A 57671-nucleotide genomic window follows, 5' to 3' on the forward strand; every position below is an offset into this window, starting at 1 on the left:
TATCATTTAATAGAGGGGGTTACTCTTACTTAGCAATATCCTGGGCATCGTGATGGCTTTCGATTTGAAAGGTCCACTGCTTGCCATAGGGTTGTGCCTGCATAATGGTCCAGCCTGCGGTATTACCCGCTCCGGCATTGTCGCCATCATGAATAATCTGTTCGACATCCTGTGCCGTGAGCGTTGTTGAACTCTGATTCCCCCAAGCGCCCCGTAGGTAGTTGATGAGATCAGCCGTCTGCTGTGAACTAAGTCGATCTGCGTAGGCCGGCATGCTGACGGTAGAAGGTGCCCAGTTCCCCGCTGGCAGGGTAGCCCCCTCAAGGATAATTTTGACCAAGGAATCCGGCAGCGGCCCGGTGACGATAGAATTACCCCTAAGCTGCGGGAACATCCGTGGGATCCCTTCGCCTTGTCGACCGTGACAGATGGCACAGTTATCGTCGTAAATGGCCTCTCCCACAGGGTGAGGGGCCGGGCTCGATTGCGCGACCCTCTCTTCGGGCTGACGTGCTGGAAGCGTTTTTAAGTATTTCGCGATTGCCTGTAAATCGGTATCAGTGAGGTATTGTGTACTCCAACTGATCACGTCAGTCATCGGTCCAAAAGAGGCGGTACGGTCTGTGCGACCGGTTTTTAGGTACGCCACTAACTCGTCCTCAGACCAACTTCCAAGGCCGTTGTAGCGATCCGCGCCAAGGTTAGGCACCGACCAGCCATCAATCACTGTCCCGCCGGCTAACCAATGTTCGCCTTGCTGTTCACCTAAGGCTTTTTCTTGCATCGCCATACCACGTGGCGTGTGGCAAGAACCGCAGTGTCCCAAGCCCTGCACTAAGTAGCTACCTCGCGCTACTTGCGGGTCACTATAAGTTTGGGGATCAAAGGGTTTCGCCTCCGGAGCAAATAGACCGCGCCATACTCTTAATGGCCAACGCATTGACAGCGGCCAAGGGATCTCCGTCTCTTTATTGACGGTGGGCTCGGCCTCAACCCCTTCCATAAAATAGGTATAAAGCGCTTTGATATCGTCATCGGTAAGACGTGAATAACTGGGGTAAGGCATTGCCGGGTAGAGTGTTCGACCATCTTTGCGAACCCCCTGACGCAACGCGTTCGCGAACTCTTCGAGGCTATAGCCACCAATCCCCTGTGCGGGATCAGGCGTAATATTCGTCGAGTATATTACCCCGATGGGTGATTTAATCGCCAAGCCGCCGGTAAAAGGTTTACCCCCTACGGCGGTATGGCAGGCCACACAGTCTCCCGCCCGGGCCAAATATTCGCCCTGCTCGACTAAATGTGGGTCACTCTGCGCCCCATAGCTCGCCACACTCAATACCCATAACGCTAAGCCGCTGAGAAATAGATTTTTTTTCATGGCTATTTCTCCGGCATAAAATTAGGACCGATGATGACTTGTCCGGGGATCTGCTGGGGATTTTTTCGTGCATCGACTTCTCTCTGGTAAGTGGCATTCGCGCGTTGGATCAGAAATTGACGGATCGACTCAATTTGCGCCGCAGACATATTTTTCTTGAATCCCACCATACCGTAAGCGGTCAAGGCACCCTCGCCGACTACTCGATAGAAGGCATCGGCGTTCCGAATCGCACCAGACCAACGAAGATCCGGCAATACACCGCCCGATTCACCGTTATCCCCATGACACGCGGCACAATAGTCCATGTAATGGCTATATCCACTCTTCGCCTGATCACTCTTAAATCTTTCGGGTGGCCTGACCGGGAGGAATCCTTTGCTGTTGACGGGTGGCAGGGTTTTATCCCCATCTAAGGAGAAGACGACAATACGCGACTTATTGACGGTCCAGCCTCCCGTTCTTGCCACGCCACCCATTAGTAGAGGATAAATACCGCCCCAGCCGACCTCGACCGCAACATATTGCTTACCTACTACGGAATAGGTAATCGGCGCAGCCATCACCGCACTTTGTAATGATGTTTGCCAAAGCTGTTGGCCAGTCGTCGCGTCGTAAGCATTAAAAAGACCATTAGTCAGGCCTTGGAAGACTAAATTCCCGGCGGTGGCGAGCACTCCGCCGTTCCAAGGACCTTGATGATTAACGGTGAAAGCAGGGGCTTGCTTAACCGGATCCCACGCAATCAGCCACCCTTTGAGTAACGCGCCAAACTGACTCTTCACGTTGGCGTCATCCGGAGCACCGATTTTCGACATATCGAGCCCGAGGTTAAGACCTTGCGGCTTAAGCTTCGCATCCTGACTCGGTACATAATTGAAGGGGATCTGTTGGGCGGGGAGGTAGACGTAACCGGTTTTCGGGCTATACGCCATGGGCTGCCAGTTATGCCCGCCTAAATCACCAGGCAAACTAAACCAAGGTTTTCCGGTAACCGAGTAAAGGGCATCGGGAACAGTATTCGGTCGGCCGGTTTTCGGGTCGACGCCCTTCGCCCAATTCACCTCGACGTAGTTTTTAGCCGAAAGAAATTGTCCGGTTTTGGCGTCGAGAATATAGAAAAATCCATTTTTCGGGGCATGCATAATCACATGACGGGGCTTTCCCTCCACAAGAATATCCGCGGTCATGATCTGCTGCGTCGAAGTGAAGTCCCACTGATCCTGCGGCGTTTCTTGAAAGTGCCAAACATATTCGCCCGTCTCAGGACGCAGCGCGAGAATACTGCCAAGAAACAGGTTGTCACCTTTGCCGCCTGAGCGCTGTTGGTAGTTCCAAGGTGAACCATTGCCCACACCGATATACACTAAATCAGTGACCGGATCGTAGGTAATTGCGTCCCAGACCGTTCCGCCACCTCCCGATTTAACCCAGTTTCCCGGTCCCCAGGTTTTGTACGCTAATTCAGCGAGAGGTTTATCGGAGATGGCATGATCAGGCTTATTATCGGGTGCCGGGACCGTGAAGAAGCGCCATTTTAATTTTCCCGTCTCTGCATCGAATCCAGAGACAAACCCTCGCGCACCAAACTCAGCGCCCGCATTGCCAATAATGACTATCCCTTTCGCCACACGCGGCGCACCATCAATAATATAGCTACGCACCTCACCTAACTGTGCATCGTGCGGAATGGTGTCGGTTTCCCAAACAGACTTGCCCGTTTTCGCATCCAGCGCCACTAAACGTCCATCAAAGGTGCCGAGAATAATTTTCCCATTCCAATAAGCGGCTCCGCGATTGACCGTATCACAGCAGCCTTTTACCGCAACATTACCCGGCACTTTAGGATCGTACTGCCAAAGTAGTTGTCCCGAATCCGCTTTATAGGCACGGACCTTACTCCAGTTAGTGGTGGCGTAAAGTACGCCATCAACCACTAACGGCGTACCTTCTTGACCTCGGTTGGTATCAAAATCTTGGTACCACGCAATGTGTAACTGCTTTACGTTTTTATCGTTAATTTGCGTTAAAGGCGAATAACGTTGCTCAGAGTAAGTTCTGCCGTAGGTGAGCCAGTCCTGGGGCGTTTTATCTGCATTGATAATCGCCGACCCCGTATCTTGTGCATAAACGTTATGAGCCATGCTGGAGCATAATGAGAACAGGACGGCTCCAAGCGTAGATTTATAGTTATTTTTCATTAGGCATTGCTCCAGTCATTCATCCTTTAAAACATCTGCATCAAGCGAAGTTTGATCACGCTTTCCGACTTAAATCCGTTTTCAATACTCGCGTCGCGTCCCCAAGTCCCGAGCAGTTGGGTATGGGAAGGGAACATATAGGCTGCCCCGAAGGTATATTTTTTTTCCGCGGGTTTACCCTGACTGACGCCATTAACCGAGGAGTTTCCTCCCCACTCTTTGGTATAGGAAGTACGCACATCTAACGCGGGGGTGAGTAGGTAACGTAAGTGGACCTGCCCTTGATACAAGGTGTTTTGTGCGAGCCGACTCGACTGCACGCCATAGTCGTTGTTATCACCGAATTTGGTCGCATCCAGCCCCATATCGAGGATCAGCTTATCGTAGAGGGGCCTACTGAACGCCGCTTGTAACGCGTATTTCCAGCGATTTTCCCCCATATTTAGGCTTCCTTCATGACGATAACGACCTGTCGGCGCATAGAGAAAAGGCGTGACCCCAAAATAGGTTTGCGTCGAAGGGTTGTTATAGAGCCAAACAGTAGAAGCCAAGATTAGATCCCCGACCCCCTGAGTGCTCCCCATATCATTGCCGCCTAACCGTCCATTTACATGGCCGAAAGGAAGCAAAAATTGGGGGTCGACGGTGAATCCCCCTATTGTGGTGAAGTGGATAACACGCAATACGGAAACATCTTGGTTTAATTTTGTGTCATGTTTCGTTGAGTGGCCTTGTGAGACATAATTACCACTGTGGGAATGGGTGTAGTAAAGCAGCCCAAGATTGGTACCTGCCGGCATTGCCGTATAGTCACCGGCATCGAAATCGATCGCTAAGGCCGTATTACCCCCCCACCAAAGGAGGGAAATCATCATTAATTTCTTATAGTTATGCTTTATCATTTGCCCACCCTATGCCAGTATTTTCCTCATTGGTAATCGAATGATCGATAAAGAAAATCTTTATAAAGGATTCTTTATATCGTTTACCTGAGAAATTCATCCAATGACGATAAGTATTGCGATACCCAACCTATAGGTCAGAAAAAACCTAATAACGATACAACATTTAAATAAAAAAATTGAAATAGGAATCGCTTTATTAACATTTTCAGCCCGTTTTACACATTAAAAATGATTAATAAACAGAGGCGCGTCACAATGCTGAGCAATGAGTGGTACAGAGAGTTAAAAAAGAGCACAAAGCAGAGTAAAACTTCGCAAGCGGGAAGATGGCAGCAGAAGATCCGGAGCGATACACTGAGGTTGCGGGAAAATGGAAAACGACTATCAAACCATCATTGCGTTCAAGAACGCTTGATAATATCTGTAGATTCATGCGGCCTATTGGAGACAGACCTATAGGTCATATATGGGTCGTGGGCTTTATAGTAAATTGGTCGCTATCGTTCTAGTTTGAATGTACACGCTTTATTGATGCGGGATGTCTTTCTAAAGCAGATTTTGGCCGTATGGGTCGACGAACAAGCTCACCATTGCAGTTCGGGCAAACTCCCTGAAGTTTATGGGTCACGCAACGATGACAGAATGTACATTCAAATGAGCATATATAGGCCTCTTTTGATTCTGCGGGTAAATCACTATCACAGGATTCGCAGTTAGGTCGAAGAGCCAACATTTGTATCTCCTGTTAAGGATCAATCACCAATATAAACAAGCGTTATCTCGTCATGCACACTATTCAACAACACCCATCAAGCCGCACGAATCGTAAAGGCCGTTCTTAATAACGCTTCGGCTCGTTCGACTTGTCCAGCGTCAGGAAGATAGTGTATGGCTTGTAATAAGCTTGGAAGGGTAATAGGTTGTTGCTGGGCGAGGAGTTGAAGCACTGTCTGACCAATGATTTCTTCCAGTAATCCATCATTACTAAAAGTATTAGTATCCATATTATAACCCCCGCGAATTCACTATAATTTTTATATCAATAACTGTAGAACAAGCCTCTAATTAACTCTAATATTTATGGGTTAAATAAGTTAAAAAGTATTTCCCCTGCATAAATCGAAGAATTGAAATTAACATAAAATTCTTATATATCAATATATAAGGCTATATACATGGCAATTAAATTTTAAGGTTTGCGAAAATATTTAGATAAAATTAAAATTTGCCTCATGAGTTTGATGAGGTCGTTGATATGTTCACTCTTTTAAAATCCCATTTAGCACTTCTTCGCCCGAGTGAGCAACCTGATTATATTTTACGCTTTTTAATTTCACAGGTTGAACAAGGACATCTCGCCGCTGGGCATAAGCTTCCCTCAGTGCGGGAATTATCGTCTCAACTACAAATTAATTATGCCACCGTACAAAAAGCCTATCATCAATGTAAATTGGCAGGCGTTATCACTTCGCGACCAGGAAAAGGGAGTTTTATTAGCCGCCGCGGTGTGGTTGGAGCGCTACAGAGTCGTCACGACTTAACCTCCATGAATTCGCCGTTGAGCGAGCACTCTGAAGAGTTATCGTTAGAATTAAAGCAGCAAGCGCTTTCTTCAATCTATGATTATGATTTTAGGGCTATTTTTCGCTATCAATCAACACTCGATAATCACGATATCCGCCAAACTGGTCTAGCGTGGTTGGGTAAAAAGATCCTTCATCCGTCCGTGAATCGTATTTTACCCTGCGCGGGGATTCATGAAGGGTTACTGGCGCTGTTTGTGTTACTCCAGAAAAAAGGGGCGATTGCCCTCCCTCACTACTTTTATTCCGGTTTGAAGTCGATCATTCAGCTTATGGCGACCCCCTATGTCACTATTCCTTGTGATGAAGAGGGCCCATTACCCGATGCCTTAGCGAGACTGTGTAAGGAAAATCAGGTAGGTGCGCTGTATATCAACCCCAATATTAATAATCCAACGACCGCCACGCTTTCCATTAATCGTCGTCTTGCGTTAGCTGAGGTCGCAAAATGCCATAACCTGCATATTATCGAAGATGATGCCTATGGCGCCCTCGCCAGTGAGGGGATAGCGACCTTTAGCCAGATCCTCCCGAGCCATACATGGTATTTACAGGGATTGTCGAAAAGTTTTGCCCCGGGAATGAGAATGGCGTGGGTCTATGGCCCATCAGAAGCCGAGACGCATCAACTTTGTCAGGTAATGGGGGCGTTAAAAGTGAGTGATAATCCCCTGACCTACCAGATTGTCAATAAGTGGGTTACGTCTGGCATCGCCCAGCGTACGGCAGAAGAAACCCTCAAAACCACACGGGTACGAGTGAAGTTATTTCGTCGCCTTTTCCCCGATGATCGCTACCAAATTTCTGACGATGGCTTTCATGTCTGGTTTAGTCTAGGCAAGAAGAATGCTTACGAGATTGCTTTCCTGCTGCAACAGGCGGGAGTTTCCGCAACGCCCTCGAACGAATTTAGTTTTGAAAAAGCAGACGAGAGCTTTTTACGTATCAGTTTAAGCGGTTACGACTCCCTTTCTTCGTTGGAAGTCGCGCTAAAAAAATTCCGCGATGTGTTGAACACACTCTATTTAAAGCAGACCCAGGTATAAGGTGGACGATATGAGCGCAGTACAAGAGATCTTACAACGCGAACTCACCCGTATTAATCTCGAAGAAAAACGCGATGATAAACTAATTTTCGACCCACGATTTGTGTTCGAGAAAAAAGGGCTTTACGCCATTATGCTCGGGATGTTTATCCTGACGCTAGGCCTGCTGATCTATTCGGATATTTTTAGTCGTCTCGATGTATGGATATGTGTCGCAATTTTTGTCCTATTAAATGGCTTTTTCTTTTTCCATATTACCCCTTCCTATCATCTCGATGATATCGATAAAATTGCATGGAAAAATTGTTATACCGGTGAGTGGTATCGAGAAGTCCCGGTACGATCCGCCGTTATCGATCAGATCCTGAATTCAGATCAGGTTTCCGATCAAAGTAAGAATGAGATCCATCGTTTACAAGCGTTGGGGGCCGAAATTTTCTTCCGCGATCTGGCGAAAATGCACTAATCTCGCGAGTCGGCTCTGCCTCCACGTTGACACACTTCTTGTATTTCGTTACGTCGACAGTGATTACTTTTAAATAGCTAATCACTGTTTGACGATCGGCTCGCTTAAGCTTAGTGCCTCAATTCTCTTGGAGGCTTCACCATGAAAATGTCTTACTCCGCACTCCTGCTTATGCTGCTTTCATTAACTTCTAGCGCTCATCCCGTACCTCTACGACTCCCCCTTTCTCCTTCGCACCAATATCATCCCCATTGTGCAGATACGGCGGAATCACCCGATGAGTTTATGCGTTCGCCGCTTCGCGCGTTACGGCGCTGATCGCGAAGGGAGACTGGGGCAAAGGATAAGTCGCCCCGGTCTGAATTCTTCTGCCGACGATGTGCAGAAAACTTTTGAGTAAATTTGTTTTTTTGGCTGAAATAATACGAAAATAATGATCTCACTCGGCCAATAGCTATTCACTATGTCAAATAAAACACAGATTACCCCTTTAAAAGCGATGATTGCCGCCATAAGCGGTTATGCAATGGACGGTTTTGATCTACTGATATTGGGCTTTATGTTACCCGTAATCAGTCAACATCTCGCGCTCAGTCCCGAGCAAGGCGGGGCTTTAGTGACCTGGACATTAATTGGTGCGGTAATAGGCGGAATACTGTTTGGATTTCTCAGTGACCGCTATGGCCGTGTCAAGATGTTGACGATAACCATCTTAATGTTTGCCGTCTTTACGGGTCTCTGCGCTTTGGCACAAGGCTATTGGGATTTACTGACTTACCGGACCCTGGCGGGCGTTGGGCTGGGCGGTGAATTTGGTATTGGTATGGCGCTTATCGCCGAGACATGGCCAGCCCACCAACGTAACCGAGCCTCAGCCTGGGTGGGTATGGGGTGGCAACTGGGCGTGCTGCTAGCCGCGATAATCACCCCATTGTTACTCCCGATAATCGGCTGGCGAGGGATTTTTTTGATCGGCCTATTACCGGCATTATTTTCTTTCTTCCTGCGCCATGGTTTAGATGAACCGGCGGCTTATCGGCAGGTCCAGCAGCAGAAACGGCGACTTGGGCTCGGGAAAAGCCTAGCCATGTTGTGTCGCGACTGGAGGACAACCAAAGCCAGCCTCGGGATATTCATCCTCTGCTCTGTTCAAAACTTTGGCTATTACGGATTGATGATCTGGATGCCCACTTACCTTTCTCAGCAATTCGGTTTTTCGCTCACCAAATCAGGGCTCTGGACCGCGGTCACCGTACTTGGCATGATGTTGGGTATTGGTCTCTTTGGCTTCTTGGCAGATCGTTTCGCGCGTTGGAAAATCTTCATCCTTTATCAACTGGGCGCGCTGGCAATGGTAATCCTCTATGCGCAGCTAAAAGACCCGATGGGCATGTTAATCGCAGGCGCGGTGATGGGAATGTTTGTTAACGGTATGGTCGGCGGCTATGGAGCGTTAATCTCTGATACCTATCCAACGGAGATCCGCGCGGTGGCTCAAAATGTACTATTTAACCTCGGTCGAGGGGTAGGTGGGTTTGGACCTCTGGTGATGGGAGTGATCGCCAGCCATGGCTCCTTTATGCTCGCCATTAGTTTACTCGCGCTCCTCTACTTACTGGATGTAATGGCGACGTTGTTTCTTGTGCCTAAACAACAGCCGACGGACGAAGACCGATTGGGCGCTATCGGTTAATGATTTACCCGCCTTCCCCCTATCGGTTAGGCGGGTAACCACTAAGGATACTTAATTGAGGCAGTGACCCCACCATCGATTAAGATATCGCTGCCGCTGATATAGGTTCCCTTGGGACCAAACAGAAATTCCGCCAGATCGCCAATCTCGTCCGGCGTCCCCCCGCGACCGGCTGGAGAGTTAGCCAGCATAGTACGGTAGTACTCCCCGCGCTCCGCACTGGTTAATTCGTCATACGCTAAGGGGGTATAAACAATACCGGCGCTAATACAGTTAATCCGCGCACCGCGTTTACCCCATTTCACGGCCTCAGAGATAACACGCAGCGCATTACCCCGTTTAGAGATTTGGTACGCATATAAACTGTCATCAATTTCTTTGATCCACGGCAGCTCGATCAGTTCCTCGGGCGGTAGCAGTGCTAACTCATCCGCCGTCTTTTGTGTCAGGGCATCAACGGCTAAACGGTGGCTAGATTGAGAGCCAATCACTACCCCCGATCCGCCCGGCGCGATCACTTTACCGAAAGCTTCTAGTACTACTGCGGTACCGTAAAGATCAACCTGTAATAAATGTTGCGCAGCCGATTGAGACGGGGATAGACCCGCGGTATGAATGACCCCTTTTACCTCGCCCAGCGCCGTGGCAGTGGTGACCAAGGCTTCGATGGAGGTACGAGAAGAAACATCCACATGGGCCGTACTTACCGCAAAGCCGGCTTTCTTTAAGCTCTCTTCAACCGCTTGTGCTGTCTCAATATTGATATCGGCGAGGAGAATTTTTTTACCCAGGCTGACGCGGCGTGCGATAGCTTGGGCAATAGACCCACTCCCGATGACAACAATAATGTCTGACATAGAATGACCTCGTTAGTCGCCTAGAGTGAGTAGTGTTTTGATCGCTTTTCGCTGATCCATCGCGGCATAGCCTTTTGCCACGTCGGCTATCGGCAGCACTAAATCGAACACTTTTCCTGGCTGAATTTTACGCGCTAAGGTTAATTCCAGTAGCTCAGGAAGGAAGCGTCTTACCGGTGCAGGACCGCCTAACATGCCCGATTGGGCGAAAAACATCTTCTGTCCATCGAAGGTAACGCCGTGCGGTACACCAACATAACCGATCATACCGCCAGGCCGGACAATACTGGTGGCTTGCTGCATCGACTGCTCCATCCCCACACACTCTAGGACCGATTCCGCACCGATCCCTCGCGTCAGCTCCATCACCCGAGCAATCCCTTCCTCGCCGCGTTCTGCGACAATATCCGTCGCGCCAAACTCTTTCGCTAAGGCTTGGCGTGAGGGATGGCGACTCATGGCAATAATACGTTCCGCACCGTAATGTTTCGCCGCAATCACCGCCATTAAGCCTACCGCCCCATCGCCGATGACTACGGCGGTGGAACCCGGCGTGACTCTCGCCGCATCGGCCGCATACCAACCGGTCCCCAATACATCAGAAACCGCTTGGAGATCAGGGTAGAGCGAGGGATCAGGTAAGTGGTCGAGGCCAACTAATGTCCCGTCTGCTAACGGAATGCGGGCATAGGGGGCTTGGGCACCGGTCATAAACTCACGTTGCTGACAAGAGGATTGGAAACCATATTGGCAATGCGGACAGGTATTGTCTGATAGACAGAATGACCCGACCACGAATTGTCCTTTTTTAACCGTTTTGACTTCACTGCCAATCTCTACCACCACGCCGCAATACTCGTGGCCCATCGCTTTTGGGCCATCGAAATCCCCGTATCCGCGATAAGGCCAGAGATCGGACCCACAGATGCTGGTCACAGCCAGTTGAATAATGGCATCTGTTGGCGCAATTATTTTCGGGTCCGCGACTTCTTCGTAACGGACGTCGCCCGCACCATGCATCATCGTTGCAAACATTATTATCTCCCAGTTGGTGAGTGGTTGCTCAGCGAACAGCGCTTACCTGATATACGTCGTTTGTCATCACGGCGTTGTCGCTGGCGGGGAAAAGACCGACTAAAGTGTGTCTATGATCAACGCACGGATCGGCTAACCCGTTTTTGTGCTGATAAGGGTGGTCGCCGACCGCCCGGCCGTCATCCTCTCGACAATCTGGCTTCACGCTTCGAAAGTATGCAATGCAGTAGCGGACCGTCGTGAGTCAATGATGGCAACAAGAGTGAAAACAGACTAGAGGTCGAATAACGAATGACGTTATCAATTCAATTCATTAATCACTACCACGTGGCGGGTAGCCAGCCGCCAATAATTAATCGTATCACCGGCTAGCAGAACGTAAAAAAATCTTATAAATTACTTAAGTGATAAAGAACCGAATAGATATAACAATAAAGAATAATAAGATGCGCCACTGAGAGAGTCAGGACTCGCTCAGTCCGGTAAACGCCCTGTTTAGCAAGGAATAAAAATGAAAAAAACGTTGATAAGTCTCTTATTCACCGCATCGCTGACCACGCTCTCGGCACACAGTGCGACGCCGCCGAATACCTTAGTGGTCGCGCAATCGCTGGATGATGCGATCAGCTTTGACCCCGCCCAGGGCTTTGAAACTTCCACCGTCCAAGCCTTTACCAACTTGTACCAGCGTCTACTGCAATCTGATCCTGCTCACCCCGTCGATCTCCGTCCAACGCTTGCCAGTAGCTGGAAAGCTGGCAGCGATAATCGAAGCTTGACCTTCACCTTACGAGACGGAGCCACGTTCGCCAGCGGTAATCCGATCCGTCCTGAAGATGTTATTTTTTCATTGTCCCGTGTGATTAAGTTAAATTTGGAACCCTCGTTCGTTCTGACGCAACTTGGTTGGAATGCAAAAAATATCGATAACCAGCTGACCAAAACCAGTGCTAATCAGGTAACACTACATTGGGACGCCGCGGTTAGCCCAGCCTTTGTGCTTAGCTTACTCTCTGCGCCGGTTGCTTCTATCGTCGATGAAAAAGAAGCGTTAAGTCACCAAGTCAATAATGATCTGGGGCATCAGTGGTTATCCAGCCATTCCGCGGGCAGTGGACCTTATCAAATTCGCCGCTATGTTCCTCATGAAGTGCTATTGATGACGGCTAACCCGCGCTCGCCAGCCGGCGCACCAAAGCTCAGCACCCTACTGATTAAAAATGTTCCCGAAGCGGCGACACGCCGTCTAGTAATTGAACAAGGGGATGCGGATATTGCACGTAACCTAGGGAGCGATCAGTTCAGTGCCCTGCAACATAAGCCAGGTGTTACCCCAGTCTCCGTACCTATCGCCTCGCTTTACTACCTGCTGTTTAACACGCAATCTTCAGCGACGCTTAAAAATCCCGCCTTCTGGGAAGCCTCGCGCTACCTGTTTGATTACGATGGGATTGCCAACGGCTTATTGAAAGGGCAATTCTCTATCCACCAATCGTTCCTACCCAGTGGCTATTTAGGCGCCCTCAATGATACCCCATACACCTATAATCCCGAGAAAGCGAAAGCGATCTTAGCCAAAGCGGGCCTCTCCAATGTCTCTTTTAAAGTCGTGGTCAACAACCAACCGCCTTATTTGGATATTGCCCAGGCGCTACAAGCTAGCTTTGCAAAAGGTGGAGTAAAAATTGAGTTAATTCCAAGTCTAAGTAGTGAAGTTACCGCTAAGATGGCGAGCCATCAGTTCGATGCTACCGTCACCTCGTGGGGGCCAGACTATTTCGATCCGAATACCAATGCCGCTGCCTTTGCCACCAACCCAGAAGATGGCAGCAGTACACTTGCCTACCGCGCTGGCTGGCATATCCCTGAGTTAACCGCTGATACGCATAAGGCGGTGGCCTTAACGGATAACGCCCAACGCGCGGCACTGTATGAGAAATTACAGCGTCAAGTACAGAAAAGCTCGCCTTATGTTATTGGCCTGCAAGCCCACCAGCTGATCGCGCTACGCAGCAACATTAAAGGGTATCAGCAAGGGATGAACCCTGACATGGTTTATTACAGTCAGGTAACGAAGTAATGGCAGGGTCTGCGTCCACCTCTGGTCGCAGCATGCCGGTCAGGCGGCTTATACAGCGCCTGACGGGTAATCTTTTTTCACTGATGATTACCCTGCTCGGCTTGTTGGCGTTTACCTTTACCTTATCCCACCTTTCGCCGGTCGATCCGGTTTTACAGCTGGTGGGGGATCACGCAACGGCATCCACTTATGCTCAGGTCCGCCATCAATTAGGGTTAGATCACTCGCTCCCTGTCCAGTTCTGGCATTACCTACAGCAGCTCGCCCAGGGTCACCTTGGCGTTTCGCAGAGTACAGGCCAACCGGTCGTCGATGATCTGTTACGCACCTTCCCGGCAACCTTTGAGCTGGCGACCTGCGCCCTCATCCTCGGGGCCAGCTGTGGCATCGGTCTGGCGCTGGTATCGGTGTGGCACCCTAAAAGTTGGCTTGACCATATTGCCCGGGTCATTTCTTTATTGGGCTATTCTGTTCCCGTCTTTTGGATCGGTTTACTTGGATTATTACTGTTCTATGCCGGACTCCATTGGTCGGCGGGGCCGGGGCAGCTCGACGATCTCTACGTTTATACGTTAGAACCGAGAACCGGTCTGGTCATCATCGACAGTTGGTTATCCGGTGATCGCGAGATGTTTATCAATGCGTTGCAGCACCTATGGTTGCCGGTGGTGATCCTCGGCTTACTCTCGATGGCCTCGATCACACGGCTGCTTCGCGCGGCGTTATTAGAAGAGAACAGTAAAGAGTACGTGACGCTTGCACGGGCCAAAGGTGCCAGCCGCTGGAGAATTGTCTGGCATCATTTACTGCCTAATACACGCGGAACCCTGATTACCGTCGTCATGCTCTCCTACGTATCCTTACTGGAAGGCGCAGTATTAACCGAGAGCGTGTTCGCTTGGCCAGGATTGGGCCGTTATCTGACCAATGCGTTATTTGCGTCAGATATTCCTGCCATCTTGGGAGCAACCCTAGTCATAGGAAGTTGCTTTATTATCATCAATGCCCTAACCGATGCGTTAGTTTGGCTTACCGATCCGAGAACACGATGACTGACACTTCCTTACCGCTTCGCGCGGTCCGACGTGATAAGCGCCGATGGTTACTGATCATCGGCTATAGCCTGTTGGGGTTACTTATCGCCATGGCGCTGTTTGCCCCTTGGGTGTCGCCTTACGACCCCAATGCACAGGTCATGGCCGACCGGTTACTGCCGCCAGATAGCCACCACTGGTTTGGAACGGATGGCTTTGGCCGCGACTTACTGTCGCGCGTTATTTATGGTACACGACCCACTCTCCTGTTAGTGGTATTTATTCTGCTCCTGACCGTGCCGGTCGGTGTGACGGTGGGCATTGCTGCCGGCTATTTAGGGGGTTGGGTCGAACGTATCTTAATGCGCATCACCGATATCTTTCTCGCTCTACCGAGCTTAGTGATCGCCCTGGCCATGGTCGCTGTACTGGGACCCAGTATTTTAAACGGCGCGCTGGCTTTGGCGCTGACCAGCTGGCCGCCGTTTGCTCGACAAGCCCGTGCGGAGACGCAGCAATTAAGACGTAGCGATTACTTAGCGGCCGCTAAAATGCAAGGAATTCAGGGATTACCCTTGATGTTTGGCCATCTGCTACCGCTTTGCTTACCCAGTGCGGTGGTCCGAGCAGCCTTGAGTCTTGGGGGAATTATTTTATCCGCCGCCGGCTTAGGCTTTCTGGGAATGGGAGTCCAACCCCCCACCGCTGAGTGGGGGTCGATGGTGGCAGAAGGCGGTAAAGTGATTTTTGACCAATGGTGGGTCGCGGCGGCACCCGGCGGAGCGATTCTTCTGGCGAGCTTAACCTTTAATTTCATCGGTGACGGTCTACGAGACCGCTTGGACAGTCGCAATGACAGCTAACGCTTCCCCTTTTATTATTGCTGATAGGCTCACCATTGGCCTACCTGAAGACCGTCCCTTAGTCGACGGTATCTCTTTTGAAATCGGAAAAGAGCGGGTAGCGTTGGTGGGAGAGTCCGGCTCTGGCAAATCGCTGACTGCCCGCAGTTTGATGGGACTGCTTGCCCCATCACTGAGCCTTAACGCGTCGCAGCTCTCCCTCGCGGGTAACGATATACGCCATCTTAAACCGTCACAATGGCAGTCGCTACGCGGCGGAAAAGTGGCGATGGTGATGCAAGACCCGAAATATGCCCTGAATCCCTCTAAAACCATCGGTTGGCAGGTGGAAGAGCCCTTAATCTTGCACCGCAAACTCTCCCGCCGTCAGCGCCAAGAGAAAGTATTAGCGATGCTCGAAGCGGTCGGCTTAACGAACCCGCAACAACTTATTAAGCGCTACCCTAATCAACTCTCCGGGGGAATGGGACAGCGTATTATGCTGGCCATCGCCTTGATAACCGATCCCGAGTTCCTAATTGCCGATGAGCCAACGTCGGCCTTAGACCATGCGATGCGTGATCAAGTACTGTCGTTGATACAAGACCTGGTGGCGCAGCGCGATATGGGATTGTTACTGATTAGCCATGACTTACAGCAGGTCGCAGACCACTGCCAACGGGTCATGGTGATGTATCAAGGGCAAATTCTCGACCGCTTGGCGGCAAAGGATCTTGCACAGGCGACCCATCCTTATACCCAAACGCTCTGGGCCTGTCGACCGAGCCTAGCAACTAAAGGTAAGCGCTTACCCACACTCGATAGAGCAGCATTGGAGGGATATTCATGAGTACGATCACCTTAGACCACCTCAATGTTTCTCACCCTCAGGGATATCAGTTACGGCAAGTGGTTCAAGATGTCAGCCTAACGGTGGAACCGGGTGAATGTTTCGGGCTGGTCGGGCCTTCCGGCTGTGGAAAATCGTCGCTACTTTGGGTAATGGCAGGTCTTAATCCTCACTGGAGTGGGGATATGGTGTTAGCGGGTACTCACGTACAACCCGGTTCGCCTTTTACCGGGCAACTACGTCGCGACGTCCAGATGGTGTTCCAAGATCCCTATGCCTCCTTACACCCTCGTCACCGTTTACGCCGCACCCTCGCAGAACCGTTAAAGCGGCTGGGTTTCGATAATATTGATGACCGGATAGCCCAAGGCTTCCAGCAAGTCGGCTTAGCCAGCGCGCTGATTGACCGCTATCCTCACCAGCTGTCAGGGGGCCAACGGCAACGGGTCGCCATCGTGCGGGCGCTCCTCCTCGAGCCGAAAATCTTGCTGCTTGACGAGCCAACCTCTGCGCTGGATATGTCGGTACAGGCGGAAATATTGAATTTACTCAATCAATTAAAAGCGCAGCAGCAGTTGACGATGGTGCTAGTGAGTCACGACCCAGATGTGATCGACCATATGTGTGATAGGTCGGTCACTATGCAGGCAGGCCGGATTGCTCACCTTAGTTAAAAATTAGCTTTAGATATCACTTAAAACGAATGTTCACCACGATAGTTCGTCCCTATACTCCTAATAACGCATCGTTATTAGGAGGCTTTACGAGTGAAACCTTATCTTACGTTATTCCTTGCTACCCTCTTTTCCTCCGCCAGTTACGCGGCAACCCCGTCAAATAGCTTAGTGGTCGCGATTCCGCTTGATGGGATTATTAGTTTCGATCCTGCGGAGAGTTTTGAAACGGTGAGTACCAGTAGTTTGGTCAATCTGTATCAAGGTTTAGTCAGTGCCGATCGTAATCATCCCCAACAGATTGTCCCAGCAGCGGCGGCGAGTTGGACGGCCGGTAGTCAGCCGCATAGTCTGCGCTTTACCTTAAAACCGAATCAAGCCTTTGCCAGCGGTAATCCACTGACTGCCGATGATGTGATCTACTCGTTAAGCCGAGCTGTAAAATTGAATAAAGCGCCCGTCTTTATTTTGGGGGAGTTTGGATGGAGCCCAGAAAATATCGATGCCTCATTACAAAAGATCAGTAACACTGAAGTCGAGATTCGCTGGCAGAGCGATATTGGTCAAGATCTTGCCCTACGTTTGCTGTCCGCTCCCGTCGCCTCGATCGTTGACCATAAGTTAGTAAGTGAGCACCAACAAGCTGGGGATTACGGGAATAACTGGCTTAAAAATCATTCCGCAGGTAGCGCTGCCTACAGTATCCAACGTTATGTTCCGCAACAAGCCTTATTATTAGAAAAAAATCCGCACAGCGCTATTCAGCCAAAGATAGCGCAAGTGTTATTAAAAGGTGTACCTGACGCCAGTGCTCGCCGGTTATTACTCACGCAGGGCGATGCCGATATCGCCTATGGATTAGGTGCCGATCAGTTTGCGGCGCTACGCCATACCGCGGGGGTTAAGGTGGCCAGTTTCCCCTCCAGCCTAATTTATTATCTCGCCTTCAATGCGCAAGATAGTCAGCAACCTGCTTTAGGGAACCCGGCTTTATGGCAAGCGGCGCGCTGGTTAGTGGATTACGCCTCTCTGTCACAACAATTACTGAAAGGACAGTATCAGGTCCATCAATCCTTCTTACCGGTAGGATTTGATGGGGCGTTAGAGAAAACACCTTTCACCTTAGATGTTGCGAAAGCGAAGCAGATCCTGACCAAGGCCGGGATAAAACCCGGGACCACCTTCACGCTCTCCTTTACCAATCAACCCCCCTATAGCGATATCGCTCAAGCACTACAGGCCAGCTTCGCCCAAGCCGATATTCAGATTAAGCTCCAGCCAGTGCCTGAAGCCGAACTTTGGGGCAAAATGCGCAGTCGCCAGTTCCAATCTATTTTCGCTTATTGGGGGGCGGATTATATCGACCCCAATACCAATGCCAGTACCTTTGCCTATAACGTACCGAATGGCCCCAAGACCTTGGCGTGGCGAGTGGGTTGGTCAATTCCGCAACTCAGTGAACTGACACAGCAGGCCGCGGCAACCAGCGATGCGGCAAAACGTCGAACGCTCTATCAGCAGATTCAAACTAGCGTCATGCAAGACTCTCCGTTTGTTGTCGCGTTACAGGGCGCACAGCAAGTGGGGTTACGCAGTAATATTGAGGGAGCACAGCAGAGTTTGGGCGTCAGCATGCTCTATTTTGATCAGATTACGAAATAGCGAGGCAAGTTAAGGGGGGGATGGCGTGAATGCCCCCCTTTCAGACTGATGGCGTTAGCCGTTACCTCTAAATTCAGGGTATAAGCTCATGCCGCCATCGATAAAGAGTGTCGATCCGTGAACGTAGTCAGACAGGTCGCTGGCCAGCCAAACCACTGCATTCGCCACATCCTCTGATGCGCCGATACGCCCGTAAGGAATTAACTCCAATAGCTTTTTCGCCGCGTCCCCTTCGGTGTTGTCGGCATTAATTGCGGTCGCAATCGCTCCGGGAGCAATCGAGTTCACCCGGATTTGCTCTTCGCCGACCTCTTGCGCGATACTGCGCATCAACAGATCCACCCCGCCTTTTGATGCAGCATAGTTCACATGACCCGCCCACGGGATAAGTTGGTGGACAGAGCTGACATGAATAATTTTGCCATTGGCACGACTAACCTGACGCTGCCCCTTCTGTTTACGAAACTGCAGCAGCGCCGCTTGTGCCGTCAGAAATTGACCCGTCAGGTTTACATCAATCACTTTTTGCCAATCTTGCAGTGTCATATCACCAATCGCCGCATCTTTTTGCAGCCCGGAGTTTGCCACTAGGATATCTAGCCCACCAAAGTGTTCAACGGCTTGAGTAATCAAATTGTTCACATCGTCTTGAGAGGAGACATCACCCTGCACCGCAATGGCTTGACCGCCCTGTTGACGAATTTCCTCAGCCAGCTTTTCGGCAGGCTCGGCTTGGCTATTGTAATTAATCACGACACTGGCTCCGGCGGCAGCCAGTCCTTTTGCACAGGCATAGCCTAGACCGGAACTCGCACCGGTGACGAGGGCGACTTGCTTAGCTAACGATATTTGCATCTTTACTCCTCGACGATACGTATTTTATAAAATGACTGAATCTAGTATAGGACAGTACAGCACGTTCATCAGTGTTACGGAGGAAAAGAAACCTAAATTAGGCAAAGCGGGGTAACACTATGGAGAAATATAGTGGGATAAGCTTATCGGGGCGAAATGTTTTGCAACCGTTCCGCCTCAATGCCTCAGTCAGACTTTTTTATGGTGCGACACGCCTGGCGTTAGCTCACCAAGAGAGACAAACCTTACCAAAGTGAGCTCCGCCTTCTAAATGCTCGAATGCCTTCGTCACGTCAGTATGCTCAAAAACTGTATCGATAATCGGTTTTTGATTGATCGCTTCTAACGCTTTGACATAATCGATCTGATCTTGGCGACTGCCCACAATTAATGATTCTAAGCGTACTTGCTTTGAGAGAATCTCCATCATTGGCAGCACAACCTCATTACCGGAAAGAACGCCAATAAGAGAGATATGGCCGCCGACTTTAATGGCTTTCAGTGACTCCGCCATCGTCGCAGGTCCCCCTACTTCAACAATATAGTCGACTCCGCAGCCCCCTGTCATGGCTAAGACTTGCTCTCCCCACTGAGGGTGAGTTTTATAGTTAATTGTGCCATCGGCACCTAATTTTTTTACCTGCGCTAGTTTAGCGTCAGAAGAAGAGGTGACAATCACTTTCGCCCCTGCACCTTTCGCCAGTTGTAACGCGGCGATAGAGACTCCCCCCGTACCTTGTACGAGCACCGTACTACCTGCTTTTAAGCGGCCATTTTTAATCAACGCACGCCAAGCAGTTAATCCTGACGTAGTAATCGTCGATGCTTCAACATACGACCACCCCACGGGCGCGTGAGTAAAAGCTGAGGTATCGCGCACGACATATTCGCTCGCCATACCATCAATTCCATCCCCTGGGGTATGAGAAAAATCACTGACTGCGGAGGTCGGCGCTCCATTCAACCAGTTAGGAAAAAACGTCGACACTACGGTATCGCCCTTAACAAATTCGCTGACACCTTCGCCAACCTCCTCCACCACTCCTACGCCGTCGGAAAGTAAAATCCGTCCTTCCTGCGTGGGTATGAGTCCCTTTACAACCATTAAATCATGGAAATTTAGAGAGTTAGCTTTAATAGCAACACGAATTTGCCCTTTTAATGGTTTTCCTGGGTCATTACTCGGGAGGGTTTGAATATTCTCTACGCCAAATGGATTGTTTATCGTAATGGTTTTCATCTTATTTCACCTCGCTGATGATAGTAATAGAGATATCGAAAATATGGATATAAGGTATACATCACAATCATCATTAAGACGTACGAACAATTTTGTTAGTGAGGAGAATCATGGATATTATTAAATCATCTCGTTACCATACTTATGATCGCGCTGCCTGTGCTGTAGAAGCGACGTTAGAATTAATCAGTGGAAAGGGGAAAGGGCTTATTCTGTTTTATCTCGCTAATGAACCGCTTCGTTTTAATGAATTGGAGAAGAGGTTTTATCCCATATCAGCCCGTACTCTCACGAAACAATTACGTGAATTAGAATATTTTGGACTCATACTTCGTGAAGTGTCGGCAGAAACTCCCCCAAAAGTTGAATACAGTTTGACGATGGCAGGTCGCTCCCTAAAACCATTGATTGATCAACTTGAGCGTTGGGGTAATGAGCATGCCATAACATTGATCACCAATGCGCGGAATCAAGAAAGAGGATGATGGTTTACAACCGTTAAATAAGAAGGAGAAACTCCTCCTCGGCTCGAAGTGAAGGCAGTGATTACCTCAAGCCAAACAGTCATCATTATTCGCTATTCAAACGAATAGTCTCGATAAGTGACGTCCCAAACATCTCGCCATGACTCAACCCTGGATAGGTCTTAATGGATATATTCAACCCTCGTTGAGTAAGTTGCTTTACCGATTCGCTTAACGATACGATGTGAGGATGAGGAATATTATCAACCTTATCTTCACCCTCCATAAAAAGCATCGATTTACTGTTCACGGTATTTTTAGCCATCTCAGCCAGCATGGATCGATAGCCTTGACTTAATGAAGGGCTTGCGGAAAAAAAATGGGTAAAGCAAGAAGCATGCAAATAGCTATCAATAACAAACAGTCCACCGTAGGAGTGGCCCCACAAAGCACGCTGCGCTGGGTTGATAGGCAATGAATCTTCACTTAACGGAATAATTTTTTGCTCAAGTAACGACCTAAATACGGTACTTCCTCCGCCAACTCTTCCTCGCTCCATAGGGGAGCCATTCGCTGATCCCTCTGTAGCAAGTGGCGTATAATCGTAAGTTCTTGCTTTAAGATCAAAGGGTAGAGGGGTGTTATAACCGATAAAAACTAATACCGGTGGGCGTTTATCGGATATCTCCTTTAAGAGAGTTTCAGAAATACGACTGAGGCTCGAATTGCCGTCCAACAGATATAAAATAGGGTAACCTTGTGCAGGGGCCTTTTTCTTCGGTACCGCGACCCAAACTTTATAGTGCCGCTGTGCGTCAATCGACGCTAACTTAATGACTCTAAAGGTGTAATACTGCGATCCCGTATCGGCAATTGATGGGCCTAGAGGAGCCATGTTCGGCCTTGCGAAGCTACCCGGTAAATGTACCAAGATAAAAAAGACTAGAACGATCGATTTTTTAAAGTAGCCCAATATAAGACCCTCGATAATCTGTAATAGTTAGTTTTTTAGTATTTACATTTCTTTATTACTCTCTTTTTTTACGATTATTGTTCTTAATGACGTGTAAAGTGAGACCCTAATGGATCGATCAGGCGAAATTGATTCATCCAAACTGCTGCTGGTGACGCTTTTTACGCTGCAGATAGTCATCATCCTCTCTAAGCTGATCCCAAGACTGTTTAAAAATCTTGGCCGCTGCGGCTTTCTCTTCGTTAAGTTGATAAGGCAATATCTCGCGGTTTTCGTCATATTTTTTACCACCAGGATGATTCGCATAGCGCCTAGCGCGGGTATACCCCATCTGGATAAATTTACGCGCCATGTCCATTCCCACGAAATCGTCTTGTTTCCGATACTCTTCAAACAATTGCATAATTTTTTTGGCCGAGGCCGTCGCGCTTGCTACATCTTTAAAGCGCCAATATGGAAGAATTTCACTTTTATAAGGCTCTACCATCAAGACGCCCTGTTCTCCACGCCCTACCTGATAACGCTCTGGCTCTTTTCGAAAATCGATAGTTGAAAAATCTTGCTCATAATTAAATTTTTTCATCCTCAGACGTCCTATCGCGAAAAATGGTTCCTTGAGTATAGCGGTTCATCGTAATCGCTCGGCCGTACCTTGATGAAAGTAGAGTTGCCAACCTGCATTGTCCTGCCAAAGCCAATAGGAGGAACGTAATGTAACCTCACTGCCGTCACTAAGGCGAGTTCGATAAGTTAGCAACGCGCTTTCAGGCGTCGGCTGTGTGAGGATAAAGTTATCGCTACTATAGTGAGGGATTTCAGCCTGTTGAAGTAGAGCCACGATTGTCTGTGTACGATCGACAATTAATCCCGAGCGGGTTATTTCTCGAAAATCCTTATGGAGAATCGCGTCCAACCACTGCGGATCCTTACGTTGTTTGCCTTGTAAGGCTAGCTCAAGCTGCTTAAGCGTGTCGATCATCAGTGATGTCCTCTGCCGATTGACGAGTAAGAGTGAACGCTATGCGGCTCTATCACCCTTATTCCGTAAACTCGCTGACTTATCGTCGTTATTTTATGCTAGGTTAGAGATTAACAACACGTTAACGTTTGGCAGGCGATATGGCAATAATCGAAGAGGGGCAAGAAAAAAAATCTCCCCCTATATTGGCCGGATGGATAAACCGATTTATTGGCGTACTCATTTTCAGCGGCTCGTTACCGGCGACGAAACTCGCCATCGCCGGTTTCAATCCTTTATTCTTAACCTTCTGTCGTGCATCGATTGCTGGAGCTATCGCAGTGCTACTCGTGACAGGGTTAAGAGAAAAAGTCCCTCATCGCACACACCTCGGGTCGTTGTTGATTGTTGCCTTGGGAGTCGTAATCGGCTTTCCTCTGTTAACGGCAATGGCGCTTAAATCGACCAGCGCGTCGCACTCTATTGTCTTCTTAGGCTTACTCCCTTTAATGACCGCTATCTTTGGCGTACTTCGCGCAGGTGAGAGGCCACAAGCCAGTTTTTGGCTATTCTCCTTGCTAGGTAGTGGATTAGTGGTGGGTTACGCTCTATTACAAGGCGCATCACTATTAATGTCCGGCGACTTACTGATGCTAAGCGCCATTATCGTTTGTGGATTGGGTTATGCCGAGGGAGCGAAATTATCGAGGATACTGGGGGGATGGCAAGTGATCTGCTGGTCGCTAATTATTGCGCTACCCTGCATGCTCTTCGCCACTTATGCCACGCTCCCCCAGCATTTCGCGGCTATCACCACGACCTCATGGCTGGCGTTAGGCTACGTGTCGTTATTCAGTATGCTGATCGGTTTTATCTTTTGGTATAACGGGCTGGCAATAGGCGGAATTACTGCCATCGGTCAATTACAACTGCTTCAGCCTTTTATCGCTCTGGCACTCTCTGCGCTACTGCTCCATGAAAAAATCACCTTTACGATGCTGCTAGTGAGTGTAGGAGTGATTCTCTGTGTCATCGGCGCGAAGAAATTCGCTAAGCGATAATCGGTTAAGGAGAAAAAATAATAATGACCGTTAAGATAGGCGTGTTAGCCGGTATGGGGCCGCGTTCAACTGCACCGTTTATCGATTTACTCATCGACGAATGCCAACAGCAATATGGCGCGACTCATGATATCGATTTCCCTGAAATGCATATGATTTCTTTACCCACTCCTTTCTTTCCCGGGCAAGCGCTAGACGACCAGGCCATGATCGAGACTTTACAGCGAGGTATCAACGATCTCGTCAATCGTCAGGTTAATGTCATCGCAGTCCCCTGTAATCTTGCACACTGTTACTTTCCTCATTTACAGCAAGCCGCCGAGGGGATTCCCCTATTACATATCGCTGAAACGATCATCCCGGCTCTCCCCTACGGCCCAGCGCGTATCGTATTACTCGCCACCGAACCGACGTTAGAAGCCGGTTTCTATCAAGAGATCTTAGGCCGAGCAGGAAAAGAGGTGATGGACTCAAGCGTTCTGCGTAATAAAGTCACGGCACTCATCGCAATGATCAAAGCCGAAGGCTTTTCCGCCCCGTCGGTCATTCAGTTGTGGCGTGAGTTACTAATCGTGATTATCGCAATGCAAAGCACCCATGTTGTCATCGCTTGTACCGACCTAAGTCCTCTCTTGAAGAGTGTACCGGTCGAGGGATTGGCCTTTATCGATACAAGTCAGTCTCTCGCGAAGGCAACGATCAGCGTTTATGTTCAAGCAAAAGATGAAAAATAGAGGAATGAGTGATGTCGCAATGTGAAGTATGGAAAAAGAAGTACCCTGATGCGCAAGCTTGGGGTTTTGGCGATAGTCCGCAGATGGCCGACGAGTTAGCGGCATTAGTCGTAAAAGGCGTCAAGACAGCCTCTTGCGGTTCACTCACGTCCTACGAGGCTGACCCCTTAATACCAAGGATCGGGAGTTATCATATTATTCTAAACGGCCAAGGTGATGCGGTCTGCGTGATTCGGATTATTGCACTTCGTTTATGGGGATTTTCGCAGGTGACGCAAGAGCTGGCCTATAAGGAAGGAGAAGGCGACCGCAGCCTTAACTACTGGCGCAGAGAGCACGAGGCGTTCTTTCGCCGCGAAGGATGCTTCAGCGAGACTATGGAACTTGTCGCCGAAGAGTTCGAACTTGTGGAGATACTCTAGCCAATTATTATTTGTTTTAAGAGTAGTTTAGCCCGAGGAAACCTAATATCGCCGCAGACAGACGATTTGTCGTCACTGTACTGCGTAGATAACCCTCTCGGGGGAATGATTGGCGCAGGATCTCTCCAATAACGGTAACGTTGATGCTAAATTTAACGTTACCGTTCACTGCCACGGAGGTACTGCCAGATATCGCAGGCTTAAGATAAAAGCAATCACCCCTTGAGGGTCTTTAGGCTTGAGAAAAATGACGAACGGAACACGTTATGTCTTTGATTTATTTTTATAAATTATCTTCCTCCTCCTCGACCATGGTTCAGGATATTATTGATGAACGTTGTAATATCCGCCTCACCGGTACGGTGAATTACCTCAATGACAATATTTTATCGGAGTATATCTAAGGAAAAAACCAGGGCGGTTTTTATTTAATTACTACGGTTACCTACCCATCAACACACTGGTTATTATTTTTATATCATAAAAAAATAATAATATCTTAGAACTAGATTCATCATCAATAATATTTTTTTGCAAAAAAATGGTCATCGCTAACATATTGACGTTGATCACATTAATCTTAGGCCACTATTTTTTAGCACCATTTGTTAAAGTTACAGCTAATTAATAGTATAAAAAATAAAGAGTTTCTCCACCTCCTATCTTTTATCAAGTTAATTAGATAAGTGGTTTCTTTAATTATAGTAAAGACATGAAAACAATCAGTTTTTGAAAGAAAGTCGTTACCCTTAATACAATAGTTAGCAATGCTATTTAGATCTATAAAAAACTGATTAAACTTAAAGGTTTATATTCATACTTGACAAGTTATAATAAACCTAAAAAAGATACATCATTCAGTTTAAAAAATTACTCGCACCTCCTTTCTACTAACTATTTAAAATATTTTATGGTTATATTAATAAAATTAATAGCCATTATAATTTTTCAATAGTCAACGCTTTTTATTGGTGAACAAAGGAAATACATACACCCTATATAGTTAACATACGTAGCAATATTTTATATTATAATTAAGGAGTTTTTATGAATTTTTTTAAAAAAGGTATCCTGACTACTGGTTTGATGGGGTTCGCGGGTTTATGCGTTGCGGCAACCCCCACTATGGGCTGGAAAATAGAATCATCTGAACCGGTAAACCAAATTACTTTTGGTATAAAGATCAACGCTGCTGCCCCGGTGGATGAGTTTTATTTTGCTAACCAGTTCGGTTTTACTGGAGGAGGAGGTATTGGTTACACAGGTATTCAGCCAACTAAAAATACCAAAAATGGTAAACGCCAGTTTATGGTGCTATTCAGTAGCTTTAGAAAAGACACCTCTACCAATTTTGAAAATTGTAAAGGTGGGGCCGATGGAGCAAAAGCCGGTGCAACCTGTCGACTTTACATTCCTGGTGAACTGGGGGATACGTTCTTATTTAAAGTTAAGAAAGAGGGGCAGGTCCTGACCGGAACAGCGGTAAACACGACCACGGGCCGTGAAGATGTTATCGGTGTATGGAAAGTGGGAGAAAATGCCGGTAATTTGGCTGTCTCGCAGAGTTCATGGATCGAAAATTATAAAATGAATAATTCCAATTATCATCTTACTTGTGATAACAAAGGCTGGCCTTATTACGAAGTGAAATTCCTGCCACCAACTGGTAACGATGGAAAATTAAACGGAACTATCTCTACTTTATCCAGGGGTTCGGACGCTTGCCCTGGAGCGATCACCTGGACTCACGATGAGACCGGAACACTGGTCAAAGGAGGATTTAAATAGTCCTAAACGTTTATGATTAAGCGGCGTCCAGCAAGTCAGTGTTTGCTGGACGGTGTTCGTTGTCGATGAGGTGATTCACTCATTGAATAGGACTCAGAAATGAAGAAGATCATCATTCTTATGGCGGCAGTATTTGCGCTTTCGGCTTGTGACAAAACCTATACAGTTTCCGATTTCCGAGCAGATAAAGATCTCATGAGAAAATACGTCGCGAAATGCAATAACGGTGAATTGGATGCAAACAGTCTCGTTTGTAGCAACGCATACAAAGTCCGTGATACCCAAGAGATGGACAGTCTTAAAAAATAATTGTTCGAAAGATTACGTGGCCAAAGCCCTTCTGTTACGAAGCCATTAGGCCACATAATCAAAAATAGAAGGGCTGATATGGACTGGCATTTGGTACAAAAAATTTTGGTTGGATTAGCGGTGATAACTACAATTTGGTTGAGTTTCAGACCCCAGAAAAGAAAACAACATGCAGATCCTACCATCGCTGAGGCTGACGAACGTGAGCGATACGTATGGCGTTATGCAAGATGGGCTGCACGGACGATACAGTTTATATTTTTCGTATGGATGCTATCGATGGTGATGAGTTTTATTTTGACGTAGTACGCGTAATAGAACATAAGACCCTCTATTACGAAGCGCTTCGGCTGGCAATATAGCGAAGCGTCACTTACTATCAGAAGACTATGGATATAAACCTTCTTGGCTTTATGCCAGCACTTCTTCCTATCGCGCTTTCACCAGGAGCAAGCTTCACTCTTGTCATGAGCAGTGCTCTTTCTGGCGGCCACAAAGGACTACTCAGAACTCTTGCCGGGACAGCTTTGGGGATATACACCCATGCGGTCCTCATAGGGCTTGGTATAACGGCAGTAATCATCTCTTCTCCGACAACATTTGCTGTCTTGAAAATTTCAGGAGTCGCCTACCTTCTCTGGCTAGGAACAGTGCTCATCCGCAGCGGTATAAGGGCAAATTCCGTAACTATTGCTGAGACAAAATATTCGGTAACGTTAAGAGAAGCGTGGATCGCAAACGTCTTAAATCCCAAAGCCATCATTTTTTACCTGACCGTTGTTTCACAGTTCGCAGGAAAACAGGGGGGAATTAGCAACTATCTGATACTGGCATCCGTACATATAATGGTCATGAGTGTCTGGCTTTTAGCAGTCAGTCGGACGTTGGTCTTTTCAGTAAAAAAAACAAATCCCTTGATACTAAAAAAATACGTCAATATTGCCGGCGGAATTCTACTTATTGTCTTTTCTTTACACACTCTAATCCGTTGATAGCTCCACTCCCTGACTCGACTTCATTTAACATAAGTCAATCTTACGTGCACCGCTCAAACGCCCTCAGAGCGATTCTAGGGCGTAACGGATAACCACACCGTGTTACCCCCTCAAAACGCCTTAGAATCGCTTAGATGAATTCTGAGTCTATGAATCGTTATGCATCCAATTAAGCAGCGGATGATTTCAGGATGAATTGATCACCGAACCCACAAAACTAGGTCAGTTTACCTCTTTGAAAACAGTAAAGAGGTAAGACTAACCAGCATAACTGAGCTTTTTCTTTTAGAACTATTTTGTCATCCCACAGGGTAAGCCTATCACTCTACCGTTACCGATTTCGCTAAGTTACGGGGTTGATCGACATCTGTCCCTTTAATTAGCGCAATATAGTAGGAGAGTAATTGCAGCGGGATGGTATAGATGATCGGAGCAAGAACATCCTCGACATGCGGTAGAGGAATAATTTTCATATTCGGGCTGTCGCTAAAGCCTGCGTCTTGGTCGGCGAAGACATAGAGCAAGCCACCACGGGCGCGTACTTCTTCAATATTGGACTTTAGCTTTTCCAGTAGTTCGTTATTCGGTGCAACGATAATTACCGGCATATCGGCATCGACTAGCGCCAGCGGGCCGTGTTTTAGCTCGCCCGCCGCATAAGCTTCAGCATGGATATAGGAGATCTCTTTAAGCTTTAACGCTCCTTCCATCGCGATAGGATATTGATCGCCGCGACCTAAAAATAGCGCATGGTGTTTATCTGAGAAGTCTTCTGCCAAGCTTTCGATATTTTTATCTTGCGAGAGGATCTGCTCGATACGCCCCGGCAGGGCTTGTAGCGCATGGATAATCTCATGCTCGACCGTTTCTGGCTTGCCATTCAAGCGCGCCATCTGCGCCACCAGCATTAACAAGACGGTTAATTGAGTCGTGAAGGCTTTCGTCGAGGCAACTCCGATTTCGGTGCCAGCCTTGGTCATTAACGCCATATCCGATTCGCGTACCAGAGAGGAGCCATTAACGTTACAAATGGTCAACGCACCTAAATAACCGATCTCTTTGGACAAGCGAAGCGCCGCGAGGGTATCGGCCGTTTCACCCGACTGCGATAAGGTGATCAGTAAACTGTCAGGACGGACGACCGATTTACGGTAACGAAACTCTGACGCTATCTCGACATCGCAAGGCACGCCAGCGATCGCTTCAAACCAGTAACGCGACACTAATCCTGAATTATAAGAGGTACCACAGGCGACGATTTGAATATGCTTAGCGCGAGCAAGCAACGCTAGGCCGGCTTCGCCTAATTCACTCAGGTCGATCTGCCCGTCATGAAAACGCCCTTGCAGAGTATTTTTGATGGCAATCGGCTGCTCATAAATCTCTTTTTGCATATAGTGACGATAAAGGCCTTTATCTCCGGCATCATATTGCGCAGAAGACTCAATCACCGCACGGGTAACCGGCGTTTCATCACGTTGGAATAGGGAGACGGTACGACGAGTAACCTCAGCCACATCACCTTCTTCTAAAAAGATAAAGCGGCGGGTCACGGGTAATAATGCCAGCTGGTCAGACGCCACAAAATTCTCACCGACCCCCAAACCAATCACTAGGGGGCTACCTGAACGGGCCGCCACCAGTACCGAGGGATCGTTGCTATCCATAATGACCATGCCATACGCGCCACGCAGTAGTTTGATCACGCGCTGAACCACTTCACGTAGCGTTCCACCATACTTTTTCTGCTGCTGATGGACTAAGTGAGCAACCACTTCGGTATCTGTTTGCGAGGTGAAAGTATAGCCATCGGCCAGAAGCGCTGGGCGTAATTCATCGTGATTCTCAATGATACCGTTATGTACCAATACAATATTATGGGATACATGTGGGTGAGCATTCACTTCGGAGGGAACACCGTGCGTTGCCCAACGTGTGTGCGCTATCCCTGTGCCTCCAGCGACTGGTTGCTGCTCCACTGCGTCTGCTAACGCTTGCACCTTACCTAAACGGCGCACTCGCGTTAAATGACCTTGCTTATCTACTACCGCCAAGCCAGAGGAATCATAACCGCGATACTCCAAACGGCGTAAACCTTCTACTAAAATTTCAGCAATATCACGTTGTGCTACCGCACCCACTATTCCACACATAATGTTATCCTAAACTGTTTAAATATTAGCCGCTTTCACGAATGATTTTTCTTTTTTGAGGGATGCCAATCGGCTTTGCTTAACTGCTCTTTAGGGTTGTAGGCTAACGATGCCGAGGCAATATCACGCATCACCGTGGTTCCCGCAGCAATAGTCACGCCATCACCGACCGTAACCGGTGCAATAAGTTGAGTATCTGATCCCACAAACACATGGTCACCAATCACCGTTTGGTACTTATATTTTCCATCATAATTACAGGTGATGGTCCCTGCGCCGATATTCACATCACTGCCAATCGTCGCATCGCCGAGATAGCTTAAATGGCCAGCTTTCGTGCCTTTACCTAACTGCGACTTTTTAACTTCAACAAAATTTCCGACATGAACCTGTTCGGCGAGTTCAGATCCTGGACGCAAACGAGCAAAAGGCCCGATGGTACAGTCGGCCGCGAGTTCAGCGCCATCAATCACACTGTAAGGGCTAATCTCACAGTTGTCACCGATCACACTATTACGGATGATACAGCCCGCCCCAATTTTGACGTTGTTACCCAGCTTTACCTCACCTTCGATAATCACATTACAATCGATATCGACATCTCGACCATGGATCAAGTTACCGCGCAGGTCGAACCGTGAAGCGTCGCGTAACATAACGCCGGCTAATAATAACTGCTCTGCGCGATCATGTTGATAGATACGCTCCAATTGTGAGAGCTGTAGACGATTATTCACACCTTCCGTTTCACTCTGCTTAGTCGGGTGTACCGCACAAATTTCTCGTCCTTCGCGGTGGGCAAGCTCAATAATATCGGTAATATAATATTCACCTTGGGAATTATTATTATTCAGCTGGCTTAACCATCGTTTAAGATCGGCACCGTTGGCAAGTAATATGCCGGTATTCACTTCTTTGATCATAAGCTGTTGCGATGAGGCATCTTTCTGTTCAACAATCCCGGTGATCGTCTTATTTTCGCGTAGGATACGGCCATAGCCAGTAGGATTATCAGTAATAACCGTGAGTAGGGCGATGCCGCCTTGTGGTTTAGCGGCCCGTAACCGGCGTAAGGTATCTTCGGCAATAAGTGGAACATCTCCATACAGCATAAGGATATCTTCATCATCCCCAAAAGCCGGAGCGGCCTGCTGCATTGCATGCCCTGTCCCAAGCTGTTCAGCCTGTAGTACCCAGTGTAATGTCGGATCGGTCAAACGCGCTTTAAGTAACTCACCACCATGGCCATAAACGAGATGAATGTTTTTCGCCTCAAGAACGTTGGCTGTATCAATGACGTGTTGCACCATCGGCTTTCCTGCCAAGCTATGTAACACTTTTGGTAGGTCGGAGTACATCCGGGTCCCCTTGCCAGCAGCAAGGATCACTACACTCATCGCTTCATTAAACATACAGATCCTAATTCTTTTGTTTACTTGAAAGGTTATTCGCTTTGCAGGACAGAATACACCATATGACGCTGACTAAAATTAGATATTGTTAAGAAAAACGACAAAAAAAATGCCAGCCGGTAAGGGCTGGCATGATTCAGAGCACTAGGCCTGATTACATCGCTTTTCTGGTCAGTTCAATGACCCGCAGCTTGGCAATCGCTTTCGCCAGTTCCGCAGAAGCCAGAGCATAATCAACATCAGTGTTGTTTTTGCTCATCGACTCTTCAGCTTGACGCTTCGCTTCGAGCGCCTGCGCTTCATCTAAATCTTCGCCACGAATAGCGGTATCCGCCATTACGTTAACGTCATTAGGCTGAACTTCCAAGATACCGCCAGAGAGGTAAATAATCTCTTCGCTGTTATCTTGTTTAACGATACGAACCAAACCAGGCTTAATGGCGGTCAGCAACGGAGTGTGGCCATGGAAAATTCCTAGCTCACCTTCGCTACCTGACACCTGGATATGTTGCACGGCACCAGAGAACATCTCTTTCTCTGCGCTGACAACAGTCAGGTGATAACTTTTAGCCATAACTATTCTCCTGGAAACTGTTATTACAGTTTCTTCGCACGCTCAACAGCTTCTTCAATGGCACCAACCATATAGAAAGCTTGTTCTGGCAGGTGATCGAATTCACCTTCCATGATGCCTTTAAAGCCACGGATAGTATCTTTCAGAGAAACATACTTACCTGGTGCGCCAGTAAAGACTTCCGCAACGAAGAACGGCTGAGACAGGAAGCGCTGAATCTTACGAGCACGAGAAACTAGCAGTTTGTCGTCTTCAGACAGCTCGTCCATCCCAAGGATAGCGATGATATCTTTCAGCTCTTGGTAACGTTGCAGTAATGACTGAACGCCACGTGCCGTGTCATAGTGCTCTTGACCCACGATTAATGGATCCAGCTGACGACTGGTAGAATCCAGTGGGTCAACGGCTGGGTAGATACCCAGAGAAGCAATTTGACGGCTCAATGTCACTGTTGAATCTAAGTGAGCAAAGGTGGTCGCAGGTGATGGGTCAGTCAAGTCATCCGCTGGAACGTAGACCGCTTGAACAGAGGTGATTGAACCCGCTTTAGTAGAAGTGATACGTTCTTGAAGAACACCCATCTCTTCTGCCAAGGTTGGCTGGTAACCTACTGCTGAAGGCATACGACCTAACAGTGCTGAAACTTCGGTACCGGCTAGGGTGTAACGGTAGATGTTGTCAACAAACAACAGTACGTCACGACCTTCGTCACGGAACTTCTCCGCCATAGTCAGTCCGGTCAGCGCAACGCGCAGACGGTTTCCTGGTGGCTCGTTCATCTGACCGTATACTAACGCTACTTTATCGATAACGTTAGAATCTGTCATTTCGTGATAGAAGTCGTTACCTTCACGGGTACGCTCACCCACACCGGCAAACACTGAGTAACCTGAGTGCTCGATCGCGATGTTACGGATCAGTTCCATCATGTTTACGGTTTTACCTACACCCGCACCACCGAACAGACCAACTTTACCACCCTTCGCAAACGGACAGATCAAGTCGATAACCTTGATACCCGTTTCCAGAAGCTCAGTGGAGTTCGCCAGCTCTTCGTAGCTTGGTGCAGCGCGGTGGATAGCATTCACTTCCACGGTGCTACCGTCTTCGTTCTTGATATCACCTTTCATATCGATAGGTTCGCCAAGAACGTTCATGATACGTCCGAGAGTTGCTTTACCGACTGGAACCTGGATAGGTTTAGCCAAGTCAGTCACCTGAAGACCACGCTTCAGGCCATCAGAAGTACCCATTGCAATGGTACGAACGACACCACCACCCAGCTGCTGTTGAACTTCCAGCACTAAGCGAGCGTCACCATTTTGAACCTCAAGAGCATTATATACCTGCGGTACTGCATCTTGAGGGAACTCGACGTCAACGACCGCGCCGATAATCTGGACAATCTTTCCAGTTGCCATCTTGAATCCTCTACCTAATTCGTTACCTGGTTAAACCGCGGAGGCCCCCGAGACGATCTCGGTAAGTTCCTGGGTGATGCTGGCCTGACGAGCTTTGTTGTAAACCAACTGGAGCTCTTTGATCAGCTCTCCGCCGTTATCGGTTGCAGCTTTCATCGCCACCATACGTGCGGCCTGCTCGCTGGCCAGGTTTTCCACAACACCCTGATAAACCTGAGATTCGACATAACGGCGCAGCAAAGTGTCCAGCAACGCTTTCGGATCGGGTTCGTACAGGTAGTCCCAAGTTTTCGTCTTCAACTCTGCTTCGCCTTCTGCTGGCGGTAACGGCAGCATCTGGGTAACGGTTGGGGTCTGGGACATCGTGTTGTTAAATTTGTTGCTAACGACATAAAGCTTATCGATACGACCTTCGTCGAAGGCCTGCAACATAACCTGTACTGGACCAATGATATCGGCCAATGCAGGCTTATCGCCTAAACCACTCGCTTGAGCGACGATATTACCGCCGATAGCTTTAAAAAATGAGAGCCCTTTGGACCCGATAATGGCCAGATCACTCTGAACGCCTTTATCAGACCACGCTTTCATTTCAGTCATTAACTTTTTGAACAAGTTAATGTTCAAGCCACCACAAAGCCCGCGGTCGGTAGAAACGACCAAATAGCCGACGCGCTTGACGTCACGCTCATCCAGGTAAGGGTGCTTGTATTCCAGATTTCCTAACGCTAAGTGACCAATCACTTTGCGAATAGTCTCTGCATACGGACGGCTGGCTGCCATGCGTTCCTGCGATTTACGCATTTTGGAGGCGGCTACCATTTCCATCGCTTTGGTGATTTTCTGCGTATTTTTTACGCTTCCAATCTTACTACGTATCTCTTTTGCGCCGGCCATGAGCTTCTCCTCAAAGTCAGGCGGCCTGCTTTATCAGCAAGCCGCAAGACATTACCAGGACTGGGTTTTCTTGAACGTTTCGAGGAGAGCTTTAAACTTCTCTTCGATTTCGCCGTTGTAATTACCAGATTGGTTGATTTCCTGCATCAGTTCCGCATGCTCACGAGCGGCATAGGCTAACAGAGCAGATTCAAAACTGCCGATCTTAGACAGTTCTACATCACCCAAGAAGCCACGCTCAGCAGCAAACAGAACCAGACCCTGTTGAGAAACAGACATTGGCTCGTATTGCTTTTGCTTCAGCAATTCAGTCACTTTCTGACCGTGATCTAATTGCTTGCGAGTCGCTTCATCAAGATCTGATGCGAATTGGGAGAATGCTGCCAATTCACGGTACTGTGCTAGCGCGGTACGAATACCACCAGACAGTTTCTTGATGATTTTGGTCTGCGCTGCACCACCCACACGAGATACGGAGATCCCTGGGTTAACGGCAGGACGGATACCGGAGTTAAATAGGTTCGATTCTAAGAAGATCTGACCATCGGTAATTGAGATTACGTTAGTCGGAACGAACGCAGAAACGTCACCCGCTTGAGTTTCGATGATTGGCAGCGCGGTTAATGAACCGGTCTTACCTTTCACTGCACCTTTAGTGAAGTTTTCAACATACTCAGCGCTTACGCGTGAAGCACGCTCTAGCAGACGAGAGTGGAGATAGAAAACATCGCCAGGGAATGCTTCACGTCCTGGTGGACGACGTAGCAGTAGTGAAATTTGACGGTAAGCAACAGCTTGCTTAGACAGATCATCATAAACGATCAGTGCATCTTCACCACGGTCACGGAAGTATTCACCCATCGCACATCCTGCATAAGGCGCAAGATATTGCAGCGCTGCTGATTCTGAAGCAGAAGCGACCACAACGATAGTGTTAGATAAGGCACCGTGCTCTTCTAATTTACGAACAACGTTCGAGATAGTAGAAGCTTTTTGACCGATAGCGACATAAACACATTTAATGCCTGAGTCACGTTGGTTGATGATTGCATCGATCGCCATTGCCGTTTTACCGGTTTGACGGTCACCGATGATCAGCTCACGCTGGCCACGGCCGATTGGAATCATCGCATCAACCGCTTTGTAACCTGTTTGTACAGGCTCATCAACAGATTGACGGTCAATAACACCAGGTGCAATCATTTCAACTGGAGAGAAACCGTCGTTTTCAACAGATCCTTTACCATCGATAGGTGCGCCTAGGGTATTAACAACACGGCCTAACAGACCACGCCCAACAGGAACTTCTAAAATACGGCCAGTACACTTCACTTTCATGCCTTCGGCAAGATCGGCGTAAGGACCCATTACTACAGCACCAACAGAGTCGCGCTCTAAGTTCAGTGCGATAGCGTAACGGTTGCCGGGTAGGGCAATCATCTCACCCTGCATGACATCAGTAATGCCATGAACACGGATGATCCCGTCACTTACAGAAACAATAGTACCTTCATTGTGAGCTTCGCTCACTACATCGAACTGAGCAATACGCTGCTTGATCAGTTCGCTGATTTCGGTGGAATTCAGTTGCATATGCTCCAGTCCCCTTAAGACTGCAAGACGTCTGCTAGACGATCTAGACGGCCACGAATACTTCCGTCGATGACCGTATCACCCGCACGGATGATGACGCCTGCTAATACAGACTTATCGATTTTGCAATTCAGCTTAACTTTGCGTGATAAACGTTTTTCCATTGCGGCACTGATTTTAGCCAGTTGCACTTCATTCAATGCGCTTGCAGAGATAACGTCGACTTCCGCCGTTGCTTCATACGCATCACGTAATTGAATAAAGCTTTCCAGAACTGCAGGAAGCGCGGTCAAACGACCATTTGTAGCCATTACCTTAACCAGGTTCTGACCATGGGCATCAAGTTGATCACCACAGATAGTATTCACAGTAGCGGCCGCTTTTTCAGAGGCGATTGCGCCCGAAAGTAAGTCAGCGAGCTGCGGAGTGCGAATAACTTCTGCGGCAAATGCTAGCATGCTCTGCCAGCGATCAATAGCTTGGTGCTCAACAGCAAAGTCAAAAGCTGCTTTGGCGTAGGGGCGAGCTACAGTAATTAGTTCAGACATCAGCCCCTCCCTCCTTACAGTTCAGCGACCAGTTTATCAACGATGTCGCTGTTAGCAGCTTCATCCACGGAACGCTCGATGATTTTCTCAGCTCCCGCGATAGCCAGTAACGCAACTTGCTTACGTAGCTCTTCACGGGCACGTTTACGCTCAGCATCAATTTCTGCCTGCGCTTGTGCGACGATCATAGTACGTTCAGCATCTGCTTCAGCTTTCGCGTCTTCCAGAATCTGTGTACGACGTTTGTTCGCCTGCTCAATAATAACCTGAGCATCTTCTTTCGCTTTTTTCAGCTGGTCGGTCGCATTAGCTTGCGCGATATCCAGATCTTTCTTGGCTTGCTCTGCAGAAGATAAACTATCAGCAACTTCTTTCTGACGTTTTTCGATAGCGGCCATAATTGGCGGCCATACGTACTTCATGCAGAATAAGACGAACAGGATAAATGCGATGGCCTGGCCGAGGATTGTTGCATTAATATTCACAGCACAATGCCTCTCAATAAGTTAACTTGCTCTGCCGCTTGTCATGATAACAAGCGGCAGACTCTGTTCTTCATTTGTCAGCTTGCTTAACGCTCGCCAACAACGTTACTAGGCGACGGCAAACATCACATAGAGACCCAGACCTACAGCGATCATAGGAATTGCATCTACCAGACCCATAACAACAAAGAATTGAGTACGCAGCAGAGGAATCAGGTCAGGCTGACGAGCAGCGCCTTCCAAGAATTTTCCTCCAAGGATGCCGATACCGATCGCAGCACCAATAGCAGCCAGACCCATCATCACAGCGGCAGCCATGTACAGCAGATCCATATTCACGTTTTCCATGACAGTCTCCAGTTTGTTTCAATCAAATCAATTATGTTGGTATAAAAATCAATGCTCTTCAGATGCCATCGACAGATAGACAATCGTGAGGACCATGAAAATGAAAGCCTGTAACGAAATAATCAGGATGTGGAAAATGGCCCATGGCACATTCAGAACCCACTGTGACCACCACGGTAACAGACCTGCAATCAGGATAAAGATCAACTCACCCGCATACATGTTACCAAACAGACGTAGACCCAGTGAAACAGGTTTCGACAGTAAGCTAACACCTTCAAGAATCAGGTTGATAGGGATGAAGATCGGGTGATTGAAAGGTTGCAAAGTAAGTTCTTTAGTGAACCCGCCTACCCCTTTCATTTTGATGCTGTAGAACAGAATCAAAATAAATACGCCCAGTGCCATAGACAATGTCACGTTTACGTCAGCTGATGGGACGACACGCAATGCTGGCAGACCTAGTACATGCTCACCAATATATGGCAGCAGGTCGATAGGTAGCAGATCCATGAAGTTCATCAAGAAGACCCAGACGAAAACTGTCAGTGCCAATGGAGCGATCAGTTTGCTTTTGCCATGGTACATATCACGTACGTTGGCATCGACAAAACCTACAACAAGCTCAATTGCCGCCTGAAGCTTACCTGGCACACCGCTGGTTACGTTTTTAGCAACTTTGCGGAATAGCACCAGAAAGATCAGTCCCAGGACAACGGAAAAGAACATAGAGTCCAGATTCAGTATCCAGAATGTTGCCGGAGCGTCGTGCGCATTCACCAACTGGAAAGTACGGAGGTCGATCTGTAAATGCGTCAGATGGTGACCAATGTATTCCTGTGGGGTTGAGATTTCTCCTGCGGACATGATGCTTCTTACCCTTTTTTGTTAATTACAACCGGTGCGATAACGTGAGCTACACACACCGACAACCAGCTTATTGCAAGGGGCCAAAACGCAGCCCCATACACACCTAACGCCACAATAAGCATGATGATGGTTACGATAACCTTCATCGCTTCACCGAATGCAAAGCTCCAGGCAACACGCCCTTTTGCTGGTGATTGCCCTTGCAGGCGCCAGGCCAGAAACGTAAATAGGATATTTGGCAACGAGGCCGCTATCCCTCCTGCTAGAGCAGAAACTCCATAGTGAGTGCTTTTCAAGGTAAAAAGAAGACTAAGAACAATGACTGTTCCAAGCTGTACGACCAGAACACCCTTAGCCAATCGCATACTGTAAAAGGCTAGTGACATAACGTGGTTGTTCTCCTTTAACCCGGAAGGGTATTTCGTGTGCTTAAAAAGCTGCTGTGGCCACTTAAAGAGTGAACAACAAAAGCCGTGCAAATTATACGGGGAGCACCTACGATTTCAATCTGTAACTTGCGAAAAGATGAACAATTATTTAAATTTCTTTCAGAAAAGCGTTATTCAACCAATTATGGGGAAAAAAGACACATAATTTGATGAATAAACAGCGATATCTCATCCAGAATTTAACAAATAGAAACATTATTGAAACATAATTATTCATTGTAAGACTAACCCGCATAAAAAACATGGGTTAATAGTGGTGCTAAAAGATAGGATTTGAAGAGATGTTACTCAATATTTTAAGTTGAAAAGCAGAAATGTTGTCGTAGCACACCTCTGCTTTTCATCCTAATCGTTAACTGTCTTGCGCCGCTTTTTGTGCCGCAATGCTGTTCCGATTTTTAACGATACTGACAACGCCAAAACCAATCCCGAGCGCGGCAGTGATCGGTGCTATACCTACCGCAGCGCCGATCCCCGCCCCGAGTTGTAAGCCTGACCATTTGAAAGAGGTGCTAAGATTACCCGCCTTACAGCCCGCATCAACGATTGATCCAATCGCTAGCCCCATTACCGCACCGATTGGCGCTGTAATAAATCCAAAAATTCCGCCAGCAACTTGCTGGGTTTCCACTACGTTCAACTCTTTCATTTCGCTTCCTTTCATGCCTAGTCACTAGGCGATAATTTCCAATGTAATTTACACATGTCAACGTGTTCGAGCAGAGTAACCCACTATTTAATCTTTTGTAAACATATACTTAGATGAGATTTTTGCTATCAAAAAGTAAAAAGGACCCTTTAGGTCCTTTTTAATTAGATTTTCTTCAGTATTACGAGGTGTCGTTCCTCATCAAGCTGAGGAACCTCTAATCGGTGTGCGATGTCGACTTCAATATTCGCCGGCAACGCTTCGCATTCCTGAGTAGGGTATTGCCCCTTCAATGCATAAAAGCGTCCATGTCCCTCTGCGGGAAGGTGCTGACACCAATGCAACATATCGTTAATTGATGCAAAAGCTCGACTTATCACGCCATCGAAAGGCGGTGTGGCTGGGTATTCTTCGACCCGCGACTGCACCGGTAAAATATTGTCCAATTTTAGTTCGTGTTGCACCTGTTTCAAAAATCTCACTCTCTTACCTAAACTATCGAGTAGTGTAAATTCAGCATCTGGTAAGACAATTGATAGAGGAATTCCCGGTAATCCCGGGCCGGTGCCCACATCGATAAAGCGTTTACCTTGTAGATAGGGCGCTACAACGATGCTATCCATAATATGGCGTACGATCATCTGTTGTGGATCACGTACCGAAGTGAGGTTATAAGCCTTGTTCCACTTGTCCAACAGCTCAACGTAAGCAATTAGCTGCTGCTGTTGTCTCTCAGTAAGTGAAAGTGACGTTTGAGTAAGGAGCCTAGAAAGTTGTCTAATCACTGAATTTATTCCGACGAAGAAAATAAAGGGAGCTTTCGCTCCCTCTTAAAGATTTATGCGCTCTTACGCAGTAACCCTTGCTTTTTCAACCAGATCAGTAAGATCGAGATGGCAGCGGGGGTGATACCTGAAATACGAGATGCTTGACCAATCGAAGACGGTTTATGGTCGTTAAGTTTAGCAACTACCTCATTCGATAGCCCGTTAACATTTTTATAGTCGAGATCGAGGGGAAGCAATGTGTTCTCGTTACGCAAGTGACGGGTAATCTCTTCTTGTTGCCGTGCGATATACCCTTCGTATTTAACTTGGATTTCGACTTGCTCAGCAGCCAGTGGATCAGTGACCGATGGGGTAAACAGCGATAACCCCGTTAACGCTTGGTAAGTCATCTCTGGGCGACGCAGAAGATCTTCGCCATTCGCTTCCTTGGTTAGCGGTGCGCTTAGCACGGTATTCACTTCTTCTACCTGATCGGATTTAGGGTGGATCCAAATCTCACGTAAACGCTGGCGTTCCTGTTCGATCGTTTCGAGTTTTTGATTGAAGGCAATCCAACGGGCGTCGTCGACGAGGCCTAGCTCCCTGCCCTGTGCAGTTAACCGCAAGTCAGCATTATCTTCACGTAACATCAGGCGGTACTCGGCACGCGAGGTAAACATGCGGTACGGTTCTTTGGTACCCAGCGTACAGAGGTCGTCGACGAGCACGCCGATATACGCTTCATCGCGCCGAGGGGTCCACGCTTCTTTATCTGAAGCATAACGACCCGCATTTAATCCTGCGAGTAACCCTTGCGCCGCAGCCTCTTCATAACCGGTTGTGCCGTTGATTTGCCCAGCGAAGAATAAGCCTTGAATATGTTTACTTTCAAGAGAAGGCTTAAGATCTCGCGGGTCAAAAAAGTCATACTCGATGGCATAACCTGGACGAATGATTCGTGCATTCTCTAGCCCTTTCATCGAATGCACGATTTGCATCTGGACATCGAAAGGCAAGCTCGTCGAGATACCATTAGGATAGATTTCGTTACTCGTGAGTCCTTCAGGTTCAAGGAAGATCTGATGCGCATTACGATCCGCAAAGCGCATAACCTTATCTTCGATCGATGGGCAGTAGCGTGGCCCGATCCCTTCGATGATCCCTGCGTACATTGGGCTACGATCCAAATTATTACGGATCACCTCATGGGTTTGCTCATTGGTATACGTAATATGGCAAGCCATTTGTTCTGGGTGCTGGGATACATTGCCCATAAACGAGAATACAGGACTTGGATTATCGCCATGCTGTGGTGCTAATTGGCTAAAATCGATAGTTCTTGCATCGATACGTGGCGGGGTGCCTGTTTTTAGTCGATCCACACGTAACGGTAACTCACGTAAGCGACGCGCAAGTGGGATCGAGGGCGGATCACCTGCTCGTCCACCACTGAAGTTATCCAGTCCGATATGGATTTTACCGTCTAAAAAGGTGCCAACCGTCAGAACGACGGATCGCGCTTTAAATTTTAAACCCATTTGTGTCACGACGCCGACCACGTGATCGTTTTCTACGATCAGATCATCGACCGCTTGCTGAAAGATCATCAAATTTGGCTGATTTTCTAATGCCGTCCTAACCGCTTGACGATAAAGCACTCTATCGGCTTGCGCCCGAGTCGCTCGTACTGCTGGGCCTTTACTGCTGTTTAGTATCCTAAACTGAATTCCTGCATGATCGATCGCTGTTGCCATCAATCCACCCAAGGCGTCCACTTCCTTAACCAGATGGCCTTTGCCAATACCACCGATCGCTGGATTACAAGACATTTGTCCTAGCGTATCGATATTGTGAGTCAGCAATAGCGTTTGTTGGCCCATACGAGCCGCAGCCATTGCTGCTTCTGTGCCAGCATGACCCCCACCAATGACAATAACGTCAAAAGGATCTGGATAAAACATGGAGTGTACCTCGGTTGATGAAATCATTCGGACTGAATGTCCAGGAGATGAATTCTACTCAAATTATCGAATTGGGGAAAGTGGCACGATCCTTAAGGTTTAAAAGAAAGATCTTTATTCTGTATATGATCTTTCTGTTAGATCTCTTATTAGGATCGTCAGTTTCTGTGGATAACTAGAAATTCTTCAACATTATCATTCTGTTTACTCGGATCATATCATGTGAATGATCGGTGATCGTTGTCCGTATAAGCTGGGATCAAGATCGTTACTTATGCACAGGTCAAAGAATGAGCTAAAGTTATAAAGTGGATAACCACGGGTTTCAAGCACGATATAAGCATGGTTATCCACAGATAAAGGTTAATAAAAAGAATAAAAACAGAGTAATAAACTGGGGATCCAGTAAAAAAAACGATCTAACACGGGCTTAAATCTTGTTGATCCACTCTGCTAGCCATACCTCGGCAGGATCTTCAGGGATTTCATGCTCGAGAACATCGATTTCCAAACGATCGCCGATACGTGTTGCCCCTAGTTGTGTTAATTGCTCATCTAGCGTCTTAATTGCCCCACAAAAGAGATCGTATTCTTTGTTACCTAACCCAATTGCGCCATAGCGTACCGCGCTAAGATCTGGTTTTTGTTCGGTTAGCGCCTCGCTAAAATCGAGGAGGTTATCAGGCAGCTCACCTGCACCATGGGTGGAAGTCACGATGATCCAAATCCCTTCAACGGGCACTTCATCAAGCTCTGCACCATGTAGGAGTTCACTGGTATGACCGGCTTCGCCTAATTTATCCGCGAGATGTTCTGCAACATATTCGGCACTGCCCAATGTGCTACCCGTAATAAAAGTGATTTCAGCCATAGTCCCTCCTCAATAAAGGCGGCCATTGTACTCGGTGATCAAGCAGTGATCCACCTGTGGATAATAGGGGGATTATTATTTTTTACTAATGCGTAGAGATTGAGCACTGTGGATCAAAGCACAGATAACCTTATCCACAGCAAACTTGAAATTAAGCTTTGATCGGACGATCGATGGGGTTTTGTAAAGAGATCAACGTTTCCGTCGATTGTATTTCGTCAATGGTCTGTATTTTATTCACGAGTACATGCTGTAGGGCGTCTATCGAGCGACACATGACTTTAATAAAGACGCTATAGTGGCCGGTGGTGTACCAAGCGCCCACCACCTCATCTAGGGCTTCGAGCTTTTGTAAAGCAGCAGGGTAATCACGAGCACTCTTTAGAATAATGCCAATAAAGCAACAGACATCAAAACCCAGCTTACGGGGATCGACCGCGATATGAGTGCCTGTTATGACGCCACTCTGACGCATTTTTTCGACGCGTACATGGATGGTGCCCGCGCTTACACCAAACATCTTCGCGAGTTCCGCGTAGGGCGTTTTTGCCTGGTTAAGCAGTACATTTAGGATGTCTCGATCCAGATCATCGAGCTGTGAAGTCTCTGACATATTATTGTCCTTCAAAAAAGCGCCCAGATGGACGCTTAGACGTTAAAACATTATTTACGGCGCCAAAAGCTTGCCTGCGCCAAAGTATACTGGTGTTTACGTGCCGTTTCTCGGATCACGAAGGGGACGTCCTCAGGCGGCTGAATCTCTTCGAAGTCATCGCGTAGTAGTCGCTGTAGGGTGTGATAGGTCGTTACGACCTCACCGTTCTCACGAATCCCCCCTAACCAATTCTCTTTTGGCGTGTACTCTTCTAACCATGTGTAGGGTGAAGAAAGCATCAACACACCGCCGGACTTTAGTAAAGTTGTTAAACTAGTGAGAAAACGCTGGGGTTCGCGCAATCTATCAATAAGGTTTGAAGCAAAGACCAGATCATACTCAGCATGTGTCATCTTTAAGTTACAGGCATCGCCTTGCTGAAAATTAACGTTTTGCCACTGCTCGGAGGTTATCCCTATATCGCTCAGACGAATTTGACAGTAGTCGACCAACTCACCCTCGGTAGGCACTGCGTAACGAAAATCTTCTCCAGTCATAAGTTGAAGTGCGACATCAATAAAACGCGCCGAATAATCGATACCCGTTACTTGGTCGAAGTAGCGGCTGAGTTCAAAGCTTGCACGCCCGGTAGCACAACCGAGATCCAAGGCATGCGTCGTTTCACTGCAGAGCGGAATGACTTTTTCAACGAGGGCTTTAGCATAATTCTCGACACTGAGAAGCGAGCCTCCGTATTGAAAATCGAGATATTGAGCGACCATCGTGTCAGTTTCATAAGGATTAGTTAGCATAGTTTCCTGGTGGGTCGATTCAACGTAGCGAAAGCCAGCGTGTTGGAAAAAGTGGCGACGAAAGGCGTAGCGTGCAGCTTTTAACGCTTCGTTACCGGTTGAGATCCAGCTTCCGCCTTTGATCAGGTTGTGTTTACCATCAAAGGTCGGCGTAGAAAAATCATCATAAAGTGGATGGACATCGAAGCCGTGATAGCCCTTTATCGGTGTGGTCGTCCACTGCCACACGTTACCCACGATATCGAAAAACTTACCTTGAGCAAAATGGTCGACTGGGCAGGAAGAGGCCCAGCCTTGTAAATTGATATTACCGATAGGTGTCTGCCAATCAGGGTGGTCTCCGGCAACCTGTTCACGTAACCATGCCCATTCACTCTCGCTCGGTAATTGAATCGACTTGCCGGTTTTTACTGACTTCCATCGGCAAAAAGCCGCGGCTTCCAGTTGATTAACCTCAGCAGGCCAATCCCATGGGAAGGGTATTTCTTCAGCAAGGACCCGTAGCTTGAGATGATCGGGATGCGAAATATCGCCGACCCAGAAAGTGGGTTTATCGGCTTGTGCGTAGGTTTTCCAGCCCCAGCCTTCCTCATCCCACCACTGAGTATTTTGATAGCCACCCTCTTTAACGAATTCGTAATATTCAGCATGACTCACGAGCATCTGACTGGCTGAAAAAGGAGATACATGACACTGTTGGCGGCCATATTCGTTATCCCATCCGTAGTAATCATCCTTTTTACCTAAGGTAAGGGAGCCGCCCGCTTGCGGGATTAGCCGATTAGACGGGGCATTTTCCTGACCCGTTGCGAACAGCGGACACACCGGCCACATCGGTTGTGGTCTTACCCAACTGATTGGTAGCTGGCGGATGAGTACACTCGATGTTTCAAGGTGAATACGTTCATGCTCAATCCCCATCAATATCGCCCAGGCTGGGTCACTCCACTTGATAGGTAAAGTAAGAGGGAGATGAGTAATCACCTCAATCACTTGCTGGCGCACACGATCCCGATAGTGTTGTACCGCAGCAGGTGTAGGCCAGTCATAGTGATCATCATTCAGATCATCCCAGCTCATTTCGTCGACGCCGATAGCCATTATGGCTTCTATCCGCTCATCGATCCGATCCTTCAGATAACCACCAGCGATCAGTTTATTGATAAAGAACGTTGCAGTATGGCCATAATAGAAAATAAGAGGATGACGTAAGGGGATCGCCTTAGTCGTCCATGCTTTTTCATCGACGAGACAGGTAAATAATTGCTCATAGGTGTGCCAAGTGGCTTGAAAATAATCAAGTATCTCTCGACGTTTTAGCTCCGGGTCAGTGCCGGAGAGCGAAGGAGTAAAAGCGGGATGTAGAGGAGATGTTTTCACGATAGTCGCTTTCCTTATTGTTTATGCTCAAACTATAGCAGTCCCTTAATATTTAGCGGTGTAGGTAGCGTTTTAAACGGCTCTTGAGACCGGTATCAAATGTCCAGATAAAATCGAAGATAGAGAGTAGCCGGGGTTTTCCGTGGTCAGAAAGCGTGACAGCATGAAAACGCTGTTGATGTGCTTGTTGCTGTTCACGGATCTGCTGCTGAGTCTTCTCATTTAGGCGTTGGGCGACGAAATCGGAGATCACCACCACATCGGCTTCTCGCCAACAGTCAGTCTGCAGTTTTTTAACGGCTTCTTCTAAACAATGACCGAGATCAGTCCCCCCGCGAAATCGTTGGCCGAGAAAGCGGATCAATTGCGGCATACCACTCTCTGCAGTGAGTTCATAATGAATGATCTCTTGCGTAAACATCATGACAAAACAGCGGCGGTTCTCCTGAAACGCTATCTTGAGTAAGGCTAAACAGAACGCTTTCGCGCAGCGTTCATTAAACCCGCCCATCGAGCCGGAAGTATCCACGCAGACGATAAAAGGGCCCTTGGGTTGCTGCTCCTGCTCTTGGAAGATGACTGGCCGCTCCTTGGGAATTGGCTGGTGGTCTTCGCCCTGCAACTGATAGGTAAGTAGCCGTTTTTCAATAAGCTTGCGGTAAAATTCGATCTCCAGTTCATTTAAGCTTAGCGCCGCGAGCTCTGGAGGGAGTAACCGTAAGACATCATCGCTCTGATGGATACCTTGTACCTCTTCTGGAAAGCTGCTGGGCTGGCTTTGCCAGATCTGTTCGACGCCTAGAGGGGTGTTCTCTGCCGCGATAGCGTTAGACTCTCGACTACGTCCGAGTTTTTGTGCTAACTCGTTAAGCTGCGGTTGCGCATGTAGAAAATCACTATATTCGGCTAAACGCTCGCTATCGCCAGTCTGTAGAGACGATTTACTCAAGTCCCATAACCGCCCATGGCTTATCTCTTCGTCGTCATCTAACAGGGGGGCCAGAAATCCGCTCATCGCTAGCTGTTTTTTCAGCTCCTCAATCAACCTCTGTTTATGTTGTTCTAATAAGTCGTCATTAAGTGTGAGAGCTTGCAGTGTCAGATTCATCCGCCACCGCTGCATAAATAAACTTTGTTGCGCAGGAGTGAGCGGCTCGTCTTCGGTTTGCCTAAGTAGGCTTTGTGCTTCTTCGTAAAAAGGGGAATTTAGAGCACTAAGCCGCTGACAGGTCTGTTGCAGTTGCTGAGTAAACGGGTAGTAGGTCAGTCCTAATGTTTGGCTATAGAACGCAAATTCTTGTGCTAAGTTATCCGGAACTGGCGTATTTTTTAGCTGTTGGGTTAATGAGGCTTCTATCTGCGGCAGCTCGCGCTGCAGCATTTTCTTTAATTTTGGGCTTTTTTCGAAAAGCAGTACCAGTTGCGGTGCTGTCAGTACGGTCGCTAGAAAATCGTTCAGATTAATGCTGTCATTGAGCGTAAGCAGATTTAACAATGTATCTAAAGAGATCATTGTTGTGCCTGTTCAATATGAGCACTAACATCTTGTAAGCTTGCCTCGATCTCGGCAAGCCACCCATCATTGATGAATAAGCACTGCTGCTGTTGACGAAATAGCAGGCGTTGCTGCTGAAGGCGGTCTTGTAGCTGCGTAAAGCGGTTAACTATCTCGTCAGGGACATCGCTGGAGGCTGTATCATCATCGTAATTTAAGCGTGACGCCTGTAGGCTGATATCTTTTACGACTAAACAATCATGATCATCAACAGATAGATCGAGCGACTGTGGAAAGCCGATACCGTTTAGCTTACCGCGAATATCGCCGCCTTTTTGCAGCCAATGCTCTAATGCTTCGCGCTCAATAATGATATGCATGACTCGCAAATGATGCAGCGTCAGGGGATACTGGAGGAGTAAACTTATCGACGCGCTGGTTAGTGTCGCAGGCAGTTGATAATGAGCCTTGCGGCTAAACATACCGCTCTGCTTCGTTAGCTTAAAAGCGTGCGTTAAACTCTGTTCGTGATGCAACGTCTGCTTTCTAGCGGTAATTTGCTGCAGCTCTACTCGCATCGCTTGCTGCTGCCAAGCGTGGTGTAGGAGAAGTGTACGGATCTCTTGTTCAATGAGTGTACGGGAGGCCGCATTATGCCATAAGCACTCTTTTAATAAGATAAGGTCAACGGGCGCTATCGCTTGCCGTCCGCTAAAAAAGGCACTGGCTTGTAATAAATGAATCGCTTTCTTCCAGCGCCGATCAGAAATATAAGGGGCATCTGGCATATGCTGGAGCTGTTGACGGAGTCGATAGACTAATTCGAAAACGTCTTCAGGGAGTGAGACTTTAGGGATTGCGTGCTGCCATTGAAAGTACTCTTCATCGCTAATCGCTAACTGTTCGTCGTCTAGCGAAAAGTGTGCCTCTTCGGCTTGAAGCAATAATCCATGGAAATGTCGTTTTTCGTTAACGTTGGTTAGCCACAAACGAATGAGCATCCGATCATAGAGCGCTTCTAATCCGCTATCTTCGTCCGGGAGTTCGTTTGAGGCGCTGATCAGCAAACGCATGGGAATTTTGTGCTCATCCTTACCATTGCGAAATCGACGTTCGTTAATCGCGGTTAGTAGGGTATTCAGGATGGCAGGGCCTGCTTTCCAAATTTCATCAAGAAAGACGATTTCAGCATCGGGCAGATAGCCCTCCGTAATCCGTTGATAGCGGCCTTCGTCCTTAAGGGCCTGGATCGAAAGCGGACCGAACACCTCTTCGGGGGTCGAAAATCGGGTCATCAGATATTCGAAAGCGGTAGCATGCTTAAACGCGCACTTGATACGGCGGGCGATCAAACTTTTCGCAATACCCGGCGGGCCCATTAAAAACACACTTTCACCGCTGAGCGCCGCTAATAGGCAAAGTCGAATCACTTCGTGGCGTTCGTAAAGGCCCTTTTCTAAGCTGTTACTAAGGCGGACAATTCTATCAGCGAGGAGTTGTGCGGGTATCATCGGGCATCCTTTTATCGCCGTTTAGGTCGCGATCTAGCGTGGCGAACGTAATTTTTTCTCTTTGCACTGTAAATGATTTTCAGCATTAAGTAATAGCATATGTGAATGCAGGATATGTTTTTTACTAAAACTGTGCATACTGTGCGGATAAAATTAATTATCCAGGTTGTTTAAGACTAATCGATCTAAACAGAAGATTTTTATGAACTCAGAGAATAAACAGTCTACCGCGGCGTTGACACTAGCAGCAATCGGTGTCGTTTACGGGGATATTGGTACAAGTCCTCTCTATACGTTGAGAGAGTGCCTTTCTGGCGAATTTGGTTTTGGGATCGAACAGCAGTCTGTTTTTGGTTTCCTTTCCTTAATTTTTTGGTTACTGGTCGTCGTCGTTTCGCTTAAATATATCAGCTATGTGATGCGTGCGGATAATGCCGGTGAGGGCGGGATTTTAACCCTAATGTCACTGGCTGGACGCAATACCCATGCGACAGCCACGGCAGTCGTCCTGATTTTAGGGTTAATTGGTGGTAGCTTCTTCTTCGGTGAGGTGGTGATCACCCCTGCGATGTCGGTACTTTCCGCGATTGAAGGCTTGGAGATCGCCGCACCGTCGTTAGATGTCTTTATCGTTCCTATCTCGATAGTCGTGATCACCTTATTATTCATGATCCAAAAGCATGGTACCGGCCTAGTTGGAAAGCTATTTGCGCCGGTGATGCTGCTATGGTTTATTCTTTTAGCGATTTTCGGCGTTAATGGCATCCTCAATAATCCTACGGTGCTGCATGCGCTTAATCCTTGGTATGCGCTACAGTTTTTTGTCCATTACAAAACTATCTCGTTCTTTGCGTTAGGCTCGGTGGTACTCGCGATTACAGGAGTAGAGGCGCTATACGCCGATATGGGGCACTTCGGTAAATTACCTATCCGTATCGCGTGGATGCTGGTGGTTCTGCCTTCTTTAGTCCTTAACTACTTTGGGCAAGGGGCACTATTGCTCAAACATCCTGAAGCGATTAAAAATCCCTTCTTTCTCTTGGCCCCGGACTGGGCGCTGATCCCAATGTTGATTATCGCGACCCTTGCGACGGTTATTGCGTCCCAAGCGGTGATTTCCGGCGTCTTCTCACTGACCCGCCAAGCGGTGCGTTTGGGGTATTTGCCCCCGATGCGAATCATTCATACTTCTGAGAATGAATCGGGGCAGATCTATATTCCAGTCGTTAACTGGCTGCTCTATACAGCGGTAATCTTGGTTATTGTCAGCTTTAAACACTCGAGTAACTTAGCAGCCGCGTATGGGATAGCCGTGACCGGGACGATGGTTCTCACGACTCTCCTGTCCTGCACCGTGGCGAGGAAGAACTGGCATTGGAGTCTCTTCTCTGTCGTGCCGCTCTGCATTTTCTTACTCTGTATTGATGTGCCGTTATTCTCGGCAAACCTAGTGAAGATCCTATCCGGCGGTTGGTTACCTCTGACACTGGCGTTGGTGATGTTTATTATCATGACTACATGGAAAAGCGAGCGTTTTCGGGCGTTGCGCAAGATGCATGAACACGGTAATTCACTGGAAGCGATGATCTCTTCTCTAGAAAAACATCCGCCTGTACGCGTCTCAGGCACTGCGGTCTATATGACCAGAGTGAAGAACATCATTCCTTTCGCGTTACTGCATAATCTTAAGCACAATAAAGTTCTGCATGAGCGTGTCGTCCTGCTGACCTTACGGACTGAGGATGCACCTTATGTCCATAATGTGCATCGTGTCAGTATTGAGCAGCTCTCACCGACATTCTGGCGAGTCGTAGCCAGTTATGGTTGGCGGGAAATCCCTAATATGGAAGATATCTTCCATCGGTGTGGTCTGGAAGGCTTGAATTGTCGGATGATGGAAACATCATTCTTTATGTCAAACGAATCGTTAATTTTAGGTAAACGTCCCTGGTACTTACGCTTACGCGGTAAACTTTTCTTAGTCTTGCAGCGTAATGCCTTACGGGCACCAGACCAATTTGAGATCCCACCGAATCGCGTTATTCAACTCGGTACACAGGTTGAAATCTAATCAAAAATAGGCGCATTATGCTGGTCACTCAAGGTGACCAGCTATTTTGAAGTCGGCTATTTCCCTAGTTTACCTCGTTGCAAGGTATCGATATTTCCATAATCTCAGGTGCGCCAGTTTCAGGTGTTTAATGTCTAGCTTTGAAATAATTTACGATGGACAAGTGTTATATCGCTGCGAGGGGATATAACCTGCTGATAGCGAAGGCACTAAAGCCGCGTATTCAAGATGATGAGAAAAAACGTTACAGAAAAACTCCTCTATCTGAGTAATTAAAGAGCGCGAGGTTTTGGCGCGAAATATTTATCCATATTGTGTGTTTTTACAGTAATTAATTCACTCGATATTTCCGTAACCAGGTTAATAATTATCTAAAAAATTGGAGGTTGTTTCCGGACTCTAGGCTATAGCCAAGTTATTTTTAGTTCCGATATTAAACAATTACTGAGTATTTTCGCGCTGCTGTAGTCGATAAAGTAAAAGAATAAGCATCGTAAGGAGAGACCTCGGTCAGCCCTATTTTTGTGATAGTGATTAGGACGTAAATAATGATCTAAATCATGCTATCTGATTTACGTAAGAACGTAACTGAATGAGCAGAGTCTAACTGAATGTTGAATCACAACATAGGTAAGGAGTCTGTATGTACCAGATTGATTATAATAGTTATCGCTCCATTAAAGGATTTAATCGACGCGTTCGTTTTCTGGTCTTGCACTATACTGCGCTTAATTTTGAGAACTCAATTATTGCATTGACAGGTTATTCAGTCAGTGCTCATTACCTTGTTCCTGACCCTTCAGATAAATCATATCTAGATGCCGGTTTTAAAGATATGCGCATCTTTAATCTGGTCGATGAAAATGAACGTGCTTGGCATGCCGGCGCTAGCTCTTGGGATAGCCGAAGTAATCTTAACGATACCTCTATAGGAATTGAGATTGTTAATTTAGCGACTGATAATGACGGGATATATACCTTCCCTGCTTATAATCCGGTCCAGATTGAGGCAATCAAAGAATTGGCAATAAATATCCTTCAGCGTTATCCAGATATTACGCCCATTAACGTTATTGGTCACAGTGATATTGCTCCCGGAAGGAAAAATGATCCAGGGAGTGCTTTCCCGTGGGAAGAGCTTTATGCCGTTGGCGTCGGGGCATGGTTTGATGAGGAAACAAAGAGCAAATATACAGAGCAGTTTAGCCATGATTTACCTTCGAAAGATGACATGATACTCATGCTGAAACGCTATGGATACGATATATCGGGTTCAGAAACCGATAGTGGTTATGCTCAGTTAATACGAGCATTTCAGCTACATTTTCGTCCTTGTGATTACAGCGGTAAAGTAGATTCTGAAACTGCTGCAATTCTTTATGCTCTTGTGGAAAAATACAAATAGGGAAATACAGATTATGAATAAATTTATTATGGGGGCTTGGAGTCAGTCGCTGTCTGGAAAACCCCTTCAGGAATTCGATGTAATTATGTATGGCATGGTGACCAACTTGGATGGACTGACCACTGGGTCAGCGACAAGCCCTGGCTGGAGTCCGGAAAAGCAGAGTAAGCCTGATAATACCCCCAATTTTAAAGGAAAGACGCTTTGGGTTTATGGCGGAGGAGGATGCTCGCCAGAAGGGAAGCCTGCACATCAGGAGGAAGTTCTAAGGATTGCTGAAGCGACAAAAAGTAGGGGCTGGGATGGTGTAGATTTTGATGATGAATGCAATATGAACATTGACCTTGTGATTGAGGCAATGAAGCAGTTAAAAAAATGCAGCAAAGATACAAGCTTTGGTTTTATTGCCGGATATTCCTATAACCATCCGACGACAGATAATGGAAAAAAACTGAACGAAAAGGTGAAAAAGCTTATCCAGTCAGACCAATGTGACCGTTTTATCCATTACTGTTATGCTACGGCTATGTGGAGTAAAGAGGATATTATCAGTAATATTATTCCAGCCTTAAAACAGACGTTAGCACAGGGTGCAGACAGTAAAAAATGTATTCTAGCCCTAACGACAAGGGGGCTGACTGATTGGAATTTAAATTATTTTATCGACCAGGTTCTGGACTTCAATCTTGGCGGGCTTTTTATCTGGAAATATGAAGATCTAAAAGATGAACATTATAAAATCATCAAAGAAAGACTAAGAAAATAAAATAAGCGTTTAACGCTTAACTAAGTGACCGATAGGTCGGTCACTATAATTCTAATACAGAAAGTTAAATTTGTCGCTAATTTAAAAAATAATTCAAAATCTATTAATAGCCACTAATTCCAGCGTTACATTATCTTGGTAAAAGATAAATAAGGGTAGATAGACGATACTCTACTCCTATGCCGATTTCCAACTGCAGGCGTAGCAGTTCCTATAATAGGCCAGTGGACGCTCCAATATTACGTCTTTTGATACTGATCGCTAAAAGGGGATTGGGCTTTACGCCTAATGCCCTATTTTTTCACGCTAGATCTCTACGCTTAGTTACTGCCTGTACTGATCAAAGAGAGTAGATGTTTAATAATGGGTGAGCGATCCCAACGACGCCATGCCAGGGCTATCTCAGTAGTCAACTGCGGGTCCTCGATTTTCCGATAGGACACACCAGGCATCGCAATGATGGTGAGTGACTCTGGAACGAAGGTAAAACCAAATCCGCTGGCAACCATCGCAATCGAGGCAGACATCTGTGGCGCTTGGGTCGCTAATTCGGGTACTACGCCCTGATCATGACAAAAACGGATGATCATGTCATAAAGGCTGGGTGCTAGTTCTCTTGGGAATAAAGTGAGCGGTAACTCTCTGAGGATCGTGTCAAGGGGGGTTTTAGCCTCTTCCTCGCGAACCACCAGAAACATACTTTCTTGAGTAATAGTTTGCAGATTAAATTCTTGGCTCGTTTGACAAGGCAATCTGACAAACGCAGCGTCTAACGTCCCTTCGCGCAGCGATTGCATCAATTGCGACATATTACTTTCTTCTGAAAGCAAGGTCGCCGAGGGATAGAGCGTATGAAATTTTTTTAACCGTTTAAACAGAATGGGGTGAAAGACGCTGGAACAGGCAAATCCTAAGGTCGCTTTACCATTAATCCCGCGCGCAATACCTCGGGTCTTTTCTAGAGCCTGATCGGTCAACAATAATATCTGTCTCGCTTCCTTATAGAAAGCTTCCCCTGCCTCGGTCAATTCCACCCCACTTTTTAAACGCAGAAAAAGCGGCGTACCGATTTCCCTCTCTAAACGGAGAATCTGTTGGCTTAACGGAGGTTGGGAAATTGATAGCCTCTCAGCTGCACGAGTGAAGTTACGCGTTTCAGCGACGGCAACAAAATAACGAAGATAACGCAGTTCCATATCGATAACGTCTTAAAGTCGGGCCTTCCCTATATTGGAACTCGATGGCGGCATAGGTCAACATACTTTCTAAGGTTTTTACTTATAGAGAGGAAAACATGGCTGATCATCTTATTGATTGCGACTGTGCCTCACAACTCGGACAGATGGTTAAACTGGCTCGGCAACAACGACCAGAAAAAGTAGTTTTTCAAACATCGTTGATGAGTGCCTTACTCAGTGGTGTATATGACGGCTCGATGACCGTTGCTGATCTTCTTGAAAAAGGGGACTTCGGTCTGGGCACCTTTAACCATTTAGACGGCGAACTGGTTGCACTCGATCATCAAATTTATCAACTAAAGTCTGATGGTAGCGCACAACAGGCGAGGGTGGATCAACAAACTCCCTTTGCGGTGATGACCTTCTTCCAACCAGACTATTGTCTTGAGTTGAAGCAGCCCATTTCGCGGCAAGAGATTCATCGATTGATCGATCAGCACCTCCCTTCAGATAACCTATTCTGTGCCCTGCGTATAGAGGGGGATTTCCAGCAAGCGCAGACCCGAACAGTGCCTGAACAGTGTCGGCCGTACCGGCCGATGCAGGAAGCGATAGCCGAGCAACCGATCTTTACCTTTAATCAGAAAAACGGGTCGGTGATTGGCTTTCGCACTCCGCAATATATGCAGGGAATCAATGTTGCCGGCTATCACGAGCATTTTATTACCGATGATCGGCAAGGGGGCGGCCACCTTCTAGATTATCACTTACTGTCAGGGCAGCTGACTTTTGGTGCGATTCATAAGCTAGTGGTCGACCTACCTACCGATCATGAATTTCTTAATGCCGACCTACATCCAGACGATCTCGATCAAGCTATACGCGCAGTAGAGAGTTAAGTGGAGATAATCATGCGTAACAAAATCCAAGATAAGCAGTGGCAATCCGGTGCTGACCTCGTCGTCGCACAACTCGAAACACAAGGCGTGAAGCATATTTTTGGGATTCCTGGCGCTAAAATTGATCGTGTTTTTGACTCATTGGTAGACTCTTCTATTAAGATGATCCCCGTTCGACATGAAGCGAATGGCGCCTTTATGGCCGCAGCGATGGGGCGTTTAACCGGCAAGGCCGGCGTAACCTTAGTCACATCTGGCCCTGGGTGTTCCAACATTATTACTGGGATTGCCACGGCGACGAGTGAAGGTGACCCCGTTGTCGCCATCGGTGGCGCGGTTAAGCGCGCCGATAGTGCCAAGCTAGTGCACCAGAGTATGGATACCGTGGGGATGTTTCGCCCGATCACCAAATACTCGGTAGAGGTAACGTCTGCAGATGCCTTAAGTGAAGTCATCAGCAATGCCTTTCGTAAGGCGGAGTTAGGTCGACCAGGGGGATCGTTTGTCAGCCTACCGCAAGATATCATTAACGAACCGGTCTATGGCCATACACTACCCGTTATCCCGTCGATAAAGCAGGGGGCTGCACCTCTTAGTGCGATTAAAGCGTTAGCTAAACAGGTGGGACAGGCTAAAAATCCGGTGATCCTTTTAGGCTTAATGGCAAGTCAGCCCGACAATGCCCGCGCGTTGAAACAGTTACTGGACGCGAGCCATATTCCGGTCACCAGTACTTACCAAGCCGCGGGGGCTATCTCGCAAGAACATTTTAGTCGTTTCGCTGGAAGGGTAGGATTATTTAATAACCAAGCGGGGGATAAGCTACTACGCCAAGCCGATCTGGTCATTACTATCGGTTACAGCCCTGTAGAATACGAACCGGCTATGTGGAGTGAGGGCAATGTCGCGCTTGCCCATATCGATGTGGTACCCGCTGAACCTGATAATTACTATGTGCCTGATATTGAGTTAATTGGGGATATTGCCCAGACGCTTGAACATTTGACCGAACATCTCTCCAGCCCGCTCGTTCTCAGTCCAGAAGCCAGCCATATTCTTGAGGACAGGCAAGCGCAGAGACAACTTCTCGCCGCCCATGCGTGCAAACTAAATCAATTTGCGATCCATCCCCTGCGGATTGTCCGAGCGATGCAAGACATTATTGATAATGATGTCTCACTGACGGTGGACATGGGAAGTTTCCATATCTGGATCGCTCGCTATTTATATAGCTTTAGGGCGCGACAAATCATCATCTCTAATGGACAACAAACCATGGGCGTTGCGCTACCTTGGGCGATAGGTGCCTGGCTGGTGGATCCTTCTCGGAAAGTGATATCCGTCTCTGGGGATGGTGGGTTTATGCAGTCCAGCATGGAGCTGGAAACAGCTGTCCGCTTAAAGGCCAACATATTGCATATCATCTGGGTCGATGATGAGTACAACATGGTGGCGATGCAAGAACAAAAAAAATACCAACGCGTTTCAGGGGTTAAGTTTGGTGCTATCGATTTCAAAGTCTATGCCGAGGCATTTGGGGCAGCAGGGTTTGCGGTTGAAAGTATCGAACAGCTTGAGCCTATACTCAAACGTGCAATGGAGGTGGAGGGGCCTGCGGTCGTAGCGATTCCGGTGGATTATACTGACAATCCACGATTGATGGAGGAGCTGCATCTGAGTCAAATTATTTAAGAAGGAATAAATAATGAAGAACCTTGTGGCAGTCGTAACAGGAGCAGGACAAGGGATCGGTGAAGCAATCGCATTGCGATTATCTCGTGACGGATTTTGTATCGCAGCGGTCGACCTTGACCGACAGGCGGCAGTGAAGGTCGCAGAGAAAATCGAGCGAGCCGGAGGAAGGGCGATCGGTATCGCGGCCGACGTTGCACAACGTGACCAGGTATTTGCTGCCGTACAGCAGGCTCGGCAAACCTTTAATGGTTTTGATGTCATCGTTAATAATGCGGGGATAGCCCCCTCGACGCCCCTAGAATCGATTACGCCAGAGATCGTGGATAAGGTTTATAACGTTAATGTTAAGGGCGTTATCTGGGGAATGCAGGCGGCGATTGAGGCCTTCAAACAGCAGGGTCACGGCGGTAAGATTATTAATGCCTCGTCCCAAGCGGGACACGTCGGTAATCCAGATCTTGCGGTGTATAGTTCGAGCAAATTTGCGGTTCGCGGGTTAACTCAGACGGCAGCCCGCGACTTAGCACCACTCGGTATTACGGTAAACGCCTATTGTCCCGGCATCGTCAAGACTCCCATGTGGCAGCATATTGATGAAGAGATTTCTGCGGCAGCTGGGCAACCGCCTGGCTATGGAACCGAGCAGTTTGCGAAACGTATTACGCTCGGCCGACTCTCTGAGGCGGAAGATGTCGCAGCCTGCGTCTCCTTCTTAGCGGGACAGGATTCGAACTATATGACGGGTCAATCTTTGTTAA

The 57671-nt window shown here is 47.6% G+C and carries 56 protein-coding genes (1 of these 56 only partly in view); 24 read left to right on the forward strand and 32 right to left on the reverse strand.

The genetic code is table 11. The features are described from left to right. Positions 1 to 25 precede the first annotated feature (25 nt). The 5 genes from HGT70_RS10945 to HGT70_RS10965 form a co-directional block, all read right to left on the reverse strand. Positions 26 to 1381, reverse strand: coding sequence for a cytochrome c (locus HGT70_RS10945; RefSeq protein WP_214195841.1), 1356 nt, complete (start codon positions 1379 to 1381; stop codon positions 26 to 28). Between the two features lie 2 nt (positions 1382 to 1383). After that, positions 1384 to 3582: a PQQ-dependent dehydrogenase, methanol/ethanol family gene (locus HGT70_RS10950; protein ID WP_214195842.1), complete on the reverse strand. Its 2199-nt coding sequence runs from the start codon at positions 3580 to 3582 to the stop codon at positions 1384 to 1386. Between the two features lie 26 nt (positions 3583 to 3608). Further along, positions 3609 to 4484 carry a transporter gene (locus tag HGT70_RS10955; RefSeq protein WP_214195843.1) on the reverse strand — a complete coding sequence of 292 codons (876 nt, stop codon included), beginning with the start codon at positions 4482 to 4484 and terminating at the stop codon, positions 3609 to 3611. 508 nt (positions 4485 to 4992) lie between these two features. After that, a complete protein-coding gene (locus HGT70_RS10960) occupies positions 4993 to 5220 on the reverse strand; it encodes a DUF1272 domain-containing protein (protein ID WP_214195844.1) in 228 nt (75 codons plus the stop codon). Between the two features lie 76 nt (positions 5221 to 5296). Beyond that, on the reverse strand, positions 5297 to 5491 hold the full coding sequence (locus tag HGT70_RS10965) for a hypothetical protein (RefSeq protein ID WP_214195845.1): 195 nt from the start codon (positions 5489 to 5491) through the stop codon (positions 5297 to 5299). A gap of 251 nt (positions 5492 to 5742) precedes the next feature. On the opposite strand from HGT70_RS10965, the gene HGT70_RS10970 reads away from it, so the two are divergent. The 4 genes from HGT70_RS10970 to HGT70_RS10985 all read left to right on the forward strand — a co-directional run bounded on the left by HGT70_RS10970 (position 5743) and on the right by HGT70_RS10985 (position 9275). Further along, on the forward strand, positions 5743 to 7116 hold the full coding sequence (locus tag HGT70_RS10970) for an aminotransferase-like domain-containing protein (RefSeq protein ID WP_214195846.1): 1374 nt from the start codon (positions 5743 to 5745) through the stop codon (positions 7114 to 7116). Between the two features lie 10 nt (positions 7117 to 7126). After that, positions 7127 to 7582, forward strand: a complete 456-nt coding sequence (locus HGT70_RS10975; protein ID WP_092676940.1) for a YlaC family protein — start codon at positions 7127 to 7129, stop codon at positions 7580 to 7582. 141 nt (positions 7583 to 7723) lie between these two features. Beyond that, entirely contained in the window at positions 7724 to 7900 is a 177-nt protein-coding gene (locus HGT70_RS10980; protein ID WP_214195847.1) for a hypothetical protein, read from the forward strand. Positions 7901 to 8045: 145 nt separating this feature from the next. Continuing rightward, positions 8046 to 9275 (forward strand): MFS transporter, encoded by a 1230-nt coding sequence (locus HGT70_RS10985; protein ID WP_214195848.1) that lies wholly within the window; start codon positions 8046 to 8048, stop codon positions 9273 to 9275. A gap of 41 nt (positions 9276 to 9316) precedes the next feature. Here HGT70_RS10985 and HGT70_RS10990 read toward each other — a convergent pair whose 3' ends face one another. Further along, on the reverse strand, positions 9317 to 10132 hold the full coding sequence (locus HGT70_RS10990; protein ID WP_214195849.1) for an SDR family oxidoreductase: 816 nt from the start codon (positions 10130 to 10132) through the stop codon (positions 9317 to 9319). A 12-nt stretch (positions 10133 to 10144) separates the two neighbouring features. Beyond that, the gene (locus HGT70_RS10995) at positions 10145 to 11167 is read right to left on the reverse strand and encodes a zinc-dependent alcohol dehydrogenase family protein (protein ID WP_214195850.1); all 1023 of its coding nucleotides are present in this window, start codon (positions 11165 to 11167) and stop codon (positions 10145 to 10147) included. Positions 11168 to 11678: 511 nt separating this feature from the next. Here HGT70_RS10995 and HGT70_RS11000 point away from each other — a divergent pair. The 6 genes from HGT70_RS11000 (at position 11679) to HGT70_RS11025 (ending at position 18309) form a co-directional block, all read left to right on the forward strand. Continuing rightward, on the forward strand, positions 11679 to 13247 hold the full coding sequence (locus HGT70_RS11000) for an ABC transporter substrate-binding protein (protein WP_214195851.1): 1569 nt from the start codon (positions 11679 to 11681) through the stop codon (positions 13245 to 13247). Continuing rightward, a complete protein-coding gene (locus HGT70_RS11005; protein WP_214195852.1) occupies positions 13247 to 14299 on the forward strand; it encodes an ABC transporter permease in 1053 nt (350 codons plus the stop codon). Before HGT70_RS11000 ends, HGT70_RS11005 begins: the two co-directional genes overlap by 1 nt. Further along, positions 14296 to 15144, forward strand: a complete 849-nt coding sequence (locus tag HGT70_RS11010) for an ABC transporter permease (protein WP_214195853.1) — start codon at positions 14296 to 14298, stop codon at positions 15142 to 15144. Before HGT70_RS11005 ends, HGT70_RS11010 begins: the two co-directional genes overlap by 4 nt. Further along, positions 15134 to 15973 carry an ABC transporter ATP-binding protein gene (locus HGT70_RS11015; RefSeq protein WP_214195854.1) on the forward strand — a complete coding sequence of 280 codons (840 nt, stop codon included), beginning with the start codon at positions 15134 to 15136 and terminating at the stop codon, positions 15971 to 15973. Before HGT70_RS11010 ends, HGT70_RS11015 begins: the two co-directional genes overlap by 11 nt. Then, positions 15970 to 16647 carry an ABC transporter ATP-binding protein gene (locus tag HGT70_RS11020; RefSeq protein ID WP_214195855.1) on the forward strand — a complete coding sequence of 226 codons (678 nt, stop codon included), beginning with the start codon at positions 15970 to 15972 and terminating at the stop codon, positions 16645 to 16647. Before HGT70_RS11015 ends, HGT70_RS11020 begins: the two co-directional genes overlap by 4 nt. A gap of 93 nt (positions 16648 to 16740) precedes the next feature. After that, positions 16741 to 18309, forward strand: a complete 1569-nt coding sequence (locus tag HGT70_RS11025; RefSeq protein WP_214195856.1) for an ABC transporter substrate-binding protein — start codon at positions 16741 to 16743, stop codon at positions 18307 to 18309. 54 nt (positions 18310 to 18363) lie between these two features. On the opposite strand, the gene HGT70_RS11030 is transcribed toward HGT70_RS11025, so the two are convergent. Beyond that, positions 18364 to 19164, reverse strand: a complete 801-nt coding sequence (locus tag HGT70_RS11030) for an SDR family oxidoreductase (protein ID WP_092676923.1) — start codon at positions 19162 to 19164, stop codon at positions 18364 to 18366. Positions 19165 to 19390: 226 nt separating this feature from the next. Beyond that, positions 19391 to 20404 (reverse strand): zinc-dependent alcohol dehydrogenase family protein, encoded by a 1014-nt coding sequence (locus HGT70_RS11035; RefSeq protein ID WP_214195857.1) that lies wholly within the window; start codon positions 20402 to 20404, stop codon positions 19391 to 19393. 110 nt (positions 20405 to 20514) lie between these two features. On the opposite strand from HGT70_RS11035, the gene HGT70_RS11040 reads away from it, so the two are divergent. After that, the gene (locus HGT70_RS11040; RefSeq protein WP_244968914.1) at positions 20515 to 20889 is read left to right on the forward strand and encodes a winged helix-turn-helix transcriptional regulator; all 375 of its coding nucleotides are present in this window, start codon (positions 20515 to 20517) and stop codon (positions 20887 to 20889) included. Positions 20890 to 20974: 85 nt separating this feature from the next. Here the strand turns inward: HGT70_RS11040 and HGT70_RS11045 are convergent, their stop codons facing one another. From HGT70_RS11045 to HGT70_RS11055, 3 genes are all read right to left on the reverse strand, one after another. Beyond that, on the reverse strand, positions 20975 to 21841 hold the full coding sequence (locus tag HGT70_RS11045) for an alpha/beta hydrolase (protein ID WP_214195858.1): 867 nt from the start codon (positions 21839 to 21841) through the stop codon (positions 20975 to 20977). A 133-nt stretch (positions 21842 to 21974) separates the two neighbouring features. Then, positions 21975 to 22424, reverse strand: coding sequence for a DUF4385 domain-containing protein (locus tag HGT70_RS11050; RefSeq protein ID WP_214195859.1), 450 nt, complete (start codon positions 22422 to 22424; stop codon positions 21975 to 21977). Between the two features lie 45 nt (positions 22425 to 22469). Continuing rightward, the gene (locus HGT70_RS11055; RefSeq protein WP_232526925.1) at positions 22470 to 22820 is read right to left on the reverse strand and encodes a nuclear transport factor 2 family protein; all 351 of its coding nucleotides are present in this window, start codon (positions 22818 to 22820) and stop codon (positions 22470 to 22472) included. A 146-nt stretch (positions 22821 to 22966) separates the two neighbouring features. Between HGT70_RS11055 and HGT70_RS11060 the strand changes: the two genes are divergently transcribed. The 7 genes from HGT70_RS11060 (at position 22967) to HGT70_RS11090 (ending at position 28105) form a co-directional block, all read left to right on the forward strand. After that, positions 22967 to 23860 (forward strand): DMT family transporter, encoded by an 894-nt coding sequence (locus HGT70_RS11060; protein ID WP_241576518.1) that lies wholly within the window; start codon positions 22967 to 22969, stop codon positions 23858 to 23860. Between the two features lie 23 nt (positions 23861 to 23883). After that, on the forward strand, positions 23884 to 24594 hold the full coding sequence (locus HGT70_RS11065) for an aspartate/glutamate racemase family protein (protein WP_214195861.1): 711 nt from the start codon (positions 23884 to 23886) through the stop codon (positions 24592 to 24594). A gap of 11 nt (positions 24595 to 24605) precedes the next feature. Beyond that, complete coding sequence (locus HGT70_RS11070) at positions 24606 to 25016, forward strand: ASCH domain-containing protein (RefSeq protein ID WP_214195862.1); 411 nt, start codon at positions 24606 to 24608, stop codon at positions 25014 to 25016. 266 nt (positions 25017 to 25282) lie between these two features. Further along, positions 25283 to 25420 carry a hypothetical protein gene (locus HGT70_RS11075; RefSeq protein WP_214195863.1) on the forward strand — a complete coding sequence of 46 codons (138 nt, stop codon included), beginning with the start codon at positions 25283 to 25285 and terminating at the stop codon, positions 25418 to 25420. Between the two features lie 643 nt (positions 25421 to 26063). Then, complete coding sequence (locus tag HGT70_RS11080) at positions 26064 to 26804, forward strand: hypothetical protein (protein WP_214195864.1); 741 nt, start codon at positions 26064 to 26066, stop codon at positions 26802 to 26804. Positions 26805 to 26903: 99 nt separating this feature from the next. Further along, a complete protein-coding gene (locus tag HGT70_RS11085; protein WP_214195865.1) occupies positions 26904 to 27113 on the forward strand; it encodes an EexN family lipoprotein in 210 nt (69 codons plus the stop codon). Positions 27114 to 27502: 389 nt separating this feature from the next. After that, positions 27503 to 28105, forward strand: a complete 603-nt coding sequence (locus tag HGT70_RS11090) for a LysE family translocator (protein WP_214195866.1) — start codon at positions 27503 to 27505, stop codon at positions 28103 to 28105. A gap of 323 nt (positions 28106 to 28428) precedes the next feature. Here the strand turns inward: HGT70_RS11090 and glmS are convergent, their stop codons facing one another. From glmS to ravA, 19 genes are all read right to left on the reverse strand, one after another. Next, positions 28429 to 30261: a glutamine--fructose-6-phosphate transaminase (isomerizing) gene (glmS, locus tag HGT70_RS11095; RefSeq protein WP_214195867.1), complete on the reverse strand. Its 1833-nt coding sequence runs from the start codon at positions 30259 to 30261 to the stop codon at positions 28429 to 28431. Positions 30262 to 30296: 35 nt separating this feature from the next. After that, positions 30297 to 31673 carry a bifunctional UDP-N-acetylglucosamine diphosphorylase/glucosamine-1-phosphate N-acetyltransferase GlmU gene (gene glmU / locus HGT70_RS11100; RefSeq protein WP_214195868.1) on the reverse strand — a complete coding sequence of 459 codons (1377 nt, stop codon included), beginning with the start codon at positions 31671 to 31673 and terminating at the stop codon, positions 30297 to 30299. 154 nt (positions 31674 to 31827) lie between these two features. Continuing rightward, a complete protein-coding gene (locus HGT70_RS11105; RefSeq protein ID WP_071432977.1) occupies positions 31828 to 32247 on the reverse strand; it encodes a F0F1 ATP synthase subunit epsilon in 420 nt (139 codons plus the stop codon). A gap of 23 nt (positions 32248 to 32270) precedes the next feature. Beyond that, complete coding sequence (atpD, locus tag HGT70_RS11110; protein WP_071432979.1) at positions 32271 to 33668, reverse strand: F0F1 ATP synthase subunit beta; 1398 nt, start codon at positions 33666 to 33668, stop codon at positions 32271 to 32273. A 30-nt stretch (positions 33669 to 33698) separates the two neighbouring features. Continuing rightward, positions 33699 to 34565, reverse strand: coding sequence for a F0F1 ATP synthase subunit gamma (atpG, locus tag HGT70_RS11115; RefSeq protein ID WP_071432981.1), 867 nt, complete (start codon positions 34563 to 34565; stop codon positions 33699 to 33701). Positions 34566 to 34616: 51 nt separating this feature from the next. Beyond that, on the reverse strand, positions 34617 to 36158 hold the full coding sequence (gene atpA, locus HGT70_RS11120; RefSeq protein WP_071432983.1) for a F0F1 ATP synthase subunit alpha: 1542 nt from the start codon (positions 36156 to 36158) through the stop codon (positions 34617 to 34619). A gap of 14 nt (positions 36159 to 36172) precedes the next feature. Beyond that, the gene (gene atpH / locus HGT70_RS11125) at positions 36173 to 36706 is read right to left on the reverse strand and encodes a F0F1 ATP synthase subunit delta (protein ID WP_071432985.1); all 534 of its coding nucleotides are present in this window, start codon (positions 36704 to 36706) and stop codon (positions 36173 to 36175) included. A gap of 14 nt (positions 36707 to 36720) precedes the next feature. Next, complete coding sequence (atpF, locus tag HGT70_RS11130; RefSeq protein WP_071432987.1) at positions 36721 to 37191, reverse strand: F0F1 ATP synthase subunit B; 471 nt, start codon at positions 37189 to 37191, stop codon at positions 36721 to 36723. Positions 37192 to 37299: 108 nt separating this feature from the next. Continuing rightward, a complete protein-coding gene (atpE, locus tag HGT70_RS11135) occupies positions 37300 to 37539 on the reverse strand; it encodes a F0F1 ATP synthase subunit C (RefSeq protein WP_028684986.1) in 240 nt (79 codons plus the stop codon). 48 nt (positions 37540 to 37587) lie between these two features. Next, positions 37588 to 38406 carry a F0F1 ATP synthase subunit A gene (atpB, locus tag HGT70_RS11140; protein ID WP_071432989.1) on the reverse strand — a complete coding sequence of 273 codons (819 nt, stop codon included), beginning with the start codon at positions 38404 to 38406 and terminating at the stop codon, positions 37588 to 37590. An 8-nt stretch (positions 38407 to 38414) separates the two neighbouring features. Beyond that, positions 38415 to 38795 carry a F0F1 ATP synthase subunit I gene (gene atpI, locus HGT70_RS11145; protein ID WP_214195869.1) on the reverse strand — a complete coding sequence of 127 codons (381 nt, stop codon included), beginning with the start codon at positions 38793 to 38795 and terminating at the stop codon, positions 38415 to 38417. A gap of 415 nt (positions 38796 to 39210) precedes the next feature. Then, positions 39211 to 39507 (reverse strand): hypothetical protein, encoded by a 297-nt coding sequence (locus HGT70_RS11150; RefSeq protein WP_071432993.1) that lies wholly within the window; start codon positions 39505 to 39507, stop codon positions 39211 to 39213. Positions 39508 to 39671: 164 nt separating this feature from the next. Then, positions 39672 to 40292, reverse strand: coding sequence for a 16S rRNA (guanine(527)-N(7))-methyltransferase RsmG (gene rsmG, locus HGT70_RS11155; protein ID WP_071432995.1), 621 nt, complete (start codon positions 40290 to 40292; stop codon positions 39672 to 39674). A 53-nt stretch (positions 40293 to 40345) separates the two neighbouring features. Then, on the reverse strand, positions 40346 to 42235 hold the full coding sequence (gene mnmG / locus HGT70_RS11160; protein ID WP_214195870.1) for a tRNA uridine-5-carboxymethylaminomethyl(34) synthesis enzyme MnmG: 1890 nt from the start codon (positions 42233 to 42235) through the stop codon (positions 40346 to 40348). A gap of 430 nt (positions 42236 to 42665) precedes the next feature. Then, complete coding sequence (gene mioC / locus HGT70_RS11165; RefSeq protein WP_071432999.1) at positions 42666 to 43106, reverse strand: FMN-binding protein MioC; 441 nt, start codon at positions 43104 to 43106, stop codon at positions 42666 to 42668. Between the two features lie 151 nt (positions 43107 to 43257). Further along, positions 43258 to 43719: a transcriptional regulator AsnC gene (gene asnC / locus HGT70_RS11170; RefSeq protein WP_071433001.1), complete on the reverse strand. Its 462-nt coding sequence runs from the start codon at positions 43717 to 43719 to the stop codon at positions 43258 to 43260. Positions 43720 to 43769: 50 nt separating this feature from the next. After that, the gene (gene ovoA, locus HGT70_RS11175; RefSeq protein ID WP_241576785.1) at positions 43770 to 45893 is read right to left on the reverse strand and encodes a 5-histidylcysteine sulfoxide synthase; all 2124 of its coding nucleotides are present in this window, start codon (positions 45891 to 45893) and stop codon (positions 43770 to 43772) included. 52 nt (positions 45894 to 45945) lie between these two features. Next, positions 45946 to 47406, reverse strand: coding sequence for an ATPase RavA stimulator ViaA (viaA, locus tag HGT70_RS11180; RefSeq protein ID WP_214195871.1), 1461 nt, complete (start codon positions 47404 to 47406; stop codon positions 45946 to 45948). Then, entirely contained in the window at positions 47403 to 48899 is a 1497-nt protein-coding gene (gene ravA, locus HGT70_RS11185) for an ATPase RavA (RefSeq protein ID WP_071433007.1), read from the reverse strand. Before ravA ends, viaA begins: the two co-directional genes overlap by 4 nt. 202 nt (positions 48900 to 49101) lie before the next feature. On the opposite strand from ravA, the gene kup reads away from it, so the two are divergent. The 3 genes from kup to HGT70_RS11200 all read left to right on the forward strand — a co-directional run bounded on the left by kup (position 49102) and on the right by HGT70_RS11200 (position 53141). Then, a complete protein-coding gene (kup, locus tag HGT70_RS11190) occupies positions 49102 to 50970 on the forward strand; it encodes a low affinity potassium transporter Kup (RefSeq protein ID WP_071433009.1) in 1869 nt (622 codons plus the stop codon). A 643-nt stretch (positions 50971 to 51613) separates the two neighbouring features. After that, positions 51614 to 52375 carry an N-acetylmuramoyl-L-alanine amidase gene (locus tag HGT70_RS11195; RefSeq protein WP_071433011.1) on the forward strand — a complete coding sequence of 254 codons (762 nt, stop codon included), beginning with the start codon at positions 51614 to 51616 and terminating at the stop codon, positions 52373 to 52375. A gap of 13 nt (positions 52376 to 52388) precedes the next feature. Beyond that, on the forward strand, positions 52389 to 53141 hold the full coding sequence (locus tag HGT70_RS11200; RefSeq protein WP_071433013.1) for a hypothetical protein: 753 nt from the start codon (positions 52389 to 52391) through the stop codon (positions 53139 to 53141). A gap of 320 nt (positions 53142 to 53461) precedes the next feature. Here the strand turns inward: HGT70_RS11200 and HGT70_RS11205 are convergent, their stop codons facing one another. Then, on the reverse strand, positions 53462 to 54337 hold the full coding sequence (locus HGT70_RS11205) for a LysR family transcriptional regulator (RefSeq protein ID WP_071433015.1): 876 nt from the start codon (positions 54335 to 54337) through the stop codon (positions 53462 to 53464). A 98-nt stretch (positions 54338 to 54435) separates the two neighbouring features. Between HGT70_RS11205 and budA the strand changes: the two genes are divergently transcribed. The 3 genes in view from budA to HGT70_RS11220 are tightly spaced (at most 13 nt apart) and all read left to right on the forward strand, a layout consistent with a single transcriptional unit that may run on beyond the window. Then, positions 54436 to 55218: an acetolactate decarboxylase gene (gene budA, locus HGT70_RS11210; RefSeq protein ID WP_071433017.1), complete on the forward strand. Its 783-nt coding sequence runs from the start codon at positions 54436 to 54438 to the stop codon at positions 55216 to 55218. 12 nt (positions 55219 to 55230) lie between these two features. After that, the gene (gene alsS, locus HGT70_RS11215; protein ID WP_214195872.1) at positions 55231 to 56910 is read left to right on the forward strand and encodes an acetolactate synthase AlsS; all 1680 of its coding nucleotides are present in this window, start codon (positions 55231 to 55233) and stop codon (positions 56908 to 56910) included. 13 nt (positions 56911 to 56923) lie between these two features. Further along, on the forward strand, positions 56924 to 57671 hold the 5' portion of the coding sequence (locus HGT70_RS11220; protein WP_214195873.1) for a (S)-acetoin forming diacetyl reductase. It continues 26 nt past the right edge of the window; the window shows 748 of its 774 coding nt (coding positions 1–748); it begins with the start codon at positions 56924 to 56926; its stop codon lies off the right edge, out of view.

The organism is Rosenbergiella collisarenosi (assembly GCF_018494085.1).
GTDB lineage: Bacteria > Pseudomonadota > Gammaproteobacteria > Enterobacterales > Enterobacteriaceae > Rosenbergiella > Rosenbergiella collisarenosi.

Coding starts and splice junctions, on each gene's coding strand:
- mioC (WP_071432999.1), bottom strand. CDS start 43,106: ATGGCTGAAATCACTTTTATTACGGGTAGCACATTGGGCAGTGCCGAA.
- glmS (WP_214195867.1), bottom strand. CDS start 30,261: ATGTGTGGAATAGTGGGTGCGGTAGCACAACGTGATATTGCTGAAATT.
- atpD (WP_071432979.1), bottom strand. CDS start 33,668: ATGGCAACTGGAAAGATTGTCCAGATTATCGGCGCGGTCGTTGACGTC.
- kup (WP_071433009.1), top strand. CDS start 49,102: ATGAACTCAGAGAATAAACAGTCTACCGCGGCGTTGACACTAGCAGCA.
- HGT70_RS11150 (WP_071432993.1), bottom strand. CDS start 39,507: ATGAAAGAGTTGAACGTAGTGGAAACCCAGCAAGTTGCTGGCGGAATT.
- HGT70_RS11080 (WP_214195864.1), top strand. CDS start 26,064: ATGAATTTTTTTAAAAAAGGTATCCTGACTACTGGTTTGATGGGGTTC.
- HGT70_RS10990 (WP_214195849.1), bottom strand. CDS start 10,132: ATGTCAGACATTATTGTTGTCATCGGGAGTGGGTCTATTGCCCAAGCT.
- HGT70_RS10995 (WP_214195850.1), bottom strand. CDS start 11,167: ATGTTTGCAACGATGATGCATGGTGCGGGCGACGTCCGTTACGAAGAA.
- atpB (WP_071432989.1), bottom strand. CDS start 38,406: ATGTCCGCAGGAGAAATCTCAACCCCACAGGAATACATTGGTCACCAT.
- HGT70_RS11005 (WP_214195852.1), top strand. CDS start 13,247: ATGGCAGGGTCTGCGTCCACCTCTGGTCGCAGCATGCCGGTCAGGCGG.
- HGT70_RS11205 (WP_071433015.1), bottom strand. CDS start 54,337: ATGGAACTGCGTTATCTTCGTTATTTTGTTGCCGTCGCTGAAACGCGT.
- atpA (WP_071432983.1), bottom strand. CDS start 36,158: ATGCAACTGAATTCCACCGAAATCAGCGAACTGATCAAGCAGCGTATT.
- HGT70_RS11055 (WP_232526925.1), bottom strand. CDS start 22,820: ATGATCGACACGCTTAAGCAGCTTGAGCTAGCCTTACAAGGCAAACAA.
- alsS (WP_214195872.1), top strand. CDS start 55,231: ATGCGTAACAAAATCCAAGATAAGCAGTGGCAATCCGGTGCTGACCTC.
- HGT70_RS11015 (WP_214195854.1), top strand. CDS start 15,134: ATGACAGCTAACGCTTCCCCTTTTATTATTGCTGATAGGCTCACCATT.
- glmU (WP_214195868.1), bottom strand. CDS start 31,673: ATGTTTAATGAAGCGATGAGTGTAGTGATCCTTGCTGCTGGCAAGGGG.
- HGT70_RS11020 (WP_214195855.1), top strand. CDS start 15,970: ATGAGTACGATCACCTTAGACCACCTCAATGTTTCTCACCCTCAGGGA.
- HGT70_RS11040 (WP_244968914.1), top strand. CDS start 20,515: ATGGATATTATTAAATCATCTCGTTACCATACTTATGATCGCGCTGCC.
- HGT70_RS10950 (WP_214195842.1), bottom strand. CDS start 3,582: ATGAAAAATAACTATAAATCTACGCTTGGAGCCGTCCTGTTCTCATTA.
- atpI (WP_214195869.1), bottom strand. CDS start 38,795: ATGTCACTAGCCTTTTACAGTATGCGATTGGCTAAGGGTGTTCTGGTC.
- mnmG (WP_214195870.1), bottom strand. CDS start 42,235: ATGTTTTATCCAGATCCTTTTGACGTTATTGTCATTGGTGGGGGTCAT.
- HGT70_RS10960 (WP_214195844.1), bottom strand. CDS start 5,220: ATGTTGGCTCTTCGACCTAACTGCGAATCCTGTGATAGTGATTTACCC.
- HGT70_RS10985 (WP_214195848.1), top strand. CDS start 8,046: ATGTCAAATAAAACACAGATTACCCCTTTAAAAGCGATGATTGCCGCC.
- HGT70_RS11070 (WP_214195862.1), top strand. CDS start 24,606: ATGTCGCAATGTGAAGTATGGAAAAAGAAGTACCCTGATGCGCAAGCT.
- HGT70_RS11195 (WP_071433011.1), top strand. CDS start 51,614: ATGTACCAGATTGATTATAATAGTTATCGCTCCATTAAAGGATTTAAT.
- budA (WP_071433017.1), top strand. CDS start 54,436: ATGGCTGATCATCTTATTGATTGCGACTGTGCCTCACAACTCGGACAG.
- HGT70_RS11200 (WP_071433013.1), top strand. CDS start 52,389: ATGAATAAATTTATTATGGGGGCTTGGAGTCAGTCGCTGTCTGGAAAA.
- viaA (WP_214195871.1), bottom strand. CDS start 47,406: ATGATCTCTTTAGATACATTGTTAAATCTGCTTACGCTCAATGACAGC.
- HGT70_RS11065 (WP_214195861.1), top strand. CDS start 23,884: ATGACCGTTAAGATAGGCGTGTTAGCCGGTATGGGGCCGCGTTCAACT.
- HGT70_RS11030 (WP_092676923.1), bottom strand. CDS start 19,164: ATGCAAATATCGTTAGCTAAGCAAGTCGCCCTCGTCACCGGTGCGAGT.
- HGT70_RS10970 (WP_214195846.1), top strand. CDS start 5,743: ATGTTCACTCTTTTAAAATCCCATTTAGCACTTCTTCGCCCGAGTGAG.
- ravA (WP_071433007.1), bottom strand. CDS start 48,899: ATGATACCCGCACAACTCCTCGCTGATAGAATTGTCCGCCTTAGTAAC.
- HGT70_RS11085 (WP_214195865.1), top strand. CDS start 26,904: ATGAAGAAGATCATCATTCTTATGGCGGCAGTATTTGCGCTTTCGGCT.
- atpH (WP_071432985.1), bottom strand. CDS start 36,706: ATGTCTGAACTAATTACTGTAGCTCGCCCCTACGCCAAAGCAGCTTTT.
- asnC (WP_071433001.1), bottom strand. CDS start 43,719: ATGTCAGAGACTTCACAGCTCGATGATCTGGATCGAGACATCCTAAAT.
- HGT70_RS11035 (WP_214195857.1), bottom strand. CDS start 20,404: ATGAAAACCATTACGATAAACAATCCATTTGGCGTAGAGAATATTCAA.
- HGT70_RS11105 (WP_071432977.1), bottom strand. CDS start 32,247: ATGGCTAAAAGTTATCACCTGACTGTTGTCAGCGCAGAGAAAGAGATG.
- HGT70_RS11075 (WP_214195863.1), top strand. CDS start 25,283: ATGTCTTTGATTTATTTTTATAAATTATCTTCCTCCTCCTCGACCATG.
- HGT70_RS10965 (WP_214195845.1), bottom strand. CDS start 5,491: ATGGATACTAATACTTTTAGTAATGATGGATTACTGGAAGAAATCATT.
- atpE (WP_028684986.1), bottom strand. CDS start 37,539: ATGGAAAACGTGAATATGGATCTGCTGTACATGGCTGCCGCTGTGATG.
- HGT70_RS10975 (WP_092676940.1), top strand. CDS start 7,127: ATGAGCGCAGTACAAGAGATCTTACAACGCGAACTCACCCGTATTAAT.
- HGT70_RS11010 (WP_214195853.1), top strand. CDS start 14,296: ATGACTGACACTTCCTTACCGCTTCGCGCGGTCCGACGTGATAAGCGC.
- HGT70_RS10945 (WP_214195841.1), bottom strand. CDS start 1,381: ATGAAAAAAAATCTATTTCTCAGCGGCTTAGCGTTATGGGTATTGAGT.
- atpG (WP_071432981.1), bottom strand. CDS start 34,565: ATGGCCGGCGCAAAAGAGATACGTAGTAAGATTGGAAGCGTAAAAAAT.
- HGT70_RS10955 (WP_214195843.1), bottom strand. CDS start 4,484: ATGATAAAGCATAACTATAAGAAATTAATGATGATTTCCCTCCTTTGG.
- HGT70_RS11090 (WP_214195866.1), top strand. CDS start 27,503: ATGGATATAAACCTTCTTGGCTTTATGCCAGCACTTCTTCCTATCGCG.
- HGT70_RS11000 (WP_214195851.1), top strand. CDS start 11,679: ATGAAAAAAACGTTGATAAGTCTCTTATTCACCGCATCGCTGACCACG.
- HGT70_RS11050 (WP_214195859.1), bottom strand. CDS start 22,424: ATGAAAAAATTTAATTATGAGCAAGATTTTTCAACTATCGATTTTCGA.
- HGT70_RS10980 (WP_214195847.1), top strand. CDS start 7,724: ATGAAAATGTCTTACTCCGCACTCCTGCTTATGCTGCTTTCATTAACT.